This is a genomic window from Brachybacterium sp. AOP25-B2-12 (assembly GCF_052378625.1).
In the GTDB taxonomy this organism is placed as follows: Bacteria; Actinomycetota; Actinomycetes; order Actinomycetales; family Dermabacteraceae; genus Brachybacterium.
Map to the genome: position 1 here is coordinate 1 of NZ_JBQSXW010000022.1, position 41,706 is coordinate 41,706.

Below are 41,706 nucleotides of genomic sequence, written 5' to 3' on the forward strand. Positions count from 1 at the left end.
ACGAGAGAACGGATCGCGAGCGAGCACGCGTGGGGGGCGTGCGAGCGCACGCCGGGAGAACGCGAGCACGGACTCCCTTGACATCCGATCCCTCATCTATCGATACTCGATAGATGTTCTCGCGATCGCCTCAGCCACCCCTCCCCCTCGTCGTCGTCACCCAGGCGGCGTTGGGCCTGATGCTCCTCGTCGGCATCGCCACGATCGCGCTCCTGCCCGCGGCCTCGGCCGGGGCGGCCGTCGACCTCCCGGAGTTCGCGGGACTGCGCCTGCCCCTGCTCGCCCTGGCGATCGCCTTCACGGCCCTCGGTGTCATCGCGCTGGCGATGATCGTGGTGCTCATCCACCGCATCCACCGCGGCACGATCCTGACGCGCTCGTCGCTGCGCCGGGTGGACATCCTCATCGCGGCGTCGATCGGTGGCGTGGCCCTCGTGCTCGCGGCCTATGTCGTGATCAGCAACGGCCAGTCCGGTTTCCCGCTGCTCGTGATCGCACAGGCGCTGACCTGCCTCGGCCTGACCGCGGTCGCCTGCATCACCCTCGTGCTCAGGTCCCTGCTGCGCACCGCGATCTCGATCCGCACCGAGCTGGACGAGGTCATCTGATGACGATCCGGATCTCGATCGACGAACAGCTGGCCGCACGCGGCCTGAGCGTCGGCGAGTTCGCGGCCGCGGTCGGGATCACCCCGGCCAACGTCGCCGTCCTCAAGAACGGCCGCGCCAAGGCCGTCCGCTTCACGACGCTCGACGCGATCTGCCGGGTCCTCGAATGCCAGCCGGGAGACATCCTCCATCGCGACGGGTGAGCGCGCTCGACGCCCCCTGTCGGCACTGGGAGCGCAGATCGAGCCCCGGTCAACGCCCTCGCGTCGCCCTCCCCGCCTCCGCCCTCGTGGACGACCGCGGTCAGCGCTCCGCGCCGACCTCCCCCAGCAGCGCCTTCGCGTACGAGGCGTGCACGGACTCGTCGTCCGAGGGGTGGTAGATCCCGGCGCGGACATCGCGGGACAGGCGCTCCAGCTCGCTGCCGCGGAAGTAGTGGGCACCCCCGCTGGCGCGGAGCACCTGGTCCACCGCCGACAGCGCCGCCTCGGTGGCACGGGACTTCACGCCGGAGAACTGCAGGAACCAGCGGGCGCCGTGGTCGGTCGCCCCAGGGTCTGCCGGATCAGCGCCCACGGCATCGAGGTCCGCCGCGAGGCGTTCGATCTGCAGGACGCTGCCGTCCAGGCCGATGGCCGCATCGGCCAGGCGGCGACGGATGTCCGGGTCGTCCGCGTGGACGATCCCGCGGGTGGCCGAACGCCGGGTCGTCGCGATCTCGGCCCCCACCTCGACGGCGCGCTCGGCGACCCCGGTGTAGACCGCGGCGAGCAGGATCTCGAAGGTGCCGAACACCCCGAACAGGAACGGATCCGGGTTCGGCCCCACGGGCGTGGTGGTGATGACGTCCTCAGCGAGGAGCGGCGCGGCGTGCAGGCGCGTGGTCGAGGACTGCGAGGCACGCATCCCGTGGGTGTCCCAGTCCCCCAGCACCTCCACCGCCTCGCTGCGGCCGATCGCCCCGAAGACCAGGCGGTCCTCGGAGCCGTCGGGCCCCGCCTCGCGACCATGGGTGACCAGAGCCGTCCATGCCGGGGACAGCGAGGTGAAGATCTTGGTGCCCGTCAGCTCCCAGCCCCCGTCGACGGCGACGGCGGTCGTGGCGGCGTCGAACAGCATCGCCTCGTTGCCGACCTCGGAGATCCCGAAGGCGAACAGCTCGCCGCGACCCGCGCGCTCGAGGATCCGGCGCGCCCGTTGGTTGCCGCGCCGCACCGCCACGAGCGCCGCCCCGGTCACCACCAGGTGCATGTTGATGCCGAGCGCCGTGGCCGGTGCGGCGGATGCCAGACGACGCTGCAGGCGCGTGGCGTCCAGCAGGCTCGCGCCCAGGCCTCCCAGGGTTTCGGGCACCAGGAGGCGCAGGTACCCTCGGTCACGCAGGTCCGCGAGGTCCTCGTCGAAGAAGCTGTTGGTCCGGTCGTGCTCGGCCGCCCGCTCCCGGAGCACCGGGAGGAGCTCGTCGGGGAGGAGTCGTCGGGTCAGGTCTGCGGTGTCGGCGTCGGTCATGGCGACCACGCTAGCCCCGCGCGCAGGACGAGTCCCGGGAGGGATGGTCGCCCTGGACACGGCCCCGACGGCCACCGTCGGCCCCGGCGTTCCTGCGCGGACCCGCATCACCCCCTGATAGTCTTGACGTCAAGATAACTGCCCGGTCCGTCGCCACGGACCAGAAGGAGCCATCGAGCATGTCGCGCATCATCTACACCCACACCGACGAGGCGCCGATGCTGGCGACCGTGTCGTTCCTGCCCGTCCTGCGGGCCTTCTCCTCGACCGCCGGGATCGACGTCGAGACCCGCGACATCTCTCTGGCCGGCCGCATCGTCGCGGCCTTCTCCGACCTCCTGCCCGCCGATCAGCGCGAGGCCGACGCCCTCGCCGAGCTCGGCGCCCTGGCCCGCACGCCTGAGGCCAACATCATCAAGCTCCCCAACATCTCGGCCTCCGTGCCGCAGCTCAAGGCCGCGATCGCCGAGCTGCAGGCCCAGGGCGTCTCCCTCCCGGACTACCCCGACAGCCCCACCACCGACGAGGAGCACGACGTGCGCGCCCGCTACGACGCGGTCAAGGGCTCTGCCGTCAACCCCGTCCTGCGCGAGGGCAACTCCGACCGCCGCGCCCCGAAGGCGGTCAAGAACTTCGCCCGCAAGCATCCGCACCGCATGGGCGCCTGGTCCGCGGACTCCAAGACCTCCGTGGCGACCATGGGCGCCGACGACTTCCGCAGCCACGAGCAGTCGGTCGTGCTCGACGAGGACGACACCCTCTCGATCGTCGAAGTGCTGGCCGATGGCTCCGAGACGGTCCTCAAGCAGGCGATCCCGGTGCTGGCCGGCGAGGTCGTCGACTCGACCACCATCTCCGCGGACGCCCTGGACGCCTTCCTGCGGGCACAGATCGCCGCCGCGAAGGAGCAGGGAGTCCTGTTCTCCGTGCACCTGAAGGCCACGATGATGAAGGTCTCGGACCCGATCATCTTCGGCCACGCCGTCCGCGCCTTCTTCCCCGAGGTCTTCGCGACCTACGGCGAGCAGCTCGCCGCCGCGGGCCTGTCCCCCGACAACGGCCTGGGCGGGATCCTCGCGGGCCTCGACGCCCTCGACACGGAGACCGCCGCCGGGGTGCGCGCCGCGATCGACCGGGCCATCGCCGAGGGCCCCGAGCTCGCCATGGTCAACTCCGACAAGGGCATCACCGGGCTGCACGTGCCCAGCGACGTCATCATCGACGCCTCGATGCCCGCGATGATCCGCACCTCGGGCCACATGTGGGGCCCCGACGGCTCCGAGCAGGACACCCTCGCGGTCATCCCCGACTCCTCCTACGCGGGCGTCTACGCCACCGTCATCGAGGACTGCAAGGCCCACGGCGCCTTCGACCCGACGACGATGGGCACCGTCCCCAACGTCGGCCTCATGGCCCAGAAGGCCGAGGAGTACGGCAGCCACGACAAGACCTTCGAGATCGCCGCGCCGGGCCGGGTCGAGGTCCGCTCCTCCGGCGGGGTCGTCCTCATGAGCCACGAGGTCGCCGCGGGCGACATCTTCCGCGCCTGCCAGACCAAGGACGCCCCGATCCGTGACTGGGTCAAGCTCGCCGTCCAGCGCGCGCGCCTGTCCGCGACGCCGGCGGTGTTCTGGCTCGACGAGAGCCGCGCGCATGACCGCAACCTCATCGCCAAGGTCGAGGCCTACCTCGCCGAGGAGGACACCGACGGGCTCGACCTGCGGATCCTGGCGCCGGCCGAGGCGACCGCCTTCACCCTGGAGCGCGTGCGCCGCGGCGAGGACACCATCTCGGTGACCGGCAACGTGCTGCGCGACTACCTCACCGACCTGTTCCCGATCATGGAGCTGGGCACGAGCGCCAAGATGCTCTCGGTGGTCCCGCTCATGAACGGCGGCGGCCTGTTCGAGACCGGGGCCGGCGGCTCCGCGCCCAAGCACGTCCAGCAGCTCGTCGAGGAGGACTACCTGCGGTGGGACTCCCTCGGGGAGTTCCTCGCGCTCGCGGAGTCCCTGCGCCACCTCTCGCGCACGACCGACAACGCCCGCGCCACCGTCCTGGCCGACGCCCTGGATCGCGCGACCGAGACCCTGCTCAGCGAGGGCCGCTCGCCCCAGCGCAAGCTCGGCACGATCGACAACCGCGGCAGCCACTTCTACCTGGCCCTGTACTGGGCCCAGGAGCTGGCCCGCCAGAGCGAGGACGCGCAGCTCGCGGAGGCCTTCGGGCCCCTCGCGCAGGAGCTCACCGACGCCGAGGACGCGGTCTCCGCCGAGCTCCTCTCCGTCCAGGGCAAGCCCGCCGACATCGGCGGCTACTACCGTCCGGACCTCGCCAAGGCCGCCGCCGTCATGCGCCCCTCGGCGACCTTCAACCGGATCATCGACGCGATCGGCTCGGCGGTCTGAGCCTGCCGATGGCCTCCGCGACCTCCTCGGTCGATGCGCCCGCCGATGGCGTCAGGATCCTCTACGACGTCACGGCGGGCGAGCACCCCGACCGCATCCCCGTCGTGCTGCTGCACGGCTCGGTGCTCTCGCGCGCCATCTGGCGCGGGCTCGGCTACCTCGCGCCGCTCGCCGCGGAGCGTCCCGTGGTGCGGATCGACCTGCGGGGCCACGGTCGTTCGGGGGCGCCCCACGAGGCCGCCGCGTACACCCAGGAGAAGCTCGCCGCCGACGTCATGACGGTCCTCGCCGACGCCGGCATCGACCGTGCCGCCGTCCTCGGGTACTCGCTCGGGGCGCGGGTGGCGCTCACGCTGGCCCTGACGCACCCCGGACGGATCACGGGGATCGTCGCCCTCGGGGGCTCGGCGTCCGTGCAGGACGGGGCGGTCGAGCAGGTGTTCTTCCCCGGCGCCCTGGACGCCCTGCGCACCGAGGGCATGGAGGGCTTCTGCACCGGGCAGGGGCTGGGCCCGGACGTCACCCGTCGGCGCGACGTGGCCACGCGCCAGGCCTTCCTCGCGGCGGACCCGGCGGCGATGCTCGCGCTGTTCACCGCCACCGGCGCGACGCCGGGCATCGCCGACGAGGCGCTGCGCGCGTGCGAGGTCCCGGCGCTGTGGATGACCGGCGACCGGGATGTGCCGCGCTTCGAGGAGTCCCGTCGCGCCGCCGGGCTCATGCCTCGCGGGAGGTTCGTCCCTCTGCCGGGACGGTCGCACGGCGGCACCCTGCATCCGGCCGACGAGGTCCTCGCCGCCGTGCTCCCGTTCCTCCGCGAGCTCGACGCCGGCTGACCCGGCGGCCGCGGTTCAGAGGATCTGCCGCACGAGGGCCACGACCGCGACGACGACGATCACACCGCGCAGCACGCCCTCGGGCAGGCGTTTGGCCACGTGGGAACCCGCGTAGCCGCCCAGCAGGGAGCCCATCGCGATGGCGGCCGCGGCCGCCCACACGATCTCGGCGTCGAGCACCACGTGCGCCACGAGGTAGACGCCCGCGGCGGTGAGGTTCACGAGCAGGCTCAGCAGGTTCTTCGTCGCGTTGACGCTGCGCAGGGGGCGTCCCGTGAACACCCCGAGGACGCCGAGGTAGAGGATCCCCTGGGCCGCCGTGAAGTAGCCCCCGTACAGGGAGGACGCCCCCATCGACGCGAGGAACGCGGGAGAGCGGTAGACCCCGGCGTCGGCGGGCGATGGCCGGAGGGCATCGGCTCCGGGAGCATGCGCGGGGACGGCGGAGGCGTCGGCCGCCGCGTCCTCGTCGCGTCGCGTCGCCCCGTCGCCCCGCTCCCGGCGACGGGCGAGCGCGGAGGCGATGCGCGGCTGGAAGATCACGAGGCCCAGGGCCACGACGATGAGCACCGGCACCACGACCTCGAGGGCGCCGGGCGGCGAGATCAGCAGCAGGCACGAGCCGATCGCGGCGCACACGAGCACCGTCGCCACGAGCGGACCCAGTCGGTTGCTGCGCTCGGCGGCGATCTCCCGCCGGAACCCGATCACCGAGCCGATCGTCGAGAACACCATGCCGAGCGTGTTGGTGCGCACGGCCGTGCCGGGCGCGACGCCGAGGGCGAGCAGCACCGGCAGGGTGAGCAGCGAGCCGGAGCCGACGGCGGCGTTGATCGTCCCGGCCAGCACCCCCATCGCGAACAGGACGGCCAGGCTCAGGGTGCTCACGCAGGGACTCCGGGATCGACGAGGGACGGACGGGATGCCGTCGAGACGCTACTCGGTGCCGGACAGGAGATCGGACAGCACCACTGCCTGGGAGTGCTGGGGCTCCTTGGAGGCGACGAGCAGGACGACAGTATGCGCACCGTCGACCCGGATGCGATCGCGCAGCGCACCGAGCGCCGACCCCTGGGCGAGCTCGGCGCGATAGCGCTCGTCGAAGGTCGCCTCGGAGACCTCGCCCCCGTGGTACGCGCGCCGCAGCTCCGTGCTCGGGGCGATGTCCCGGTCCCAGAGAGCACCCGCGAGGCGCGCCTTGGCGACGCCCCGCGGCCACAGCCGGTCGATGAGGACCCACAGCTCCCCGGGGACCGGCTCGCGGTCCAGGACGTCGTAGACGCGCTCGACGCGGACCGTCGTCCCGGGCGCGTCAGCTGGATCGTTCGAGGTCACGGCGGCTCTCCTCCTGCTCGCGGGAGCGAGGCCCGGTCAGCCGCGCAGCGCCGCGACGGCGGCGTCGTAGTCGGGCTCGTCGGCGATCTCGGGGACGAGCTGGGAGTGCAGCACCTTCCCGTTCTCGTCGCGCACGACGACGCTGCGCGCCAGGAGGCCCTGGAGCGGTCCGTCGATCATGGTCACGCCGAAGTCCTCGCCGAAGCTCGAGCGGAATGCGGAGGCGGTGACGACGTGGTCGATGCCCTCCGCGCCGCAGAAGCGGGCCTGCGCGAAGGGGAGGTCCTTCGAGACGCACACGACGACGGTGTTCTCGAGTCCGGCGGCGAGCGCGTTGAAGTGCCGGACGCTCAGGGCGCAGGTGCCGGTGTCGATCGACGGGAAGATGTTCAGCACGATCCGCTTGCCGGTGAAATCCTCGGTGCGGACGGGAGAGAGGTCGGCGCCGACGAGGTCGAAGGGCGGGACGACGGATCCCTCGGAGGGGAGGTCGCCGACGGTGTGGACGGGGGTGCCGCGGACGGCAGTGGTGGACATGTCCCCATCCTGCGACCGTCGGCGGGGCGGCACAAGTCGGTCCCGCCCGAGCGCGTCGGCGTCCGTCCCGGCCGCGCTCAGTCCTCCGTCATCGTCGCCCTCAGCCGCGCGAGCTGCTCGTCGACGTCGAAGTCCGCGGCCGGCCACTGGGGGTCGATCGAGCGCAGCGCCTCGAGCAGCCGCTCCTGGACGGCGATGCGGGCGTACCACTTGCGGTCCGCGGGGACGACGGTCCACGGCGCGGCCTCGGTGCTCGTCGCGGACAGGGCGGCCGTGGTCGCGTCCATGTAGGCCGGCCACAGCTGCCGCTCGTCGATGTCGGCGGGGTTGAACTTCCAGTGCTTGTCGGGGCGCTCGAGCCGTTCGAGCAGCCGCTTGCCCTGCTCGGCGTGCGAGATGTGCAGGAGCACCTTGACGACGACGGTGCCGCGGTCGGTGAGCTCCTGCTCGAAGGCGTTGATCGCGTCGTAGCGGCGATCGATCTCGGTGTCGTCGGCCCAGCCGTGGACCTTGTGGATGAGGACGTCCTCGTAGTGCGAGCGGTCGAACACGCCGATCATCCCCGGGGCGGGCGCATGAGGCGCGATGCGCCACAGGAAGTCGTGGCTCTTCTCCTCGTCGGTGGGTGCCTTGAAGGCGGTGATGTGGACGCCCTGGGGGTCGACGGCACCGACGACGTGCCGCATGATCCCGCCCTTGCCGGAGGTGTCCATGCCCTGGACCACCAGCAGCACGCTGCGACCGGAGCCGTTGCCGTGGTGCTGGGCGTACAGGCGCTCCTGGAGGTCGTCGAGCTCGGCGTCCGCGGCGACGAGGTGGTCCACGCCCGCCGCCTTGCCGCCCTCGAAGCCGGGGGTGCCCCGGGGGTCGAGCTCGAGGACGTCTCCCGTCCAGGTCGTGGGGATCCGGTAGCCGGTGGGGGTCTGCGGTGCGGCGCTCGCGTGCTCGTGGCTCATGGGCACACCGTACTGGCAGCCCCCGACGACCGAGCCGTCGTCGGCCATCCCGCTCGACGGGCGCGGGACGCCCCCCCGGATGTCGGAGCCGCTGTCTAGGCTCGGGGCATGACGACCTCGCTGCCCACAGACCTCCCGACCGTCGCGATCACCGGCGCCCACGTCCATCCCGTGTCCGCCGAGCCCTTCGAGGGCACGGTCGTCCTCGAGAACGGCCGCATCGCCGCCCTGGGACCGGACGCGACGGTCCCCGACGGCGCCGAGGTGATCGAGGCGCGCGGCCGCTGGGTGCTGCCCGGCTTCGTGGACGCCCACGTGCACCTGGGCGTCCACGAGGAGGGCGAGGGCTGGGCCGGCCAGGACACCAACGAGATGACCGGCCCCGTGATGGCCGCCGTCCGGGCGCTGGATGCCATCAACCCGGCCGACAAGGGCTTCGACGACGCCCTCACGGGCGGCGTCACCAGCGTCAACGTCAACCCCGGCTCCGGCAACCCCATCGGCGGCCTGGCCGTCGCGCTGCACACCCACGGCCGCGTGGTCGACGAGATGGTGCTGCGCTCCCCCTCGGGTCTGAAGGCCGCTCTCGGGGAGAACCCCAAGCGCGTCTACGGCGAGAAGAACCAGACGCCCGCGACGCGCCTGGGCGTCGCGCTGACGATCCGCACGGCGCTGGCGACGGCCCGCGACTGGGCGGCGAAGGACCCGGCCGAGCGTCCCGTGGACCTCACCTCCGAGGCGCTGGCCCGAGTGCTCTCGCGGGAGATCCCGTGGCGCCAGCACTCCCACCGCGCCGACGACATCGCCACCGCCCTGCGGATCGCCGAGGAGTTCGGCCTGGACCTGGTGCTGGACCACGGCACCGAGTCCTACCTCATCGCCGACCGCGTCGCCGAGCGCGGCGTGCCCGTCCTGTACGGGCCGCTCATCGTCTCGCGCTCGAAGGTCGAGGTCCGTGAGCGCACCCCGCGGGCACCCGGGATCCTCCACCGCGCCGGCGTCAAGGTCTCGATCATCACCGACCACCCCGTCGTCCCCATCGACTTCCTCGTGCACCAGGCCTCCCTCGCGATGAAGGAGGGCCTGCCCCACGACGAGGCGATCCGGGCCATCACCCTGAACCCCGCCGAGGTGCTGGGCCTGGCCGACCGGATCGGCTCGCTCGAGGTGGGCAAGCTCGCCGACGTCGTGCTCTGGGAGGGCGATCCGCTGGACACCCGGAACCGCGCCGAGCACGTCTGGATCGGTGGCCGCGAGGTGCTGCGCTACGACGCCGAGCAGGGCCGGGCGGTCATCGCCGAGCGCTGAGGGCGGTCGCTTCGCCCGATCCGCCCCGCTCCGCCGTGAACGTTCCCCGACCGGACAGACCTAAGTCCTGACGGACGTCATCGCGCGCCCCTAGCGTGGGACACGACAGGCCCCGTCGGGGCCCGAGCCCACGATCCGGAGGAGCACCATGACTGCGCAGCATCGCCCCGAGACCACCCCGGCCGACGGCGGCCCCGCCCCGGCACCGTGGCCCGAGGGCCCGACCCACCCGATCACCGACGAGGAGATCGGCGCGATCCACGGATGGTGGCGCGCCGCCAACTACCTGTCCGTCGGCCAGATCTACCTGCTGGACAATCCCCTGCTGCGCACCCCGCTGACCCGCGAGCACGTCAAGCCCCGACTGCTGGGCCACTGGGGCACCACGCCCGGGCTGAACTTCCTGTACGCCCACATGAACCGCGCGATCCGCGAGCGCGAGCTCGACGCGCTGTACGTCACCGGCCCCGGCCACGGCGGCCCGGGCCTGGTCGCCTCGAGCTACCTCGAGGGCACCTACACCGAGACCTACCCCGCGATCACCGAGGACGCCGCCGGTCTCAAGCGCCTGTTCACCCAGTTCTCCTTCCCCGGCGGGATCCCCTCGCACGTGGCGCCGGAGACCCCGGGATCGATCCACGAGGGCGGCGAGCTCGGGTATGCGCTCTCGCACGCCTACGGGGCGATGTTCGACAACCCCGGGCAGCTCGCCTTCACGGTCGTCGGCGACGGCGAGGCCGAGACGGGCCCGCTGGCGACCTCGTGGCACTCCAACAAGTTCGTCAACCCCCTGACCGACGGCGTGGTGCTGCCGGTGCTGCACCTCAACGGCTACAAGATCGCCAACCCCACGGTGCTCGCACGGATCGGCGACGAGGAGCTCGAGGCGCTCATGCGCGGCTACGGCCACGAGCCGCTGTTCTTCACCGGCGGTTTCGACGGCGAGGAGCCCGAGTCGTACCACCGCCGTTTCGCCGAGGTGCTCGACCGGGCGCTGGACCGGATCGCCGAGATCAAGCGCGAGGCCGCCGAGGCCCACGACCGCGGCGAGGAGTACGAGCGCCCCGCCTGGCCGATGATCGTCTTCCGCACCCCCAAGGGCTGGACGGGCCCCAAGGAGATCGACGGCAAGAAGACCGAGGGGTCCTGGCGCTCGCACCAGGTGCCCCTGGCCAACGCCCGCGACACCGACCAGCACCTCGCGGACCTCGATGCGTGGCTGCGCTCGTACCGCGTCGAGGAGCTGTTCGACGACGAGGGGCGCCTGCGCGAGGAGTACGCGCGCACCGCACCGCACGGCACCAAGCGGATGTCGGCCAACCCCATCACCAACGGCGGGGCCGTGCTGAAGGACCTGCGCCTGCCGGACTTCCGCGAGTACGGCGTCGACGTCACCTCCCCCGGGTCCTCGCTGTCCGAGGCCACGCGGGTGCTGGGCACCTGGCTGCGGGACGTCGTGCGCGACAACCCCGACAACTTCCGGATCTTCGGGCCCGACGAGACGGCGTCCAACCGTCTGCAGGCGGTGTTCGAGGTCAGCGAGAAGCAGTGGAACGCCGAGTACGTGCCCGACGACGTCGACGATCACCTGGCCCGTGCGGGCAAGGTCATGGAGATGCTGAGCGAGCACCAGTGCCAGGGCTGGCTCGAGGGCTACCTGCTCACAGGGCGCCACGGACTCATGAATTCCTACGAGGCGTTCATCCACATCATCGACTCGATGGTCAACCAGCACGCCAAGTGGCTCAAGGTCACCAACGAGATCGAGTGGCGCCGCCCCATCTCCTCCCTGAACTACCTCCTGAGCTCGCACGTCTGGCGCCAGGACCACAACGGCTTCTCGCACCAGGACCCGGGCTTCATCGACCACATGGTCAACAAGAAGGCCGAGATCGTGCGGGTGTACCTGCCGCCGGACACCAACACCCTGCTGTCGACGTACGACCACTGCCTGCGCTCGCGCCAGTACGTCAACGTCGTCGTCGCCGGGAAGCAGCCCAACCCCAACTGGCTGTCGATGGAGGACGCGATCACGCACTGCACGCGCGGCCTGGGCATCTGGGAGTGGGCGGGCACCGAGGTCGAGGGTTCAGAGCCGGACGTCGTGCTCGCCTGCGCGGGCGACATCCCGACGATCGAGACCCTCGCGGCCGCCAAGATCCTCCGCGAGGAGATCCCGGACCTGCGGGTGCGCGTGGTCAACGTCGTGGACCTGATGCGGCTCCAGGACGCCACGGAGCACCCCCACGGGCTCACGCAGAAGGACTTCGACGGGATCTTCGGCCAGGAGCTGCCGGTGATCTTCGCGTACCACGGCTACCCGTGGCTCATCCATCGTCTGGCCTACCGTCACGACCGCAGCAACCGCATCCATGCCCGCGGCTACAAGGAGGAGGGCACGACCACCACGCCCTTCGACATGCTCATGCGCAACGACATGGACCGCTTCCACCTGGTCATGGACGTCATCGACCGGGTCGAGGGCCTGTCCACGCGCTATGCGGGGCTGCGCCAGCGGATGGCCGACGAGCGCATCGAGGCCCGGGCGTACGCCTACGCCCACGGCGCCGACGTGCCGGAGATCGCCGCGTGGCAGTGGGACGACAACGCCGATCACGCCGACGAGGCCGTCGCGACGGTCGCCACCGGCGGTGACAACGCCTGACCCGTCCCGGACGGCTCCCCGCCGTCCACATCGGACCGCCGCTCCCCGTCCCCGGGGGTCGGCGGTCCGTCGTTCAGGCGTCGACCCGGGTCCGGGTCAGCAGCCAGCGCCCGATCACGACCGCCCCGGTGAGGAGCAGCACGACCGACACGGCGACGTTCAGGCCGATGCCCACGCCGTCCAGGAGTCGCCCGCCCACGAGGGTGGCCACCGCGATCGCGAGGTTGAACATGGCGCTGTTCAGGGCGGTCCCGGACTCCTCGAAGCGACCCGAATGCCGTGTCACGAAGCTCTGGATCGAGACGGAGGCACCGCCGGTGAAGAACCCCCAGGCCGCCATCGCGACCGCCCCGCCGATCACGCCGTGCGCGAGGCCGACCAGCGCGAGCAGGGCCAGCGCCATACCCGCCGCGATGACGAGGATCGCGTGCGCGGGCTCGCGGCGGATCACGGGGGCGACCGCGAAGTTCCCGGCGAGCCCGGCGATCCCGAAGACCAGCAGCATCAGCGCGACCTGACCCGCCCCGACCCCCACCTGCGACTGCAGCAGCGGGCTGACGTATCCATAGGTGATGAACTGCCCCGAGATGACCAGTGCGGTCAGGGTCACCGCGTAGGAGACACCGGGCGTGCGGATCGCCTGGGCGAGATCCGACCAGCGGGTGGGCTCGACGGCGCGCACGGGGCGCACGAGCACCTGGACGAGCACGAGCACGGCCAGGGCGACCGCCCCCAGCACGAGGAACGCCTCCCGCCAGCCCAGGTGCGCCCCGATCCACGACCCCAGCGGGACACCGACGACGAGGGCGCCGCCGGTGCCCGCGAAGGCGACCGTGAGCGCCTGCGCGGCCCGCTCGGGCCCGACCTGGCGCACGGCGACGACCGGCAGGGTGGCCCAGTACAGCCCGATCGCGATGCCCGCGAAGACCCGCGAGCCGAGCACGGCGAGGATCCCGGGGCCCAGGACGGTCCCCAGGCACGACAGGACCACGCAGGCCAGCGCGAGCACCAGCACCAGGCGCCGGTTCAATCCGCGGGTCACCACCGGGGTGACCAGGGCGACCGCGGCCGCGAGGATGCCGGGGAGGGTCACGGCCAGGCCCGCCACGCCGTCGCTGACGCCGAGGTCCGTGGACATGAGGGTGAGGACGCCGATGGGCAGCTCCTCGATGGTCACGAGGATGAAGATCCCCAGGCCCAGCGAGGCCACGGCGGCCCAGGCGCGGGCCGATCCCGTGGGCGGCGCGGTCGGCTCGGGACCTCCGGCGGCAGGTGAGGCGGTGGCGGACATGGGTCTCCTCCCGGTTCGCGTGGACAGCGGCGAGGCCGCTCTGCGTCCCGCGCTCACGGACGTCCGCGCGACACCCCGGTGTCCAGCTGAGGAACGGGGCCTCCCGTCGCGGGCGCCGGCCTGACCGGGCCGGCTCAGGCTATCCAGCGAGCACGGCGGCGCGCACGCTCCGGGTGGGAGGGCTCACCCGGGACGATGTCCGCGCCGGGGCACGGAGGTCGCCGCTCCCCGCTCGCACGTATCGTGGGCGGTGCCGGGTCGAGGCCCGGTCGGCGGGGCTCGCCGAGGGCGGCCTCCGCGTTCCGGCGCCGGCAACGTCACCCGTCACCCGTCACCCGTCACCCGTCACCCGTCACCCGTCACCCGTCACCCGCGACGTTCCCGTCGACATGCCCACCACGCACCGCACCGAAAGCAGGAGGACCACGATGATCCGACGCATCGTCCGCGTCCGAGGACGCGTCCAGGGGGTCGGGTTCCGCATCTCGACCTCGGCGCGTGCCGCCGAGCTCGGCGTGCACGGCACCGTGCGCAACCTTCCTCGACGGCACCGTCGAGGCCGTCGTCGAGGGCGAGCCCGAGCACGTCGAGGCGATGCTCGACTGGCTCCGTGACGGCCCGCCGAGCGCGAGGGTCGAGGGCATCGATGTCCGCGAGGACGATCCCACCGGGCGCACGGGCTTCCGCGTCCTCGGCTGATTCCCCGTACCCTGTGCGGGGCGCGCCGCTCGGGCCCGATGGGGCCTCGGCTCGCGCCACGGCGACCGCTCCTGCAGCACCGGCACCGGCACAGGTCATCCCGCGCCGGACCGACCTCTCCGACGCCTCGGCGTCCGACCCCGAAGGATCTCCCCCATGGCCGGTGGCCTCGCAGCACTTCTCGACGACGTCGCGGTCCTGGCCCGCGCCGCAGCCGCCAGCGCCGACGACATCGCCCTGGCATCCGGACGGGCGAGCATCAAGGCGGCCGGCGTCGTGGTCGACGACGCCGCGGTGACCCCGCAGTACGTGCGCGGGCTCCAGCCCGCCCGCGAGCTGCCCATCGTCTGGAAGATCGCGCTGGGATCCCTGCGCAACAAGCTCGTCATCATCCTTCCCGCGGCCCTGCTGCTCAGCCAGTTCGCCCCCTGGCTGCTCACGCCGATCCTCATGATCGGCGGCACGTTCCTCTGCTACGAGGGCGCCGAGAAGATCTGGGAGCTGATCAGCGGGCACCACCCCGAGACGTCCTCGGTCCAGCAAGGCGCCGACGCCGAGAAGCGGATCGTCTCAGGGGCGGTGCGCACCGACCTGATCCTGTCCGCGGAGATCATGGTCATCTCGCTGAACGAGGTGGCGTCCGCTCCCCTGCTGCAGCGCGCGGCGATCCTGGTGGTCGTCGGCATCGCGATGACGGCGGTGGTCTACGGCGCCGTGGCCCTGCTCGTGAAGATGGACGACGTGGGCCTGGCGATGACCCGCCGCGACTCCCCGAGCGCTCAGCGCACGGGACGACGCATCGTCGTGGCGATGCCCCACGTCATGACCGTCATCAGCTACGTCGGGATGGTCGCCATGCTGTGGGTGGGCGGGCACATCGTGCTGGTGGGCCTCGACGAGCTCGGCGCGCACTACCCCTACGCCTGGGTGCACCACCTCGAGGAGGCCGCCGCGCACGTGCCCGCCGTGGGCGGGGCGCTCGCCTGGCTCGCCGGGACCGCCTGCTCGACCGTGTTCGGGGCCCTGTGGGGCGCCGTCGTGGTGCTCGTCGTCTCCGTCCTGCCGTTCGGGAAGAAGCACGGCGCGACGGGTGCCGGCCACGATGCCGACGGCCACCGCACCGAGGCGACCGCTTCTGCGACGTCAGCCACCGCGTCCGCTCCCGGCACCATCGCCCCGTCCGGACCGCGGACAGCACCGGGAGCTGCACCGCGGGACGATCCCGAGCCCCGGCAGGGTCCTAGCGCCTGACGCCGACCGACGTCACCGGCCGACCGGCGGCGACCACGGCGTCAGGGACAGCACCTCGCGGGCGATCTCGACGATCCCGCGGCCATCGGTCATGACCTCCGTCGCTCCCGGGGCTCCTGAAAGCCGGGAAGCGGACGCCGCGCTGCGTGCCACATGGTCGGCCAGGGCGCTGCCGCGCTCACGCCGCGCGAGCGCCTCGGCCTCGAGCACGCTCACCGTGTTGGTGTAGATGAGCCGCCGGTAGCCGGCACGGCGGTCGTTCTGCCACATGGCCGCAAGGTTCTGCTCGGCGAGGTCGATGCCGTGCCGCCAGGGCTCGGGATACGCCTGATCGAGGTTGTCTCCCTCGATCACGGGCGCACCGCCGCTCAGTCGCCCTCGGCGATCTCGTCGAGGGCATCGCTCACGTGGGTCGAGCCGTCGTTGAACGCGATGATCCGGCCGCCCAGGTCGCTGCGCCCCGCGGACTCCGCGAGGACCGCCGCGACGTTGCCCCGGGAGACGGACGCCGGGTCCAAGGAGTGCACCTCGATCGCGCCGGTCGCCTCGTCGTCGGTGAGGCGGCTGGGCCGCAGGATCGTCCAGTTCAGGCCCGAGCGCTCGAGGTGGGCGTCGGCCTCCGTCTTGGCCTGGGCGTACGCGTAGAAGGAGTTGCCCTCGGGCACGCCGTGGTCGGGCCCGGCACCGAAGTAGCTGACCATCACGTAGCGGCGGGCGCCCTGGCGGGCCGCCGCGTCGATCGAGGCGATCGCCGCGTCACGGTCCACGGCCCAGGTGCGCTCCGGGTCGCCGCCGCCGGCTCCCGCGGACCAGATGACGACGTCGGTGTCCTCGAGCAGGCGGTCCCAGCCGTCCGCGCCGAGGCCCTGGATGTCGGCGACGACGGGCTGCGCGCCCGTCTCGCGGATGTCGTCGGCCTGGGCGGGGTCGCGGATCACCGCGTCCACCTCGTAGAGCCGGTCCCCGGCGATGAAGGGCAGCGCCTGCAGCGCGACCTTGCCATGTCCTCCGATGAGTGTGATCTTCATGCCCTCCACCCTCGCACGTCCCGGTCCGGAGGTCACGGCACGAAGGTCAACGGGAGGGCACGACCGGGGGCTCGGCCGACCAGGGGAAGACGATCCATTCGTCGGTGCGCCGCCAGACGAAATCGGGATCGACCGTCGAGGTCCCCTTGGCGTACAGGACCACGCTGCGGGCCTCGGCGCCCATGCCGCGCAGGAGATCCAGCACGAGGGCGAGGGTGCGCCCGGAATCGGCGACGTCGTCGACCACCAGCAGGCGGCGGCCCTGGATCGAGTCGGCGTCCAGCAGCGGTGCGAGCAGCACGGGGTCCGGCAGCGTCTCGTGGACGTCCGTGTAGAACTCGACGTTGATGGCGTCGGCGAGCTTGAGCCCGAGGGCGTAGCTGAGCGCCCCGGCCAGCAGCAGACCGCCGCGGGCCACGGCGATGATGATCTCCGGCGCGTAGTCGTCGTCGGCGATCACCTGGGCGAGCTCACGTGAGGCGCCGCCGAACCGCTGCCAGTCCAGGATCTCCTTGGTGGGCAGGTCGCGGGAATCGGCGTGGAAGGCCTGCTGGGACATGGGGGCTCCTGGGGCGCGAGGAGGGGCGGGGCGGGCTGCTCGCGGCGGTGCACGTCCGGACGGTCGCGCCCGCGGAGCGAGGGTCCGTCGATCGTAGCGTCGCACCGATCGGGGCCGGCTCGTCCGAAGGCGACGGGCCGGGCGGTCGGGATCGCTGGTGCTTCCGGCGGGCCCGCAGGACGATGGACGCGTCCGTCCATCGACCACGAGGAGAGGAGCACGGGATGCCCGAGGCATGGAGCGCGAAGCGCGAACGCCAGTACGAGCACGTCAAGGAGAGCGTCGAGGAGCAAGGCCGCTCCGAGGAGACGGCGGAGGAGATCGCCGCCCGCACGGTGAACAAGGCGCGCGCGCAGGCCGGAGAGGCCGCCGAGTCCAGCAGGCAGTCCCGCGAGGACACCCCGCCGTCGGTGCGCGGGGGCCGCCATTCGCACGAGGGCCCCCAGGGCCGCACCCGCGACCAGCTCTACGAGGACGCCCGTCGGCAGGACGTCGAGGGGCGTTCGAAGATGTCCAAGGCCGAGCTCGAGGAGGCGGTCGAGGACCGCGACTGAGGTCGCACCTTCTACCCCGGGGCCTTTCCCGGGGTCTTCGCCGGGGCCCGTGCCGCACGTCCGACAGGGGCTCGGTCCGGGTCCGGGCACCGCCTGCGGTCCGTGTGCCGACCGCGGGCGATGATCTCCGATCACTTGTGTTCATGTTGTTTCTGTTGGTAACGCGTGGGATGTCGACGGCGACTCCTCTCGTCGACACTCCCCCTCCGACGACGCGGGTGGCCATGTACGCAGAGCAGCGACATCGACAGATCCTGGACGCGATCACCGCATCCGGACGTGTGGGCGCGTCCGCCCTCGCCGATCGCTTCGACGTCACCACCGAGACCATCCGCCGCGACCTCGACCAGCTCGCGGACCGCGGCCTCCTGGTGCGCGTCCACGGCGGCGCCGTCGCTCCCCGGACCACCGTCGTCGAGCCCGACCTCGCCGCACGAACCGCCGAGAACACCGAGGCCAAGCGCCGCATCGCCGCCGCCGCCCGTGAGCTCCTGCCCGCGGATCGTGGTGCCTCGATCGCCCTCGACGCGGGGTCGACCACCGCGCAGCTCGTGCCTCACCTCTCCGGCCGCCACGGCACCGTCGTCACCCACGCGCTGTCGATCGCGCAGGCCGCGATCGGCGTCCCCGGGCTGCCGGTGCTCCTGCTGCCCGGCCGTGTGCGCCCCGAGACCGGCGCGGCCGTCGGCGCGGCCACCGTCGATGCCCTGCGGGCCCTGGCCCCCGACATCGCGTTCCTGGGCTGCAACGGCCTGGACTCCGACGCCTTCACCACCCCGGACGCCGACGAGGCCGCCGTCAAGGCCACGATCGTCGAGCGCTCCGCTCGGCGCATCGTCCTCGCGGACTCGTCGAAGGCGGGCACCCGCCACCTCGTCGCCTTCGCGCAGCTCGCGGACGTCGACGTCGTCGTCACCGACGCCGGTCTCCCCGAGGAGATCGCCACCTCCCTCATCGAGAACGGGATCGAGGTCATCCGCGCATGATCATCACGCTGACAGCCAACCCCTCGCTGGACCGCACCGTCGAGCTGGGCACACCCCTGGTCCCCGGTGGCGTCCACCGGATCGTCGCCGACACCACCCAGCTGGGCGGCAAGGGCATCAACGTCGCCTCGGGCGTCGCCGGTGCCGGTCTCGACGTCCTCGCGATCGCCCCGAGCGCACCCGAGGACGAGTTCGCCGCGCTGCTCGGCGGCTCCGGGATCCTCCACCGGCTGAGCCCCGTGCTGGGAGCCGTCCGCACCAACCTCACCGTCGTCTCTCCCCCGGACGTCACCACCAAGATCAACGAGCCCGGCGCGGGCCTGACCGCCGATGAGACCGACGCGCTGGAGGCCCTGCTCCTGGAGCACGTCGGCGACGGCGACCTCGTCATGCTCTCCGGATCGCTGGCCCCCGGCCTGCCCGTCGACGAGTACGCACGGCTCGTCCGGGCCCTGCGGCCCCGCGGGGCATGGGTGGGCGTCGACACCTCCGACGCGCCGCTGGCCGCGCTCACCGCGACCTGGTCGGACGCGGCACCGGACTTCCTCAAGCCCAACGCCGAGGAGCTCGGCCAGCTCACCGGTCTCGACGGCACGGCCCTCGAGGCCGACGCCGAGCGCGGCCGGTACGCCCCGGTCGCGCGTGCCGCCGAGGCGCTGCGTGCCCGGGGCCTGGGCAGCGTCCTGGTGACCCTCGGCGGCGCGGGCGGCCTGCTCGCGACGGCCGAGGGGACCTGGTTCAGCCCCGCCCGCACCGGGCAGGTCGTCTCGACCGTCGGCGCGGGCGACTCCGCGACCGCCGGCTACCTCATCGGCCTGGCCACCGGCGAGTCCGCTCCCGAGCGGCTCGCCCGCGCCGTCGCCTACGGCACCGCCGCCGTGGGCCTGCCCGGCACCACGATCCCCCGCCCCGATCAGGTGACGGTCCTCGCCGACGCCGTCGTCGCGCTCTGACCACCGCCACCCCCGATGCCCTCCCGGGCACGATACCGAAGGAGACGGCCATGTCCGCACCGCTCATGACCCCCGATCTCGTCCGTCTGGACGTGGACCCGCCCGGCGACAAGCTCGCCGTGATCGGCCTGATGGCCGACCTCATCGCCGCGACCGGCCGCGCCGACCGCGACGGCCTCGAGGCAGGCCTCCTCCAGCGCGAGGAGTCGTTCGCCACCGGCATGCCCGGCGGCTTCGCGATCCCGCACTGCCGCACCGAGGCCGTGCACGAGGCGGCGCTGGGCCTGCTGCGTCTGCGCGAGCCCGTGGACTTCGGCTCGGCCGATGGGCCCGCCGACCTCGTGATCGGCATCGCGGCACCCGCCGGGACCGACGACCAGCACCTGAGGCTCCTGGCCCAGCTCTCCCGGGCGCTGATCCGCCCGGAATTCCTGGCCGAGCTGCGCGCCGCGACGCGCCCCGAGCAGGTCTCGGACCTCGTCATGAGCGTCGTCGAGCCGCCCGCCGAGTCCGCGCCCGCGGCCTCCGGTGCCCCGACGGCCACCGCGCCGACGGCGAACGCGGCCGTGCTCGGCGCCTCCGCCGCGTCCTCGACGGGCGCCGCGGGCACGGATGCCGCGTCCGACCTGCCCGTCATCCTCGCGATCACCTCGTGCCCCACCGGGATCGCCCACACCTACATGGCCGCCGAGTCGCTCGAGAACGCCGCCAAGGACAAGGGCATCGAGCTGTACGTCGAGACCCAGGGCTCCGGTGGGATCACCCCGTTCACCGACGAGCAGATCGCCCGTGCCGGCGCCCTCCTGATCGCCGCCGACGTCAACATCTCCGGTCGCGACCGCTTCTCGGGCCTGCCTGTCATCGAGAAGCCCGTCAAGCGGGCCATCTCCCACGCCCCGCAGCTGCTGGACGAGGCGGTCGCCGCGGCATCGGACCCCTCCGCCGCCCGCGTCCCGAGCGCCGGGGGCTCCGGGGCGAAGAGCTCGAGCTCCTCGGCCTCCGCGCAGGCCGGGCAGAGCTGGCCGCGGCGCATCCAGGGCGCCGTCATGACCGGCGTCTCGTACATGATCCCGTTCGTCGCGGCGGGCGGTCTTCTCCTGGCCCTCGGGTTCCTGCTGGGCGGGTACGACGTCACGTTCGTGGCCGACAAGGTCGCCGTCGAGAACTCCCTGTGGAACCTGCCCGGCCACGTCGCCTACGACGGGCCGACGGGTGAGACGCTCACGCGCGGCTCGGGCCTGGCCCTCTACCTCGGCGCTCTCGCCGCCGCCGCCGGCGGGCTCGGCATGAGCTTCCTCGTCGCCGCGCTGTCGGGCTACATCGCCTTCGGCCTCGCGGGACGTCCCGGCATCGCCCCGGGCTTCATCGGCGGCGCGATCTCCGTACTCGTGGGCGCGGGCTTCATCGGCGGCCTGCTCACCGGCATCCTCGCGGGCCTCGTGGCCCTGTGGTTCACGACCCTGAAGCCGCCGCGCTGGCTCGCCGGCCTCATGCCCGTCGTGATCATCCCGCTCGTCACCTCGCTGCTGGTGGGCGGCATCATGCTGCTGTTCCTCGGACGCCCCCTCGCCGCCCTCATGACGGCGCTGCAGGACGGCCTGGGCGGCATGAGCGGGTCCTCCGCCGTGGTCCTCGGGATCGTGCTGGGCCTCATGATGTGCTTCGACCTCGGCGGTCCCGTGAACAAGGCCGCCTACCTCTTCGCCACCGCGGGCCTGTCCCAGGGCACCGAGGCGTCCTTCGAGATCATGGCGACCGTCATGGCCACCGGCATGGTCCCGCCGCTCGCGATGGCGCTGTCGACCGTCGTGCGACGCAAGCTCTACTCGCCGGTCGAGCGGGAGAACGGCACGACGGCCTGGCTGCTGGGCGCGGCCTTCATCTCCGAGGGGGCGATCCCCTTCGCCGCGGCCGATCCCTTCCGCGTCATCCCCTCGATGATGGTGGGCGGCGCCGCCACAGGTGCGCTCTGCATGGCGCTGGGCGTCGGCTCGCAGGCACCCCACGGCGGGATCTTCGTGTTCTTCGCGATCACGCCGTTCTGGGGGTACCTGCTGGCGATCGTCGTGGGCACGCTCATCGCGGCCACACTGGTCACCGTGCTGAAGTCCGTGACCCGCGCGAAGACGCCGGAGGCCGTCGCGGCCTGATCGGCGGACCGGACGGCGCCGACCCTCCGTCGTCGCGCCGGACCCGCTTCGGCGTCCCGGCGACGGGCGGGACCACACAGGGTGTCGCTCGTCACACGGACCCTCTAGGCTTCGGGCCACGGGACATCGTTCCCGTGGCCCGGAGCTCTTCGGTGCGCAGGTTCCTCGAACCGGGAGGGCCCTCGCTCGCACCGGGCCCAGGTCGACGCCGCCCACCCCGGGCGGACGAGGGGAAGTGACCGTGGACATCGTTCTGATCGCCGGCCTGTGGCTGCGCGCCGAGGTGTGGGATCCGACCATCGAGCACCTGGCGGACCTCGGGCACACCGCACGCGCCGTCCGCCTGCCGGGCGTGGACGTGGGCGGAGCCGAGGCGACCCTCGCCGACCAGCTCGACGCCGTCCTCACGGCCGTCGACGCGGCGGAGCGGCCGCTGGTCGTCGGCCATTCGGCCGCCTCGACCCTGGCCCACCTCGCGGCCGACCGCCGCCGCGAGGGCATCGCCGGCACCGTCCTGATCGGCGGGTTCCCCACCACCGAGGGCGAGCAGTACGCCGCGTTCTTCCCGCTGACCGACGGCGTCATGCCCTTCCCGGGCTGGGAGCCGTTCGAGGGCCCCGACAGCGACGACCTCGACGCCGACGCACGCACCGCGATCGCCGAGGCCGCCGTGCCGGTCCCGGGCCCCGTCGTCACCGCCGCGGTCCACTACCTCGACCCGCTGCGGACCCAGGTGCCCACGTGGGAGCTGTGCCCCGAGTTCTCCCCCGCGGACGCGCAGGCATGGATCGCCTCGGGCGATCTCCCCGAGCTGGCCGCCGCCGAGCACCTGCAGCTCGCGGACATCGACTCCGGGCACTGGCCGATGGTCTCGCGGCCACAGGAGCTCGCACGGGTGCTCACGGACATCGCGAACGCGGCACCCCGATGAGCGCGCATGCCGTCGTGGAGACGGCCGAGCCGCGCCCTCGCCGTGGCGTGAGTGCTCCGGCGGGTGCCGGGGGTCCCGTCCGCGCCACGATCGCAGCAGTGGCCCTCGTCCTGCTCGTCTGCTCGGCCTGCGCCCCGCCGGGCACGGTCACCGTCGAGCCATCCCCGACCTCGGGTCCGTCGCCGACGGAATCCGGCTCCGCGACGGCCGGACCGAGCCCGTCGACGACCGAGGCCGTCACTCCCACCACCGAGGCTCCCCCGACCACATCGGCTCCCCCGCCCGAGCCGCCATCAGCCTGCCTGCCGGGCATCACCCTCCCCGAGGGGGCGGACCCGCGCGCCTGCGGCGCGGCACCGGCGGACGCCACACCTCTGAACCTGCGCGGGTTCGGGTACTACGCCTTCGTGATGCCCTCGGGCATCGCCGGCTGCGAGATCGTCGACGGGATCCTCTCCTGCCGCTATCTCGAGAGCACGTGGACGTCCCGCGACCCGAACTCGGGCGCGCCCTGCGTGGGGTACGCGATCTCCGACGGCGCGACCACCCCGCACTGCCCCTCCGACGTCGCCCTCTGGATGGCATCGGAGGCCGACACCCCCGGCTACGGACAGGCCGTCACAGCCTCCTCGTTCGCCTGCCTCATCGAGGAGAGCGGCGTGACGTGCTGGAGCACCGTCTCGGGCCATGGGATGAAGCTGTCACGATCCACCAACCTCACGTGGTGACCAGGGCCAGGAACGAGGTCGAGCCGGATCGCCCCGGGTGCTGACCCGCCTCGGGGTCGGGGTCGGACGGGGCTCTGACCGGAGAACGTCCTCCTCTCGGACATCCGGGCCTCCTGTTCTCGGGCCCGGACCTCGATGCGCCGACGAGGCGCCGCGCATGCCCGACGACGGTCGGCCCTGTCGCCCGGGCCGCATCGCGAGAAGGGGTTCAGCACGGCCGATCGCGTTGGTACGGTGACCTGCACCCTTGAGGGCCGCACGCCGACGACGACGTCGCCGTACGACCCCGTCCTCTCCCCGTCCCGATCAGGAGTCCTCATGGCCCGTGCGATCTTCCGCGCCAAGTCCGTGGAGCAGAGCATCCGCGACACCGAGGAGCCCGAGCATCAGCTCAAGAAGAACCTCGGCACCCTCGACCTCATCGTCTTCGGCGTCGGCGTGTGCGTCGGCGCCGGCATCTTCGTCCTCACCGGGCAGGTGGCGGCGTCCAACTCGGGTCCGGCCATCGCCCTGTCCTTCGCGATCGCCGGACTCGCCTGCGCCCTGGCCGCGCTGTGCTACGCCGAGTTCGCCTCGTCCGTGCCGGTCGCCGGCAGCGCCTACACCTTCACCTTCGCCACGATGGGCGAGTTCGTCGCGTGGATCATCGGCTGGGACCTGATCCTCGAGTTCTCCGTCGCCGCGGCCGCGCTCGCGACCTCGTTCAGCCAGTACCTCGCGGTGCTCCTCGAAGGGACCCCGTTCGCGATCCCGAAGGCTCTCCAGAGCACCGAGGGCGGCGTCATCAACCTGCCCGCCGGGCTGCTGATCCTCGCCCTGACCGCCGTGCTCATCACCGGCGTGAAGCTGTCCAGCCGCATCAACCAGGTGGTCACGGGCCTGAAGCTCCTGGTGGTGCTCGCCGTGGTGATCGTCGGCGCCTTCTTCGTCAAGACCGCCAACTGGGTGCCCTTCATCCCGCCGTCCGAGGGCTCGGCCGGCAGCGACGACGGCCCGCTCCTGCGCCCCCTCGTGCAGACCCTGTTCGGCCTCGAGCCCAGCGTCTTCGGCCTCGGCGGCGTCGTCGCCGGCGCCGCGATGGTGTTCTTCGCCTTCATCGGCTTCGACGTCATCGCCACCACCGCCGAGGAGACCCGCAACCCCCAGCGCGACCTCCCGCGCGGCATCCTCGGCGCGCTCGGGATCGTCACCGTGCTGTACATCGCCGTCTCCCTCGTCATCACCGGCATGCAGAACTACCGGGACATCGACCCCACGGACGGCGCTCCGCTGGCGACCGCCTTCAACGCCGTCGGCCAGCCGATCATGGGCGACATCATCGCGATCGGTGTCTGCATCGGACTGATCGTCGTCGCGATGATCATGTTCCTGGGCCAGACCCGCGTCGCCTTCGCCATGTCCCGCGACGGCCTCCTCCCCCAGGGCCTGGCCAGGACCCACCCGACGTTCGGCACCCCGTACCGCCTGACGATCATCGTGGGCATCGCGATCGCCCTGCTGGCGTCGTTCGTGCCGCTGTCCGAGCTCGCGCACCTCGTCAACATCGGCACCCTCGCGGCCTTCGTGCTGGTCTCGATCGGCGTGATCGTCCTGCGCCGCACCCGCCCGGACCTGCCGCGGTCCTTCACGGTGCCGTTCGTGCCGGTGCTGCCGATCATCTCGGCCCTCATCTGCCTGTACCTGATGATCAACCTGAGCCTGGAGACCTGGCTGCGGTTCATCGCCTGGCTGGTGCTCGGCGTGATCGTGTACTTCGCGTACTCGTTCCGACACAGCCGCCTGAACACCGAGCGCGGCGCCTCCGGCGCGGCGGCAACGGGACCCGCGTCCGGAGGCGCCGAGCCCCAGGACCGCTGAGCTCGGGCTCCGAGGGCGGGTGCGAGAGGCCCTGGGCCTCCGTCCTCCCGGCGGGTGTGCACGAACCGTCGTCATATGACGTCGGGCCGGCCCAGAACCGAGTTTCTCGGCACGGGGCTACGGTGTGTGCACACGTCCACCGAGAAGCGCCCCGTGCTCGGCCTCGGCGACCGACCCGAGCCGTCGGGTCGGCCTCCTCGGGTTGCCCTCCCCACGTCACCGGATATCCGTCTCGTGCCTGATCAGCCACCATGTCACACGCCGGAACCGCACTCCGGACCAGGCCCGTCGCACCCCGCCTGCCCCGCCGATATGACAACCGGCGTCCGCCGACGCACACTGTGCCCATGACCACCGTGCAGACGTGTCTCTGGTTCGATGGCCGCATCGACGAAGCCGCCGAGTTCTACGTGTCGCTGATCCCGGGATCGCAGATCCTCTCGCGCTCGGAGTACAACGCGGCGGACGGTCCGCCGGGTGGCCCGGACCTCACCGGGGAGGCGCTGACCGTCGAGATCGAGCTGGGAGGGGTGCCGTACATCCTGCTCAACGGCGGACCGCTCTTCCCCCTCACCGAGGCCGTCTCGATCTCGCTCACCGTCGAGGACCAGGCCGAGGTGGACCGTCTCTGGGAGGCCCTCATCGCCGACGGGGGGTCGGAGTCGCAGTGCGGGTGGTGCCGGGATCGCTTCGGCCTGTCCTGGCAGGTGGTCCCGCGGCGTCTGCTGGAGCTGCTGCACGGCGAGCACGCCGTCGCGGTGAGCCGGGCGATGGCCTCGATGAGCAAGCTCGACGTCGCGGTCCTCGAGGCGGCCGCCTCCCGGTCGGACTGACCCGAGGTCGTCCCACCCGTTCGGATCGGCCCACGGTGGGCTCGGATCGGTCGGACCGCCTCCGGGCGCCGTCACCTGGTCGGATCGGCTCACGGCGGGCTCGGTTCGTTCGAACCGACTCCGGGCCGCCGCCACCTGGTCGACGCGCTTCGAGAAGGCCGCAGCGCCCACAGCTTCTCGGCCCCTCGCCGCGCCCCGCTCAGAGCGACGGTCCCGGCGCCCCCGCAGCCCGCTCCCCCTGACCCCCCAGGTGCAGCCGACACCGGGCCGCGTAGGCCTCGGCCCCGCCCACGAGCTCCGCGCTCGCGGTCGTCGCGGGGCCTCCTGCGGGTGTCGCCGTGCGGCGGACGTGGAACGGGGCATCGGCCCCGCAGACGGAGCACACGGCCGTCAGCTTCACCACCTCGTCGGCCCGTGCCATGAGCGCCGGGATCGGCGCGAACGGCGTGGCCTCGAAGGTGATGCACAGTCCCGCCACGATCACGTCGGTGCCCGCCAGCACCAGGTCGTCGACGACCTCGATCACGCGCTCCCCGAAGAACTGGGTCTCGTCGACGGCGACGACGTCGCGAAGTCGTTCGGCGAGGATCGTCCGCAGCGCGGCGACGTCGGCCGCGGTGCGCGCAGGGATCGAGGTGCCGATGTGCGAGGCCACCGACCCGGCGCCGTGCCGGTCGTCCAGGGCGTGGCCGATCACCTCGACGTCCAGGCCCGCGAGGCGGGACCGGCGCACCCGGCGCATGAGCTCCTCGGACTTGCCCGCGAACATCGGCCCCGCGATCACCTGGAGGCGACCGGCACGCGAGGGCGCCTCACGCGGTGCGCCGCGCGCGACCTGGTCCGCGGGGTCGGTGCTCATCGGGCCATCATGCCCGGGCGCCCGCCCTCCCGGTGAGCTTGGTGCGCGCCGTCAGGGCGATCGCGCCGAGCAGCATCACGTACAGCACCAGCACGATCGGCCCGTCGAACAGCACGCCCACGTTCCCGCCGGAGCTCATGAGGGCGTCGCGCAGGCTCGTCTCGGCCAGCGGCCCCAGGACCATGCCGATGATGAGCGGCGCCAGCGGGTAGTCGAAGGTCCGCATCAGGAAGCCGAGCACCCCGACCCCCAGCAGGAACAGCAGGTCCGCCGTCGAGGAGCCGGTGGCGTAGATGCCGAGCGCGCTGAACACCGTGATCCCGGCGTACAGGTACGGCTCGGGGATGAGCAGGAGCTTGGCCCAGAGCTGCGCGAACGGCAGGTTGATGATGAGCAGCACGATCATCGCGATGAAGAAGCTCGCGAGGAGACCCCACACGAGGTCCGGTGCCCGCTCGAACAGGAGCGGTCCGGGCTGCAGCCCGTACTGGCGGAAGGCGCCGAGCATGATCGCGGCGGTCGCCGAGATGGGCAGGCCCAGGGCCAGCAGAGCGCCCATCGCCATGCCGGTGGTCGCATTGCCTGCGGCCTCGGGGGCGGCGAGGCCGCGGATCGCGCCCTTGCCGAACTGCGGGTCCGGGCGGCGGGCGTCCAGGCGCTTCTCGAGGCCGTAGGCGAGGAAGGTCGGGATCTCGCTGCCTCCGGTGGGCACGACGCCGAAGGGCAGCCCGATCGCGGTGCCGCGCAGCCAGGCGGGTCCGGCCTCCCGGAACTCCCTGCGCGACAGCCAGGGCCGTCCGGCAGTCCGGATGGTCTGGTCCTTGCGGACCTGCCGGGCGATGCAGGCCACGTAGATGACCTCGCCCAGGGCGAGCATGCCGACCGTGACGGTGACCAGCGAGATCCCGTCGAACAGCAGCGGGGAGCCCATCGTGAAGCGCGGCGCGCCGGTGACGCCGTCGATGCCGACGACGGCGATCGCCAGTCCCAGCACGAGGGACAGCAGCCCCTTGACGGCGGAGTCGGTGACGACGGAGCTCGTGGCCACGAAGGCGAACAGGGCCAGGGCGAAGAACTCCGCGGGGCCGAACTGCGAGGAGAACGTGGCCAGCAGCGGTGCCACGAACACGACGAGCGCCGAGGCGATCATGCCGCCGACGAAGGCGCCGATCGCGGCGGTGGCGAGCGCCTGGGGCGCCCTGCCGTGCAGCGCCATCTTGTGTCCCTCGAACGTCGAGGCGATCGCCGAGGCCTGCCCGGGCGTGTTGACGAGGATCGCCATCGTCGAGTCGCCGAACAGCCCGCCGAAGTAGACGCCCGCGAACATGATGAACGCGGCGGTGGGGTCCAGGGCGAAGGTGACGGGCAGCAGCAGCGCGACCGCCATCGACGACCCGAGACCCGGGAGCACGCCGACGGCGGTGCCCAGGAAGCAGCCGATGACGACCCACAGCAGGTTCTGCAGCGTCAGGGCGTGGCCGAAGCCCTCCATGAGGGAACCGATGGTCTCCATGTCAGAACCCCCATCCCAGGATGCCGGAGGGCAGGGAGAGCCCCAGCATCATGTCGAATCCGATGTAGGCGATCGAGGAGACGGTCAGCCCGATGACGAGGTCCAGCAGGTGCCGGCGGGATCCGAACGCGTGGGCGATGCACCAGAACAGCAGCGCCCCGCCGATCACCCACCCGAGGATCTCCAGCAGCACCGAGAAGCCGAGGAAGGATCCGAGGATCCACGCGAGGGCGCGGACGTCCAGGCGCGGACGGGTCCCGGCCTCGACGACCAGGCCGGACTGGCGGCGCTGGTCCTCGTCCTCGCCGAGCTCGACGAGGGTCCCGCGGCGCCAGGCGCGGATGCCGGTGACCGTCTGGACGATCACGAGCACCCCCATCACGGCGGTGATGATGCCGGGGAAGAACCGCGGTCCGGGGAAGTCGGCGTTGGCCGGGGCGTCCATCGTCACGATGCCCACCACGAGGTAGGCCACGACGAGGGCGAGAACGGCGGGCATGGTGAGCTCGCGCAGGAGGTGCACGGCGGCGTGCCGGTCCGGGGCACCGTCCGGTGCGGCCTGCGGGGCGGCGGAGGCGGTGGTCATGAGCCCATCTCCTGGTAGAGGCTGCGGATCTGCTCGGTCTGCTCGACGAGGAAGGTCGTGAGCTCCTCCCCCGTCATCACGTTGGGCGTCCACGCGTAGCGTGCGATCGCCTCCTCCCACTCGGGGGTCGCGATGGTCTCGGCGATCACGTCGCCGAGCGTGGCGATCTCCTCCTCGTCGATCCCGGGCGGGGCCGAGATCGACCGCCAGTTCGCGAGGGTCACGTCGTAGCCGAGCTCGACGGTGGTGGGGGCGTCCAGCACGTCGGCGGGCACCCGGTCGGTGGCCACGAGGGCGAGCGCGCGCAGGCGCCCGGAGTCCACCTGGTCGCGACAGTCGGGCAGTCCGCTCGCGGCCGCCTGGACGGTGCCGTTGAGCAGGGCCTGGGTGACCTCGCCGCCGCCGTCGGAGGAGATGTAGGTGAGGTCGGCGGCCTCGATGCCCGCCTTGATCGCGAGGTCGGTGACCACCAGCTGGTCGAAGGAGCCGCCGCCCGTCCAGGGGATGGATCCCGTGTCGGCCCTCCATGCCTCCAGCAGCGACTCGAGGTCCTGGTACGGGGAGTCGGCGGGGACGACGATCGCGTCGTACTCCTCCACCAGCAGCGACAGCGGCGTGACATCGGTGAAGGCGACCGCCGATCGGAACTGGATCGTCGCGGCCAGCAGCCCGGTGCCGCCCACGAGCAGGGTGTTGGCGTGCCCCTCGAGCGAGGCGACGTTGGTCAGGGCGATCGTGCCGCCGGCGCCGGGCATGTTGACGACCTGCGTGGTGTTGGTGATCGAGTGCGCGCGCTGGGCCAGCTGCATCGAGCGGGCCACGGCGTCCCAGCCGCCACCCGCGGCGGCCGGGGCGACGATCGTCAACGAGGCGCGGACGTCGTCGCCGCCGGAGGACGAGGAGATCGATCCGGCAGAGGCGGTGCCGATCGTGCCCGCGGCGACGAGGCCGCCGAAGACCTTCAGGGCGGTGCGCCGGCCGGGCGCAGGGGGGTTCGGGGATGCCGACGGCTGTGCGTCGGACGCGGGGAGGGGGGCGTCCATGAGTGCTCCTGGGAGCGTGAGGGGGGGGCGGGTGCGGGCCGGGGCGGGATCGACGTCCATGTCGGTCCGGCCAGGGCGGGGCATGCCCACGCTACCTGCTCCTCGGCTCTTTCGCGGTCATGGCACGCGTTCACGCCGGAGGCATGGGAGGGCCCGGAGCACTACCGTGGGCGACGCAGGCCCCGCTCCGAGGGCCGTCCGTCGTCCGAACGAGGAGACCCCATGTCCTTCAGCCTCTCCACCGCGATCCTGCGTGCCGTCCCCGGGGCGTACATCCTGAACTCCGGACTGGGCAAGGTGAAGATCCCGGCCGCCCAGGCCGAGTTCCTGCGGGATGCCGCCGCCCAGGGCGTGCCGCTGCTCAAGGAGCTCTCCCCCGAGCAGTTCGGGAAGTTCCTGGCCTACGGCGAGATCGCCGTGGGCTCTCTGCTGCTCGCGCCGTTCGTGCCCACGCGCATCGCGGGCCTGGCCCTGAGCACCCTCTCCGCGGGCTTCCTCGCGGCCTACTTCCGCACCGACGCCTTCACCAAGGCCGACGGCGTGCGGCCCAGCGAGGCCGGGACCCCGGTCTCCAAGGACCTGTGGCTGGCCGCGATCGGCGCGGCCCTCGTGATCCGCGGCTGACGCACGGGATCCCCGTCGGCGCGTGCGCCGACGGGGAAGGTCGGGCCCCGGCCTCCCGAGACACCACGCGACGGCGGCCCCGGACAGGACCCGGGGTCGCCGTCAGCGCTCCGACCAGCGGGCCGCCTCGAGCTTCTCGGCCGCCACCATGCGGCGGTGCTCCTCGCGCTGCGCGCTGTGCGCGGGGTCGCGACGCAGCGCCGCGTACCCGATCCCGACCAGCACGAACCACACGGGCGTCGCGAGCAGCCCCGCCCGGGTCACCGCGTCCCCGGTGAACGCCCACAGCAGGAACACGAAGAACGCCATCACGACCCACGGCATGAACGCCCCGCCGGGCATCCGGAAGGTGCTCGCGGCGTGGTCCTGCGGCCTGCGACGACGGAACACGACGTAGCTGAGCAGGATCATCGTCCACACGAACATGAAGCACAGCGAGGAGACGGTGGTGACGACGGTGAACCCCGTGGACTCCCCCACCCCGAAGATCAGCAGGGCGATCCCCGACAGCATCATCACGCCCGTCAGGAACAGGGCGTTCTGCGGCACCTGATGGCGCGACAGCCGCCCGAACAGGCGCGGGGCATCGCCCTGGGTGGACAGTCCGAAGACCATCCGCGACGTCGAGTAGATGCCGGAGTTCGCCGAGGACATCGCCGAGGTCAGCACGACGAGGTTCACCACCGCCGCGGCCGCCGGGAGGCCTGCGGCGTCGAACACCTGGATGAAGGGCGACTCGTCGGCGTCGTACGTCGTCCACGGCATGACCGACATGAGCACCGCGAGCGAGCCGATGTAGAACAGCAGGATCCGGATCGGGATCGACCGGATGGCGCGCGGGAGGTTCTTCTCGGGATCCTTGGCCTCGGCGGCGGTGGTGCCCACCAGCTCGATCCCCACGAAGGCGAACGTCGCGATCTGGAAGGCGGCGACGAAGCCCAGGAACCCGGTCGCGAAGAATCCGCCCCGGTCCCACAGGTGCGTGAAGCTCGAGGTGCCCTGCTCGGTCTCGAACCGCATCAGCACCAGGGCCACGCCCACGACGATCAGCGCGAGGATCGCGACGATCTTGACCATCGCGAACCAGAACTCCGTCTCGCCGAACGCCTTGACGGTGGGAAGGTTCAGCCCGATGAGCACCACGATCACGGCCAGCCCCACCACGGGCGTGGTCCAGGACGGCAGCGCGGGCAGCAGGTGGCGCACGTACACCGAGGCGATGACGATGACATCGGCGACCGCCGTGACCACCCAGCAGAACCAGTAGGTCCAGCCGGTGAAGAACGCCGCCCAGGGGCCCAGCAGATCGCCGGTGAAGTCCGCGAAGTTCCGGTACGAGCGCCGGGACATGAGGATCTCGCCCATCGCGCGCATCACGACGTAGAGCATCGTGCCGATGATCAGGTAGACGAGGAGCACCGAGGGGCCGGCGACGGAGATGGTCTTGCCGGAGCCCATGAACAGGCCGGTGCCGATGGCTCCGCCGATCGCGATGAGCTGGATCTGACGATTGCCCAGCGCGCGTTCGAGGCGGGGACCCTCGGGGCCGGCGGCGCCCGTCGCGGACGTCGAGGGGACGGTGTCGGAGGGGGAAGGGGGTCGATTCACCGTCGAGACCCTACTCGGTCGGGGCCCTGGCGCTGTCGCGGATCGCGACCCGGCGCGTTCTCGGCTCGCGGCCTTCCGTGCACGAGGCCGGGGTGTGCCGTCGCCTGCGCCCCCGTCTCCCGGATCGACGACCGCCCCTGCCCGTCCTGTGTCCCACGTCATATCCTGGGATGCCGACCGCAGGTCCGCCCGGACCACCACCGAAGGAGACCCATGACGCACGGCCCCCGAACCCGGAATGCGACCTCGGAGACCGCACACGGGCTGCGCGACGTGCCCCGCCCGCTCTGGGCGGGGATCGCCATCGGGGTGATCGCCTTCTTCGTGGAGATCTCGTCGTCGTCGATCACGAGGGAGAACGGCGTCGTCACCCAGTGCATGTACGTCGACTACGCCGGATTCATCGCCGCGGGGGCCATCGTGGTCTGCGCGGTCCTCACCGTCCTGACGTGCGTGCGCCGAGGGCTGACACCGCGAGTGCTCCCGCTGGCATGGATCGGGATCCCCGTGATCCTCGCGCTGGGCGTCGTGCACGTCCTCCGCGGTGCGGGGATCTTCGGAGGGATCTGCTGAACGATCTCCCGTCGGCCCTGCTCATCGTCCACGGACTCCCGGAGTCCGCCCCGGCTGTTCAGGGCGTGCTCAGGTAACGGTTAGGGCACGGACTCTCCGTGAACACGTCGATTCCGCCCGGATGGCTCTACATTCAGGCGACTGCCCGGGACCCGGGCTCTGCGTGCACAGGAGGAATGCTGGTGACGGCGGACAACTCGGGGCTTGCGCCCTCACCGGGAGGCCGACTCACGGCCGTCCGGTGGCCATGGATCATCGTCCTCACGGTCCTGGCGGCCGCGGCCGTCCTCTGGCCCTGGCAGGCGGCCCACGCCGACGGGATCGAGCTCAAGATCACGATCGTCGACGAGTCCGGCGCCCCGGCCGTCGGCGCTGGCGTGACCGTCGCCGACAGCGCCGGTGAGCTGCTGCCCGCGACCACGGACCCCACCGGCGTCGCGACCGTGACCCTCACGGAGACGGGGAAGTACGCGGTCTACCTCGACCCCACGACCCTCCCCGAGGGCCAGGGCCCTGCCAAGAACCCGACGGACCGCGCGGCATCGGGCGAGATCTCGCCCCAGTACACGCGGATCCCGCTGAAGACCGGCGGAGTGCGCGACGCCGTCACCCCGGTGCCGCTCTCGGAGACGCCCACGAGCTCGACGACCTCGGGCAGCACCTCGGGCTCCTCGGCCCCGGAGACATCGGCCTCCCCCGCCGAGGGCGTCCCGGCCGATCCGGCCGCCGCGACCGACTCGAGCGGCCTCGGCTTCTTCGAGCGTCTCGGCCCGAAGGTCGCGACGGGCCTGACCTTCGGCCTGCTGCTCGCGCTCGCCTCGATCGGCATCTCGCTGATCTACGGCACGACGCGCCTGAACAACTTCGCCCACGGCGAGCTCGTGACGTTCGGCGCCTTCGTCGCCTACTTCTTCACGGTGCAGCTCGGGCTCAACGGGTGGTTCGCGATCATCGGCTCCCTCGTCCTCGGCGGCGCCTTCGGGTGGGCCCAGGACGCCGGGCTCTGGAAGCCGCTGCGCAAGAAGCGCGTGGGCATCATGCAGCTCATGATCGTCAGCATCGGCCTGTCGCTGGCCCTGCGGTACGTGTTCGCGTTCATCTGGGGTCCGGACCGCCTGTCCCTGCCCGCGAACAACTCCCCGATCCTCAGCATCGGCACCATCAACCTGCGGTACTGGGACCTCGTGGGCTCCGGCATCGCGATCGTGCTGATCGTCGTCGTGGCCCTGTTCCTCACCCGGACCAACCTGGGCCGGGCCACGCGCGCCGTCGCCGACAACAAGGCCCTCGCGGCCGCGTCCGGCATCGACGTCGAGAAGGTCACCCGGATCGTGTGGATCGGCGCCGGTGCCCTCGCGGGCGTCGCCGGCGCGCTGATCGGCTACTACCAGACCCTGCAGTGGAACGGCGGCGCGCTGATCCTGCTGCTGCTGTTCGCGGCCGTCACCCTCGGCGGTCTCGGCACGACGTGGGGCGCGCTCCTCGGAGCGCTCGTCATCGGCCTGGCCATCGACGTGTCGACGATGTGGATCCCCACCTCGCTGAAGTACGTCGTCGCCATGGTCATCATGATCGTCGTCCTGCTCGTGCGGCCCCAGGGCCTGCTCGGCAGCAAGCAGCGGATCGGCTAGGAGATATCCATGGACTTCAGCTTCATCCCCCAGGTGATCAGCCAGATCTTCGCGCCGGACACCGCCGCGTACGCCCTGGCCACCATCGGGCTCGCCGTGCACTTCGGATTCACGGGCCTCATGAACTTCGGCCAGAGCGCCTTCATGGCGATCGGCGCCTACTTCTTCGCGATCGCCGCCCGCACCTTCGAGCTGCCGCTGCCCCTGTGCTTCCTGTTCGGGCTCCTCGGAGCGGTGCTGTTCGCGCTGCTGCTGGGCATCCCGACGCTGCGGCTGCGGGCCGACTACCTGTCGATCGTCACCATCGCCTCGGCGGAGATCGTGCGGTACGTCGCGATCACCCCGGAGCTCACCCCGCTCACGGGCGGCCAGGGCGGTCTGACCTCCTTCGACTACGGCAACGCGTGGGCGGCCCTGAACCCGATCCCCGCCCCCGAGGGCGGCGGCTTCTACTCCTTCGGTCCTTTCACCTACAGCCGCGAGGACCTCTTCAACCTCATCGTGGCCTGGGCCGTCGTGGCCGTCGTCGCCTTCCTCGTGTGGCTGCTCATGCGCAGCCCGTGGGGTCGTGTGGTGCGCGGCATCCGGGAGGACGAGGACGCCGTGCGGGCGCTCGGCAAGCACGTCTTCGCCTACAAGATGCAGGCGCTCGTCCTGGGCGGCGTCATCGCAGGTCTCGCCGGGATGCTCTACATCCTCCCCAAGGGCCTGAACCCCGACATCGGCGGCACCCAGACCACGTTCTTCCTGTGGACGATCCTGTTCCTGGGCGGCGCGGCGACCGTGTTCGGCCCGATCGTGGGCTCGATGATCTTCTGGGCCACCCTGATCCTCACCGACGGCCTGGTGTCCCTGCTGGTCAGCACCGACCTGGTGCCGATCACCGGCATCCAGGGCGGGCAGATCCGCTTCATCCTCGTCGGCATCGGACTGATGCTCCTGGTCGTCTACCGGCCCCAGGGCATCTTCGGCAAGAAAGCGGAGACCTACTTTGCCTGAGAAGACCTCCACCACCGTGCCCATCGCCGCCGAGGCCGCGGGCCCCGGCTGCCGCAAGTCCGACCCCATCCTCGTCGCGCACGAGGTCACCCGGGTGTTCGGCGGACTCAAGGCCGTCGACGTCGCGCACGTCGAGATCCCGCGCGGCGTGATCACGGCGCTCATCGGCCCCAACGGCGCCGGCAAGACCACCCTGTTCAACCTTCTCACCGGGTTCGACGCCCCCAACGAGGGCGACTGGAACTTCGACGGGAAGGACCTCTCCGGCGTCCCGGCGTACAAGGTGTCCCGCCTCGGCGAGATCCGCACCTTCCAGCTCACCAAGGTCCTGGGCATGATGACGGTGCTCGAGAACATGAAGCTCGGCGCCCGCCACCAGAAGGGCGAGCACATCTGGCAGGCGCTGTTCCCGTTCCTGTGGAAGTCCCAGGAGAAGGAGATCGAGGCCCGTGCCCTCGAGCTCCTCGAGCGCTTCAAGCTGCTGCCCAAGAAGGACGACTACGCGGCGGCGATGTCCGGCGGCCAGCGCAAGCTCCTCGAGATGGCCCGCGCCCTCATGTGCGATCCGCAGCTCATCATGCTCGACGAGCCGATGGCCGGCGTGAACCCGGCGCTCAAGCAGTCCCTGCTCGAGCACATCGTCTCCCTCAAGGACGACGGCGTCTCCGTGCTGTTCGTCGAGCACGACATGCACATGGTCCAGTCGATCGCCGACTGGGTGATCGTCATGGCCGAGGGCAAGGTCGTCGCCGAGGGCCCGCCCGGGATCGTCATGGACGACCCCGCCGTCGTCGAGGCGTACCTCGGTTCCGACAAGGACAAGGACCTCGGCCAGGTGATCGGCGAGATCCGCTCCCGGAGAGCGTTCAACCCCGAGGACTCCGCGGTGGAGATCCAGCGCGACGAGACCGTCGTGGCCGAGCAGCTCGCGCTGTCCGAGGCCGCCGAGGATCTCGGCGAGGAGCTCTCGACGACACCCGCCGATCCGTCGGCGGTGGCAGCCGCCGGGGCCGGATCCGATGCTGCACCGGCGGGGAGCGCGGACACAGCGACCCCCTCTGATCCCGCGCCCACCACCGACACCGAGGAGCCCCGCTCATGACCCGCGTCCTGGAGACCACCGACCTGGTGGCGGGCTACATCCCCGGCGTCAGCATCCTCAACGGCGCCAACACGTACGTCGAGGAGGGCGAGCTCGTCGGGATCATCGGCCCCAACGGCGCCGGCAAGTCCACCCTGCTCAAGGCCATCTTCGGCATGGTCAACGTGTTCAGCGGGACCGTGACCCTGGGCGGTCAGGACATCACCAACCTCAAGGCCGACAAGCTGGTCTCCCGGGGCGTCGGATTCGTGCCGCAGACCGAGAACGTCTTCCAGGCGCTCACGATCCAGGAGAACCTGCAGATGGGCTGCTATCAGGCACCCCAGCGCATGGACGAACGGGTCGAGTTCGTGGTCACCCTGTTCCCCGAGCTCAAGAAGCGGCTCAAGCAGCGGGCGGGGTCGATGTCCGGCGGCGAGCGACAGATGGTCGCGATGTCGCGGGCGCTCATGATGGATCCCCAGGTGCTGCTGCTGGACGAGCCCAGCGCGGGCCTGTCCCCCATCCGCCAGGACGAGACCTTCGTGAACGTGGCCCGCATCAATGCGGCCGGCGTCTCGGTGATGATCGTCGAGCAGAACGCGAGCCGCTGCCTGCAGATCTGCGACCGCGGCTATGTGCTGGACCAGGGGCGGGACTCCTACATGGGCACCGGCCGCGACCTGCTCAACGACCCCAAGGTCATCCAGCTCTACCTGGGCACCCTCGGCGCGGACCGGGTCGACGGCGAGGACGAGGCGACGCCCGCTCCTGCCACTGGGATCGCACCCACCGTCTGATCCGGGCGGCCGGCCGGGCAGCGGACCGGTTGGGTGGCTGGGCTGGGCGGGCCGGTGGCCGAAGGGCCACCTGGAACAAGGCCACACTCGGAGGTGCACGTCGGGATCTCGGGTGCACCGAACAGACCGCCCGGTCCCTCCGACGATCTCGAGGTCGGCCGGTGGGACCGCAGGCGTCGCAGATCAGCTCTCATACCAGTCCGCTGCGGCACGCTCACCGGCGGGCAGTCGATCGGATCAGTTCTCGAGACAGCACGGAACCGCGGCTCCATGAAGGACGGAGCCGCGGTTCTGCCATGCTCGGGCTCGGGTTCGGCACCGCGTCGGAGGCGTCCTGTGCACGGACCGGTGCCCAGTGCATACATGCGTGCACCGGTGCAGTGGTCGTCGCACCTGACGCCGGTGAGTGCACACCTTCCCTGCCACGTCCCCCGGAACGGTCCCACCCGCCTTGAGCAGCAGGGGTGGGTGGGACTGACGGATACGGGCGGGGACCAGCACACAGCTGGGGCAGAGACGCGCCGGAAACGGGCGCGCCTGGTACTGAGACGCTCCGGAATCTAGCGCGCCTGAGGTAGAAACGTGCCTGCGGCGAGCGCCTGCTGGACCAGTAGTGCGCCGGAAGCGAGCGCCTGGCGTGGAGCTGGGCTGACGTGAGGCGCGGCCAGATGAGAGCGGTGCCGAAGTGCGGGCCCCGCCGTCCGCCATGTTCGGCCCCGGCCCCGGCCACTGCCACGGCCCCGCAGCGGAGCTCACGTGTGCACGCACCGGCGTCCTGTGCATTCAGGTGCGCACCGGTGCAGGTCTGGGCGCACTGGGCGCCGGTGCGTGTACGCCACCGGGTATCGAGCCCGGCCGGCACCCCGCACAGGGTGTGGGCAGCAGTTCTCGGCAGGGCGGGGACGAGCACGTCTCCACGGACGGCCTCGGCTTCGCACTGCACCGCACGGCCCCGCACCGCCTGGCACCGCATGTCACGGCTCGCCACGACACGGAACGGCACCGCACGCCACGCCATGCCACGGACCGGAACGGAACGGCACAGCACGGAACGGAACGGAACGGAACAGCACAGCAGAGGGCCCCGATCCCAGACGGGGACCGGGGCCCTCGTGCGCACCTCAGGTGCGCGAGCCGTCGGGCAGGATCAGAGCTTGGAGCTCTGCTGCTCGACCCAGTCGGTCTTGTTGTCGGGGCCGACGGTCTTGTAGAAGGAGATGCTCGCCTCGGAGACGTCTCCGTCGTCGTTGAAGCTGATCGGACCCGACTGGCCGTTGTAGTCGATGTCCTCACCCTTCTCGATCAGGGCGTAGCACTCCTTGAAGCTCGTGCAGGCGGTGCCGCCCTCGGAGACCTTCTTGAGGTTGTCCTTGATCGTCGCCGGCTTGGTGTCGCCACCCTGTGCGGCGGCCAGCGCCATCAGGGTCACGGCGTCGTAGGACTCGGCCGCGTAGGAGTAGGACGAGAGCGCCTTGCCGTTCGCGGTGTCCAGACGCTTGCGGAAATCGTCCTCCGGATTCACACCGGGGGTCGAGAACTGCGCACCGGTGATATCCGGGTCGCCGGCACCGAGAATGCCGTTGTTGCCGTCCGTGCCGTAGAAGTTGTTGAAGTCGAACTTGTTCTGCTGCAGCGCGGCGGCGATCGACTTGATCTCGTCGAACGAGATCACGACCAGGGCGTCGGGCCCGGGGCTGAGGACGTCGGAGACCTCGGCGTTGAAGTTCGTCGAGTTCGGGGTGAAGGGGACGTCGGCGACGACCTCCACGCCGTTGTCCTCGAGGGTCTTCTTGATCTGCTCGTTGAGGCCCGTGCCGTACGCCTCGTTCATGTAGAGGATCGAGACCTTGGTCCGGCCATCGGAGACGATCTTCTGCGCGAGCGCCTGTCCCTGCAGCACGTCGGTGGGCACCGTGCGGAAGAAGTACCCGTTGGACTTGTTGGGGTGGGTCAGCGTCGGATCGGTCGCCGCCGGGGTGATGAAGGGGACCTGGGCGTTGGTGAGCTGGCTGAACACCGTCTTGACCACGGCCGACGACTCCGGGGCGATGATGCCCGAGACGTTGGAGGACAGCAGCGACTTCGCGGAGGAGGAGGCGATGTCGGTGGTGGTGTCGCCGGAGTCCTTGACGGTCAGCTTCGCCTCGAACTTCGGCTTGGCGTCGTTGATGTCGTCGATCGCCACCTCCGAACCGGCGATGGCGGCCGGGCCCAGCAGCGAGAGCGAACCGGTCTGGGGGAGGATCGCGCCGATGTGCAGGGTGTCCGATCCGCTGTCGGACCCGCCCCCGCCGCTCGAGCACGAGGCCAGGAGTGCGACCGTCGCGGTGGCCGCGACGATCTTCCCGGCGGTGGCCGCGACGCGGCGGAACGAGGCCGCGCGACGGCCGGAGAGGGAGCTGCTCATGGTGAGTCCTTTCGAGAACCTGCGAGGAGGTGAGCACACCATAGGCGGGCGCGGAGCCTTTTCGACGCCGGGTGACGCGTCCGTAACCAATTCGTTCCCAAGCGGGTTCTGCGCGGCATTCCCGCAGGGCGCTCCGGTGACGTCGGTGCTCCCCAGGGGCCGGGTCCCGCGCTCGGGCGCACGCCGATGCGGACGCGCGCAGCACCCCGGCCCGGGTGTCACAGCTCGCGCTTGAGCCCCACGTGGCGGGTCTCGTATCCGAGCCGCTCGTAGAAGGCCCGGGCACGGTCCCGCGCCTCGTCGGTCGTGATCTGGGCCAGGCGGGCACCATGGGCGCGACCGTGGTCGTGGGCCCAGCGGAGCATCCCGGTGCCCAGTCCGCGGGACCGTTCGTCGGCACGGACCCGCACGCCCTCGATCTGCAGCCGCGTGGAGCCGGCCCTCGAGAGCCCCGGGATGATCGTGAGCTGCATCGTCCCGGCGATCCCGCCCCGGTCGTCCCGGACGACGGCGAGGTACTGGGCGCCGTCCCGCGCGAGGGTGTCCCAGGCGGACTCGTAGACCGCGAGGTCGTCGATCTCGCGACCGCGGCCGAGCTCGTCGTCGGACAGCAGGGCGACGATCGCGGGCACGTCGGACCGGGTGGCCCGCTGGACGTGGAAGGTGGAGCCGTCGACGTGCAGGGTGCTGCCGGCGGAGTCCCGGGCGGTGTCCCGCATGCGGGCGATCAGCGCGTCGAGCCAGGCGCCCACGCCCTGACGTGCCTCGGCGGTATCGGGGTAGCGGCAGCGCAGGTGCAGGCCGTCCTCGTCGAGGATGAACCAGAGCATGACGCCGTCGGTGCGGATCGTCGCGCCGACGTACTGCGCCTCGAGGGTGCGGGAGTCCAGGCGCACCGGGAGCCGCCGCAGGTCCAGCCACGAGATCGCGAACATGCCGGGCACCTCGGGCATGCCGCCCCAGGGCGCGAGCACCTCCGCGAGCGGCCACGAGCCCAGGCGCACGGCCTCCTTGACGGCGGCGGCGCAGGCGGCGGGGTCGGGGTCGCCGCTCTCGAGCACGGCATTGGTGATGAACCAGCCGACGGACTCGTGCCAGGTGGACTCGTACCGGCTGTGCACGGGGAACACGGCACGCAGCGGCGTCCCGGCGAGGTCGCGGGTCACGATGGTCATCGCCGACACCGCGAGCGAGAGGGTCGACACGCCCTCCGAACGCGCCTGGGCGCTGAACGCGGCGCTCTCGTCGATGTCGAGCACATCGCGCACCTCGACCCGTTCGGCCTGCGGCTCGGGCAGGCCCAGCGGCAGCGGGAAGCGGGGCATGACGTCCCCGCAGGCACCCAGGATCTCGGCCCAGCGACGGTGGACGTCCTCGGGGGCGGACTCGCGGGCGACGAGGGCGCGGGTGTGCTCGGAGAAGGCGGCGGCGGGCCGGGCATCGGGCTCCTCGCCGCGACGGATCGCTGCGAGGGCCGCGAGCATGTCGCGGGCGATGACGAGCATCGACCACATGTCCACGTGCGCGTGGTCCACGGCGATGACGACCGTGGGGTCGGTGGCCGTCTGCAGGACGCACATGCGGTGCGCGGGCCGCGAGTACGGGGTGCAGTGGACGTCGAGCACGTCGCGCAGGGCGTCGTGGACGGCCTGGCCGCTGGCGATGGGGTGCTCGACCCAGGTGCCGGGCCCGACCTGGACCTCGTGGAGCTCGACCTCCCCGGCGTCGTCCTGGGTGAAGACGGTGCGGAGGGTCTCGTGGCGGGCGACGACGGCGAGCCAGGCCCGTGCCAGGTCCTCCCGCGGCGCGGGCTCGGGCAGGCGGAAGGAGATCGCCATCCAGGAGCCGGGGCGCTCCCCCGCGCCGACGTGGCGGCGCTGGTCGAAGGAGACGGGGAGGGCGCGAACCGGGGCGGAGACGCTCACGTCGTAGCCCCACAGCGGCGCGAAGGGGAGCCGCAGGTGCGCGACGTTGGTGAGCCGCATGAGCGGTAGCCTAGC

38 protein-coding genes and 1 pseudogene are annotated in these 41,706 nt (G+C 71.7%); 23 read left to right on the forward strand and 16 right to left on the reverse strand.

Features of this window, described 5'->3' with window-relative positions; genetic code table 11:
* The first annotated feature begins 113 nt into the window (after positions 1–113).
* Complete coding sequence (locus ACT3TZ_RS13295) at positions 114–608, forward strand: DUF2975 domain-containing protein (protein ID WP_444583911.1); 495 nt, start codon at positions 114–116, stop codon at positions 606–608.
* On the forward strand, positions 608–811 hold the full coding sequence (locus ACT3TZ_RS13300) for a helix-turn-helix domain-containing protein (RefSeq protein WP_444583912.1): 204 nt from the start codon (positions 608–610) through the stop codon (positions 809–811). Before ACT3TZ_RS13295 ends, ACT3TZ_RS13300 begins: the two co-directional genes overlap by 1 nt.
* A gap of 100 nt (positions 812–911) precedes the next feature.
* Here the strand turns inward: ACT3TZ_RS13300 and ACT3TZ_RS13305 are convergent, their stop codons facing one another.
* Positions 912–2,117, reverse strand: a complete 1,206-nt coding sequence (locus ACT3TZ_RS13305; protein ID WP_444583913.1) for an acyl-CoA dehydrogenase family protein — start codon at positions 2,115–2,117, stop codon at positions 912–914.
* Positions 2,118–2,296: 179 nt separating this feature from the next.
* Between ACT3TZ_RS13305 and ACT3TZ_RS13310 the strand changes: the two genes are divergently transcribed.
* Positions 2,297–4,525, forward strand: coding sequence for an NADP-dependent isocitrate dehydrogenase (locus ACT3TZ_RS13310; protein WP_444583914.1), 2,229 nt, complete (start codon positions 2,297–2,299; stop codon positions 4,523–4,525).
* Positions 4,526–4,533: 8 nt separating this feature from the next.
* The gene (locus tag ACT3TZ_RS13315) at positions 4,534–5,361 is read left to right on the forward strand and encodes an alpha/beta fold hydrolase (protein WP_444583915.1); all 828 of its coding nucleotides are present in this window, start codon (positions 4,534–4,536) and stop codon (positions 5,359–5,361) included.
* Positions 5,362–5,376: 15 nt separating this feature from the next.
* Here the strand turns inward: ACT3TZ_RS13315 and ACT3TZ_RS13320 are convergent, their stop codons facing one another.
* From ACT3TZ_RS13320 to ACT3TZ_RS13335, 4 genes are all read right to left on the reverse strand, one after another.
* The gene (locus tag ACT3TZ_RS13320) at positions 5,377–6,249 is read right to left on the reverse strand and encodes a sulfite exporter TauE/SafE family protein (protein WP_444583916.1); all 873 of its coding nucleotides are present in this window, start codon (positions 6,247–6,249) and stop codon (positions 5,377–5,379) included.
* Positions 6,250–6,297: 48 nt separating this feature from the next.
* Positions 6,298–6,696, reverse strand: a complete 399-nt coding sequence (locus ACT3TZ_RS13325; RefSeq protein ID WP_444583917.1) for a DUF488 domain-containing protein — start codon at positions 6,694–6,696, stop codon at positions 6,298–6,300.
* Between the two features lie 36 nt (positions 6,697–6,732).
* Entirely contained in the window at positions 6,733–7,233 is a 501-nt protein-coding gene (gene tpx, locus ACT3TZ_RS13330; protein WP_444583918.1) for a thiol peroxidase, read from the reverse strand.
* Between the two features lie 77 nt (positions 7,234–7,310).
* Complete coding sequence (locus tag ACT3TZ_RS13335; protein ID WP_444583919.1) at positions 7,311–8,189, reverse strand: polyphosphate kinase 2 family protein; 879 nt, start codon at positions 8,187–8,189, stop codon at positions 7,311–7,313.
* Between the two features lie 108 nt (positions 8,190–8,297).
* Here ACT3TZ_RS13335 and ACT3TZ_RS13340 point away from each other — a divergent pair, with 108 nt between their 5' ends.
* Together ACT3TZ_RS13340 and ACT3TZ_RS13345 are read left to right on the forward strand one after the other, a co-directional pair.
* Positions 8,298–9,497, forward strand: a complete 1,200-nt coding sequence (locus ACT3TZ_RS13340) for an amidohydrolase (protein WP_444583920.1) — start codon at positions 8,298–8,300, stop codon at positions 9,495–9,497.
* A gap of 148 nt (positions 9,498–9,645) precedes the next feature.
* Entirely contained in the window at positions 9,646–12,162 is a 2,517-nt protein-coding gene (locus tag ACT3TZ_RS13345) for a phosphoketolase family protein (RefSeq protein WP_444583921.1), read from the forward strand.
* Positions 12,163–12,235: 73 nt separating this feature from the next.
* Here the strand turns inward: ACT3TZ_RS13345 and ACT3TZ_RS13350 are convergent, their stop codons facing one another.
* Positions 12,236–13,453 carry an MFS transporter gene (locus tag ACT3TZ_RS13350; RefSeq protein WP_444583922.1) on the reverse strand — a complete coding sequence of 406 codons (1,218 nt, stop codon included), beginning with the start codon at positions 13,451–13,453 and terminating at the stop codon, positions 12,236–12,238.
* Positions 13,454–13,881: 428 nt separating this feature from the next.
* Between ACT3TZ_RS13350 and ACT3TZ_RS13355 the strand changes: the two are divergent.
* From ACT3TZ_RS13355 to ACT3TZ_RS13365, 3 genes and pseudogenes are all read left to right on the forward strand, one after another.
* A pseudogene (locus ACT3TZ_RS13355) lies at positions 13,882–13,950 on the forward strand (acylphosphatase); the annotation flags it as partial.
* Between the two features lies 1 nt (position 13,951).
* Positions 13,952–14,152, forward strand: a complete 201-nt coding sequence (locus ACT3TZ_RS13360; protein WP_444583923.1) for an acylphosphatase — start codon at positions 13,952–13,954, stop codon at positions 14,150–14,152.
* A 156-nt stretch (positions 14,153–14,308) separates the two neighbouring features.
* On the forward strand, positions 14,309–15,403 hold the full coding sequence (locus ACT3TZ_RS13365; protein ID WP_444583924.1) for a DUF808 domain-containing protein: 1,095 nt from the start codon (positions 14,309–14,311) through the stop codon (positions 15,401–15,403).
* A gap of 12 nt (positions 15,404–15,415) precedes the next feature.
* Here ACT3TZ_RS13365 and ACT3TZ_RS13370 read toward each other — a convergent pair whose 3' ends face one another.
* From ACT3TZ_RS13370 to ACT3TZ_RS13380, 3 genes are read right to left on the reverse strand one after another with little or no spacing between them, the layout of a single operon-like run.
* Positions 15,416–15,757 carry a hypothetical protein gene (locus ACT3TZ_RS13370; protein WP_444583925.1) on the reverse strand — a complete coding sequence of 114 codons (342 nt, stop codon included), beginning with the start codon at positions 15,755–15,757 and terminating at the stop codon, positions 15,416–15,418.
* Between the two features lie 14 nt (positions 15,758–15,771).
* Positions 15,772–16,431 carry an NAD(P)H-binding protein gene (locus tag ACT3TZ_RS13375; RefSeq protein ID WP_444583926.1) on the reverse strand — a complete coding sequence of 220 codons (660 nt, stop codon included), beginning with the start codon at positions 16,429–16,431 and terminating at the stop codon, positions 15,772–15,774.
* A 46-nt stretch (positions 16,432–16,477) separates the two neighbouring features.
* Positions 16,478–16,990: a phosphoribosyltransferase gene (locus ACT3TZ_RS13380; protein WP_444583927.1), complete on the reverse strand. Its 513-nt coding sequence runs from the start codon at positions 16,988–16,990 to the stop codon at positions 16,478–16,480.
* Between the two features lie 224 nt (positions 16,991–17,214).
* On the opposite strand from ACT3TZ_RS13380, the gene ACT3TZ_RS13385 reads away from it, so the two are divergent.
* From ACT3TZ_RS13385 to ACT3TZ_RS13420, 8 genes are all read left to right on the forward strand, one after another.
* Complete coding sequence (locus tag ACT3TZ_RS13385; RefSeq protein WP_444583928.1) at positions 17,215–17,544, forward strand: plasmid stabilization protein; 330 nt, start codon at positions 17,215–17,217, stop codon at positions 17,542–17,544.
* Positions 17,545–17,768: 224 nt separating this feature from the next.
* Positions 17,769–18,530, forward strand: a complete 762-nt coding sequence (locus ACT3TZ_RS13390; RefSeq protein ID WP_444583929.1) for a DeoR/GlpR family DNA-binding transcription regulator — start codon at positions 17,769–17,771, stop codon at positions 18,528–18,530.
* Complete coding sequence (locus tag ACT3TZ_RS13395) at positions 18,527–19,483, forward strand: 1-phosphofructokinase family hexose kinase (RefSeq protein WP_444583930.1); 957 nt, start codon at positions 18,527–18,529, stop codon at positions 19,481–19,483. Before ACT3TZ_RS13390 ends, ACT3TZ_RS13395 begins: the two co-directional genes overlap by 4 nt.
* A gap of 50 nt (positions 19,484–19,533) precedes the next feature.
* A complete protein-coding gene (locus tag ACT3TZ_RS13400; RefSeq protein WP_444583931.1) occupies positions 19,534–21,633 on the forward strand; it encodes a PTS fructose transporter subunit IIABC in 2,100 nt (699 codons plus the stop codon).
* Positions 21,634–21,874: 241 nt separating this feature from the next.
* Positions 21,875–22,564 (forward strand): alpha/beta fold hydrolase, encoded by a 690-nt coding sequence (locus ACT3TZ_RS13405; RefSeq protein ID WP_444583932.1) that lies wholly within the window; start codon positions 21,875–21,877, stop codon positions 22,562–22,564.
* Positions 22,565–22,662: 98 nt separating this feature from the next.
* Entirely contained in the window at positions 22,663–23,292 is a 630-nt protein-coding gene (locus tag ACT3TZ_RS13410) for a hypothetical protein (RefSeq protein WP_444583933.1), read from the forward strand.
* A gap of 318 nt (positions 23,293–23,610) precedes the next feature.
* Positions 23,611–25,149, forward strand: coding sequence for an amino acid permease (locus ACT3TZ_RS13415; protein WP_444583934.1), 1,539 nt, complete (start codon positions 23,611–23,613; stop codon positions 25,147–25,149).
* Positions 25,150–25,496: 347 nt separating this feature from the next.
* The gene (locus ACT3TZ_RS13420; RefSeq protein ID WP_444583935.1) at positions 25,497–25,982 is read left to right on the forward strand and encodes a VOC family protein; all 486 of its coding nucleotides are present in this window, start codon (positions 25,497–25,499) and stop codon (positions 25,980–25,982) included.
* Positions 25,983–26,181: 199 nt separating this feature from the next.
* Here ACT3TZ_RS13420 and ACT3TZ_RS13425 read toward each other — a convergent pair whose 3' ends face one another.
* From ACT3TZ_RS13425 to ACT3TZ_RS13440, 4 genes are read right to left on the reverse strand one after another with little or no spacing between them, the layout of a single operon-like run.
* Positions 26,182–26,841, reverse strand: coding sequence for a thymidine kinase (locus ACT3TZ_RS13425; protein WP_444583936.1), 660 nt, complete (start codon positions 26,839–26,841; stop codon positions 26,182–26,184).
* A 7-nt stretch (positions 26,842–26,848) separates the two neighbouring features.
* Entirely contained in the window at positions 26,849–28,354 is a 1,506-nt protein-coding gene (locus tag ACT3TZ_RS13430; protein ID WP_444583937.1) for a tripartite tricarboxylate transporter permease, read from the reverse strand.
* A 1-nt stretch (position 28,355) separates the two neighbouring features.
* The gene (locus ACT3TZ_RS13435) at positions 28,356–28,940 is read right to left on the reverse strand and encodes a tripartite tricarboxylate transporter TctB family protein (protein WP_444583938.1); all 585 of its coding nucleotides are present in this window, start codon (positions 28,938–28,940) and stop codon (positions 28,356–28,358) included.
* Complete coding sequence (locus tag ACT3TZ_RS13440) at positions 28,937–29,983, reverse strand: tripartite tricarboxylate transporter substrate binding protein (protein ID WP_444583939.1); 1,047 nt, start codon at positions 29,981–29,983, stop codon at positions 28,937–28,939. The genes ACT3TZ_RS13435 and ACT3TZ_RS13440 overlap by 4 nt, the downstream gene beginning before the upstream one ends.
* A gap of 222 nt (positions 29,984–30,205) precedes the next feature.
* Between ACT3TZ_RS13440 and ACT3TZ_RS13445 the strand changes: the two genes are divergently transcribed.
* The gene (locus ACT3TZ_RS13445; protein ID WP_444583940.1) at positions 30,206–30,607 is read left to right on the forward strand and encodes a hypothetical protein; all 402 of its coding nucleotides are present in this window, start codon (positions 30,206–30,208) and stop codon (positions 30,605–30,607) included.
* A 102-nt stretch (positions 30,608–30,709) separates the two neighbouring features.
* On the opposite strand, the gene ACT3TZ_RS13450 is transcribed toward ACT3TZ_RS13445, so the two are convergent.
* Positions 30,710–32,215, reverse strand: a complete 1,506-nt coding sequence (locus ACT3TZ_RS13450) for an amino acid permease (RefSeq protein WP_444583941.1) — start codon at positions 32,213–32,215, stop codon at positions 30,710–30,712.
* 213 nt (positions 32,216–32,428) lie between these two features.
* Between ACT3TZ_RS13450 and ACT3TZ_RS13455 the strand changes: the two genes are divergently transcribed.
* The 5 genes from ACT3TZ_RS13455 (at position 32,429) to ACT3TZ_RS13475 (ending at position 37,299) form a co-directional block, all read left to right on the forward strand.
* Entirely contained in the window at positions 32,429–32,788 is a 360-nt protein-coding gene (locus ACT3TZ_RS13455) for a hypothetical protein (RefSeq protein WP_444583942.1), read from the forward strand.
* 182 nt (positions 32,789–32,970) lie between these two features.
* Entirely contained in the window at positions 32,971–34,419 is a 1,449-nt protein-coding gene (locus ACT3TZ_RS13460) for an ABC transporter permease subunit (RefSeq protein WP_444583943.1), read from the forward strand.
* Between the two features lie 9 nt (positions 34,420–34,428).
* Positions 34,429–35,418, forward strand: coding sequence for a branched-chain amino acid ABC transporter permease (locus ACT3TZ_RS13465; RefSeq protein WP_444583944.1), 990 nt, complete (start codon positions 34,429–34,431; stop codon positions 35,416–35,418).
* Complete coding sequence (locus ACT3TZ_RS13470; protein ID WP_444583945.1) at positions 35,411–36,520, forward strand: ABC transporter ATP-binding protein; 1,110 nt, start codon at positions 35,411–35,413, stop codon at positions 36,518–36,520. Before ACT3TZ_RS13465 ends, ACT3TZ_RS13470 begins: the two co-directional genes overlap by 8 nt.
* The gene (locus tag ACT3TZ_RS13475) at positions 36,517–37,299 is read left to right on the forward strand and encodes an ABC transporter ATP-binding protein (RefSeq protein ID WP_444583946.1); all 783 of its coding nucleotides are present in this window, start codon (positions 36,517–36,519) and stop codon (positions 37,297–37,299) included. Before ACT3TZ_RS13470 ends, ACT3TZ_RS13475 begins: the two co-directional genes overlap by 4 nt.
* Positions 37,300–38,446: 1,147 nt before the next feature.
* Here the strand turns inward: ACT3TZ_RS13475 and ACT3TZ_RS13480 are convergent.
* Entirely contained in the window at positions 38,447–39,706 is a 1,260-nt protein-coding gene (locus tag ACT3TZ_RS13480; protein ID WP_444583947.1) for an ABC transporter substrate-binding protein, read from the reverse strand.
* A 218-nt stretch (positions 39,707–39,924) separates the two neighbouring features.
* Positions 39,925–41,706: GNAT family N-acetyltransferase (locus tag ACT3TZ_RS13485; RefSeq protein ID WP_444583948.1), on the reverse strand; the 1,782-nt coding region annotated here is incomplete at its 5' end.

Bases quoted from the DNA above. Each gene is read 5' to 3' on its own strand.
- ACT3TZ_RS13295 (WP_444583911.1), top strand. From the start codon at position 114: ATGTTCTCGCGATCGCCTCAGCCACCCCTCCCCCTCGTCGTCGTCACC.
- ACT3TZ_RS13300 (WP_444583912.1), top strand. From the start codon at position 608: ATGACGATCCGGATCTCGATCGACGAACAGCTGGCCGCACGCGGCCTG.
- ACT3TZ_RS13305 (WP_444583913.1), bottom strand. From the start codon at position 2,117: ATGACCGACGCCGACACCGCAGACCTGACCCGACGACTCCTCCCCGAC.
- ACT3TZ_RS13310 (WP_444583914.1), top strand. From the start codon at position 2,297: ATGTCGCGCATCATCTACACCCACACCGACGAGGCGCCGATGCTGGCG.
- ACT3TZ_RS13315 (WP_444583915.1), top strand. From the start codon at position 4,534: ATGGCCTCCGCGACCTCCTCGGTCGATGCGCCCGCCGATGGCGTCAGG.
- tpx (WP_444583918.1), bottom strand. From the start codon at position 7,233: ATGTCCACCACTGCCGTCCGCGGCACCCCCGTCCACACCGTCGGCGAC.
- ACT3TZ_RS13335 (WP_444583919.1), bottom strand. From the start codon at position 8,189: ATGAGCCACGAGCACGCGAGCGCCGCACCGCAGACCCCCACCGGCTAC.
- ACT3TZ_RS13340 (WP_444583920.1), top strand. From the start codon at position 8,298: ATGACGACCTCGCTGCCCACAGACCTCCCGACCGTCGCGATCACCGGC.
- ACT3TZ_RS13345 (WP_444583921.1), top strand. From the start codon at position 9,646: ATGACTGCGCAGCATCGCCCCGAGACCACCCCGGCCGACGGCGGCCCC.
- ACT3TZ_RS13350 (WP_444583922.1), bottom strand. From the start codon at position 13,453: ATGTCCGCCACCGCCTCACCTGCCGCCGGAGGTCCCGAGCCGACCGCG.
- ACT3TZ_RS13365 (WP_444583924.1), top strand. From the start codon at position 14,309: ATGGCCGGTGGCCTCGCAGCACTTCTCGACGACGTCGCGGTCCTGGCC.
- ACT3TZ_RS13375 (WP_444583926.1), bottom strand. From the start codon at position 16,431: ATGAAGATCACACTCATCGGAGGACATGGCAAGGTCGCGCTGCAGGCG.
- ACT3TZ_RS13380 (WP_444583927.1), bottom strand. From the start codon at position 16,990: ATGTCCCAGCAGGCCTTCCACGCCGATTCCCGCGACCTGCCCACCAAG.
- ACT3TZ_RS13385 (WP_444583928.1), top strand. From the start codon at position 17,215: ATGCCCGAGGCATGGAGCGCGAAGCGCGAACGCCAGTACGAGCACGTC.
- ACT3TZ_RS13390 (WP_444583929.1), top strand. From the start codon at position 17,769: ATGTACGCAGAGCAGCGACATCGACAGATCCTGGACGCGATCACCGCA.
- ACT3TZ_RS13395 (WP_444583930.1), top strand. From the start codon at position 18,527: ATGATCATCACGCTGACAGCCAACCCCTCGCTGGACCGCACCGTCGAG.
- ACT3TZ_RS13400 (WP_444583931.1), top strand. From the start codon at position 19,534: ATGTCCGCACCGCTCATGACCCCCGATCTCGTCCGTCTGGACGTGGAC.
- ACT3TZ_RS13415 (WP_444583934.1), top strand. From the start codon at position 23,611: ATGGCCCGTGCGATCTTCCGCGCCAAGTCCGTGGAGCAGAGCATCCGC.
- ACT3TZ_RS13420 (WP_444583935.1), top strand. From the start codon at position 25,497: ATGACCACCGTGCAGACGTGTCTCTGGTTCGATGGCCGCATCGACGAA.
- ACT3TZ_RS13425 (WP_444583936.1), bottom strand. From the start codon at position 26,841: ATGAGCACCGACCCCGCGGACCAGGTCGCGCGCGGCGCACCGCGTGAG.
- ACT3TZ_RS13430 (WP_444583937.1), bottom strand. From the start codon at position 28,354: ATGGAGACCATCGGTTCCCTCATGGAGGGCTTCGGCCACGCCCTGACG.
- ACT3TZ_RS13435 (WP_444583938.1), bottom strand. From the start codon at position 28,940: ATGACCACCGCCTCCGCCGCCCCGCAGGCCGCACCGGACGGTGCCCCG.
- ACT3TZ_RS13440 (WP_444583939.1), bottom strand. From the start codon at position 29,983: ATGGACGCCCCCCTCCCCGCGTCCGACGCACAGCCGTCGGCATCCCCG.
- ACT3TZ_RS13445 (WP_444583940.1), top strand. From the start codon at position 30,206: ATGTCCTTCAGCCTCTCCACCGCGATCCTGCGTGCCGTCCCCGGGGCG.
- ACT3TZ_RS13455 (WP_444583942.1), top strand. From the start codon at position 32,429: ATGACGCACGGCCCCCGAACCCGGAATGCGACCTCGGAGACCGCACAC.
- ACT3TZ_RS13465 (WP_444583944.1), top strand. From the start codon at position 34,429: ATGGACTTCAGCTTCATCCCCCAGGTGATCAGCCAGATCTTCGCGCCG.
- ACT3TZ_RS13475 (WP_444583946.1), top strand. From the start codon at position 36,517: ATGACCCGCGTCCTGGAGACCACCGACCTGGTGGCGGGCTACATCCCC.
- ACT3TZ_RS13480 (WP_444583947.1), bottom strand. From the start codon at position 39,706: ATGAGCAGCTCCCTCTCCGGCCGTCGCGCGGCCTCGTTCCGCCGCGTC.